Origin of the sequence: Roseovarius dicentrarchi, from assembly GCF_003316635.1 — a bacterium.
GTDB classification, from domain to species: Bacteria; Pseudomonadota; Alphaproteobacteria; order Rhodobacterales; family Rhodobacteraceae; genus Roseovarius; species Roseovarius dicentrarchi.
On record NZ_QNQP01000002.1, the window covers coordinates 115344 to 169263 of the forward strand.

At 64.4% G+C, this 53920-nt stretch carries 61 protein-coding genes and 1 tRNA gene (2 of these 62 only partly in view); 24 read left to right on the forward strand and 38 right to left on the reverse strand.

Features of this window, described 5'->3' with window-relative positions; translation table 11 throughout:
• Nucleotides 1–122: the 3' end of a mandelate racemase/muconate lactonizing enzyme family protein gene (locus DQ230_RS01945; protein WP_113910818.1), read on the forward strand. 1111 nt of this gene lie to the left of the window's left edge; the window shows 122 of its 1233 coding nt (coding positions 1112–1233); its start codon lies off the left edge, out of view; it ends in the stop codon at nt 120–122.
• On the opposite strand, the gene DQ230_RS01950 is transcribed toward DQ230_RS01945, so the two are convergent.
• The 8 genes from DQ230_RS01950 to DQ230_RS01985 all read right to left on the reverse strand — a co-directional run bounded on the left by DQ230_RS01950 (nt 113) and on the right by DQ230_RS01985 (nt 7010).
• The gene (locus DQ230_RS01950) at nt 113–547 is read right to left on the reverse strand and encodes a PACE efflux transporter (protein WP_113910819.1); all 435 of its coding nucleotides are present in this window, start codon (nt 545–547) and stop codon (nt 113–115) included. The genes DQ230_RS01945 and DQ230_RS01950 overlap by 10 nt on opposite strands.
• Nucleotides 548–625: 78 nt before the next feature.
• Complete coding sequence (locus DQ230_RS01955; RefSeq protein ID WP_113910820.1) at nt 626–1555, reverse strand: AEC family transporter; 930 nt, start codon at nt 1553–1555, stop codon at nt 626–628.
• 6 nt (nt 1556–1561) lie between these two features.
• A complete protein-coding gene (locus DQ230_RS01960) occupies nt 1562–2371 on the reverse strand; it encodes an MBL fold metallo-hydrolase (protein ID WP_113910821.1) in 810 nt (269 codons plus the stop codon).
• On the reverse strand, nt 2368–3171 hold the full coding sequence (locus DQ230_RS01965; RefSeq protein ID WP_113910822.1) for a TatD family hydrolase: 804 nt from the start codon (nt 3169–3171) through the stop codon (nt 2368–2370). Before DQ230_RS01965 ends, DQ230_RS01960 begins: the two co-directional genes overlap by 4 nt.
• A 9-nt stretch (nt 3172–3180) precedes the next feature.
• Nucleotides 3181–4284, reverse strand: a complete 1104-nt coding sequence (locus tag DQ230_RS01970; RefSeq protein ID WP_113910823.1) for a DNA polymerase III subunit delta' — start codon at nt 4282–4284, stop codon at nt 3181–3183.
• Entirely contained in the window at nt 4281–4916 is a 636-nt protein-coding gene (gene tmk, locus DQ230_RS01975) for a dTMP kinase (RefSeq protein WP_238987391.1), read from the reverse strand. The genes DQ230_RS01970 and tmk overlap by 4 nt, the downstream gene beginning before the upstream one ends.
• Nucleotides 4913–6079: a D-alanyl-D-alanine carboxypeptidase family protein gene (locus DQ230_RS01980; protein ID WP_113910824.1), complete on the reverse strand. Its 1167-nt coding sequence runs from the start codon at nt 6077–6079 to the stop codon at nt 4913–4915. The genes tmk and DQ230_RS01980 overlap by 4 nt, the downstream gene beginning before the upstream one ends.
• Before the next feature lie 64 nt (nt 6080–6143).
• The gene (locus DQ230_RS01985; RefSeq protein WP_113910825.1) at nt 6144–7010 is read right to left on the reverse strand and encodes an SPOR domain-containing protein; all 867 of its coding nucleotides are present in this window, start codon (nt 7008–7010) and stop codon (nt 6144–6146) included.
• 241 nt (nt 7011–7251) lie between these two features.
• Between DQ230_RS01985 and DQ230_RS01990 the strand changes: the two genes are divergently transcribed.
• Nucleotides 7252–7341: transfer RNA gene (locus tag DQ230_RS01990), tRNA-Ser, on the forward strand.
• A gap of 365 nt (nt 7342–7706) precedes the next feature.
• Here DQ230_RS01990 and eutH read toward each other — a convergent pair.
• The 4 genes from eutH to DQ230_RS02010 form a co-directional block, all read right to left on the reverse strand.
• A complete protein-coding gene (eutH, locus tag DQ230_RS01995; protein ID WP_113910826.1) occupies nt 7707–8924 on the reverse strand; it encodes an ethanolamine utilization protein EutH in 1218 nt (405 codons plus the stop codon).
• A 93-nt stretch (nt 8925–9017) separates the two neighbouring features.
• On the reverse strand, nt 9018–9788 hold the full coding sequence (locus tag DQ230_RS02000) for an inositol monophosphatase family protein (RefSeq protein WP_113910827.1): 771 nt from the start codon (nt 9786–9788) through the stop codon (nt 9018–9020).
• Nucleotides 9789–9815: 27 nt separating this feature from the next.
• Nucleotides 9816–12263 (reverse strand): GcvT family protein, encoded by a 2448-nt coding sequence (locus DQ230_RS02005; protein ID WP_113910828.1) that lies wholly within the window; start codon nt 12261–12263, stop codon nt 9816–9818.
• The gene (locus DQ230_RS02010; RefSeq protein WP_238987392.1) at nt 12260–13156 is read right to left on the reverse strand and encodes a phosphotransferase; all 897 of its coding nucleotides are present in this window, start codon (nt 13154–13156) and stop codon (nt 12260–12262) included. Before DQ230_RS02010 ends, DQ230_RS02005 begins: the two co-directional genes overlap by 4 nt.
• Before the next feature lie 228 nt (nt 13157–13384).
• Between DQ230_RS02010 and DQ230_RS02015 the strand changes: the two genes are divergently transcribed.
• Entirely contained in the window at nt 13385–14152 is a 768-nt protein-coding gene (locus DQ230_RS02015; RefSeq protein WP_238987393.1) for a DeoR/GlpR family DNA-binding transcription regulator, read from the forward strand.
• Between the two features lie 123 nt (nt 14153–14275).
• Here the strand turns inward: DQ230_RS02015 and DQ230_RS02020 are convergent, their stop codons facing one another.
• The gene (locus DQ230_RS02020; RefSeq protein ID WP_113910830.1) at nt 14276–14941 is read right to left on the reverse strand and encodes a c-type cytochrome; all 666 of its coding nucleotides are present in this window, start codon (nt 14939–14941) and stop codon (nt 14276–14278) included.
• Nucleotides 14928–16307 carry a sulfite dehydrogenase gene (gene soxC / locus DQ230_RS02025; protein WP_238987394.1) on the reverse strand — a complete coding sequence of 460 codons (1380 nt, stop codon included), beginning with the start codon at nt 16305–16307 and terminating at the stop codon, nt 14928–14930. The genes DQ230_RS02020 and soxC overlap by 14 nt, the downstream gene beginning before the upstream one ends.
• A 335-nt stretch (nt 16308–16642) precedes the next feature.
• Between soxC and DQ230_RS02030 the strand changes: the two genes are divergently transcribed.
• Nucleotides 16643–16912: a LodA/GoxA family CTQ-dependent oxidase gene (locus DQ230_RS02030; RefSeq protein WP_113910831.1), complete on the forward strand. Its 270-nt coding sequence runs from the start codon at nt 16643–16645 to the stop codon at nt 16910–16912.
• A 406-nt stretch (nt 16913–17318) separates the two neighbouring features.
• Here the strand turns inward: DQ230_RS02030 and DQ230_RS02035 are convergent, their stop codons facing one another.
• The 7 genes from DQ230_RS02035 to DQ230_RS02065 form a co-directional block, all read right to left on the reverse strand.
• The gene (locus DQ230_RS02035; protein WP_113910832.1) at nt 17319–18470 is read right to left on the reverse strand and encodes an amidohydrolase; all 1152 of its coding nucleotides are present in this window, start codon (nt 18468–18470) and stop codon (nt 17319–17321) included.
• 94 nt (nt 18471–18564) lie between these two features.
• Nucleotides 18565–19473 (reverse strand): energy transducer TonB family protein, encoded by a 909-nt coding sequence (locus tag DQ230_RS02040; protein ID WP_113910833.1) that lies wholly within the window; start codon nt 19471–19473, stop codon nt 18565–18567.
• Nucleotides 19470–19856, reverse strand: a complete 387-nt coding sequence (locus DQ230_RS02045) for an ExbD/TolR family protein (protein WP_113910834.1) — start codon at nt 19854–19856, stop codon at nt 19470–19472. The genes DQ230_RS02040 and DQ230_RS02045 overlap by 4 nt, the downstream gene beginning before the upstream one ends.
• Nucleotides 19853–20233 carry an ExbD/TolR family protein gene (locus DQ230_RS02050; protein WP_275263515.1) on the reverse strand — a complete coding sequence of 127 codons (381 nt, stop codon included), beginning with the start codon at nt 20231–20233 and terminating at the stop codon, nt 19853–19855. The genes DQ230_RS02045 and DQ230_RS02050 overlap by 4 nt, the downstream gene beginning before the upstream one ends.
• The gene (locus tag DQ230_RS02055; protein WP_113910835.1) at nt 20226–20894 is read right to left on the reverse strand and encodes a MotA/TolQ/ExbB proton channel family protein; all 669 of its coding nucleotides are present in this window, start codon (nt 20892–20894) and stop codon (nt 20226–20228) included. Before DQ230_RS02055 ends, DQ230_RS02050 begins: the two co-directional genes overlap by 8 nt.
• Nucleotides 20891–21322 carry a hypothetical protein gene (locus DQ230_RS02060; protein WP_113910836.1) on the reverse strand — a complete coding sequence of 144 codons (432 nt, stop codon included), beginning with the start codon at nt 21320–21322 and terminating at the stop codon, nt 20891–20893. The genes DQ230_RS02055 and DQ230_RS02060 overlap by 4 nt, the downstream gene beginning before the upstream one ends.
• 236 nt (nt 21323–21558) lie before the next feature.
• Entirely contained in the window at nt 21559–23604 is a 2046-nt protein-coding gene (locus DQ230_RS02065) for a TonB-dependent receptor domain-containing protein (protein ID WP_113910837.1), read from the reverse strand.
• Nucleotides 23605–23806: 202 nt separating this feature from the next.
• Between DQ230_RS02065 and DQ230_RS02070 the strand changes: the two genes are divergently transcribed.
• From DQ230_RS02070 to hmuQ, 7 genes are read left to right on the forward strand one after another with little or no spacing between them, the layout of a single operon-like run.
• A complete protein-coding gene (locus DQ230_RS02070) occupies nt 23807–24859 on the forward strand; it encodes a hemin-degrading factor (protein WP_113910838.1) in 1053 nt (350 codons plus the stop codon).
• Entirely contained in the window at nt 24856–25023 is a 168-nt protein-coding gene (locus DQ230_RS17005) for a hypothetical protein (RefSeq protein WP_203227980.1), read from the forward strand. The genes DQ230_RS02070 and DQ230_RS17005 overlap by 4 nt, the downstream gene beginning before the upstream one ends.
• A gap of 1 nt (nt 25024) precedes the next feature.
• Complete coding sequence (locus DQ230_RS02075; protein WP_113910839.1) at nt 25025–25927, forward strand: heme/hemin ABC transporter substrate-binding protein; 903 nt, start codon at nt 25025–25027, stop codon at nt 25925–25927.
• 13 nt (nt 25928–25940) lie between these two features.
• Nucleotides 25941–26999 carry a FecCD family ABC transporter permease gene (locus tag DQ230_RS02080; RefSeq protein ID WP_113910840.1) on the forward strand — a complete coding sequence of 353 codons (1059 nt, stop codon included), beginning with the start codon at nt 25941–25943 and terminating at the stop codon, nt 26997–26999.
• Nucleotides 26996–27778 carry a heme ABC transporter ATP-binding protein gene (locus DQ230_RS02085; RefSeq protein ID WP_113910841.1) on the forward strand — a complete coding sequence of 261 codons (783 nt, stop codon included), beginning with the start codon at nt 26996–26998 and terminating at the stop codon, nt 27776–27778. The genes DQ230_RS02080 and DQ230_RS02085 overlap by 4 nt, the downstream gene beginning before the upstream one ends.
• A gap of 12 nt (nt 27779–27790) precedes the next feature.
• Nucleotides 27791–28540: a ChaN family lipoprotein gene (locus DQ230_RS02090; protein WP_113910842.1), complete on the forward strand. Its 750-nt coding sequence runs from the start codon at nt 27791–27793 to the stop codon at nt 28538–28540.
• Nucleotides 28541–28552: 12 nt separating this feature from the next.
• The gene (hmuQ, locus tag DQ230_RS02095) at nt 28553–28879 is read left to right on the forward strand and encodes a heme-degrading protein HmuQ (RefSeq protein ID WP_113910843.1); all 327 of its coding nucleotides are present in this window, start codon (nt 28553–28555) and stop codon (nt 28877–28879) included.
• Nucleotides 28880–29028: 149 nt separating this feature from the next.
• Here hmuQ and lon read toward each other — a convergent pair whose 3' ends face one another.
• Together lon and tgt are read right to left on the reverse strand one after the other, a co-directional pair.
• The gene (gene lon, locus DQ230_RS02100) at nt 29029–31440 is read right to left on the reverse strand and encodes an endopeptidase La (RefSeq protein ID WP_113910844.1); all 2412 of its coding nucleotides are present in this window, start codon (nt 31438–31440) and stop codon (nt 29029–29031) included.
• A 275-nt stretch (nt 31441–31715) separates the two neighbouring features.
• The gene (gene tgt / locus DQ230_RS02105; RefSeq protein WP_113910845.1) at nt 31716–32846 is read right to left on the reverse strand and encodes a tRNA guanosine(34) transglycosylase Tgt; all 1131 of its coding nucleotides are present in this window, start codon (nt 32844–32846) and stop codon (nt 31716–31718) included.
• Nucleotides 32847–32949: 103 nt separating this feature from the next.
• On the opposite strand from tgt, the gene DQ230_RS02110 reads away from it, so the two are divergent.
• From DQ230_RS02110 to tpiA, 6 genes are all read left to right on the forward strand, one after another.
• Complete coding sequence (locus tag DQ230_RS02110) at nt 32950–33840, forward strand: SPFH domain-containing protein (RefSeq protein ID WP_113910846.1); 891 nt, start codon at nt 32950–32952, stop codon at nt 33838–33840.
• Nucleotides 33837–34133 carry an NfeD family protein gene (locus DQ230_RS02115; RefSeq protein WP_113910847.1) on the forward strand — a complete coding sequence of 99 codons (297 nt, stop codon included), beginning with the start codon at nt 33837–33839 and terminating at the stop codon, nt 34131–34133. The genes DQ230_RS02110 and DQ230_RS02115 overlap by 4 nt, the downstream gene beginning before the upstream one ends.
• A gap of 108 nt (nt 34134–34241) precedes the next feature.
• Entirely contained in the window at nt 34242–35642 is a 1401-nt protein-coding gene (gene rimK, locus DQ230_RS02120) for a 30S ribosomal protein S6--L-glutamate ligase (RefSeq protein WP_113910848.1), read from the forward strand.
• 94 nt (nt 35643–35736) lie between these two features.
• Nucleotides 35737–36099, forward strand: a complete 363-nt coding sequence (locus tag DQ230_RS02125) for an SUF system Fe-S cluster assembly protein (RefSeq protein ID WP_113910849.1) — start codon at nt 35737–35739, stop codon at nt 36097–36099.
• Between the two features lie 104 nt (nt 36100–36203).
• Nucleotides 36204–36554 carry a HesB/IscA family protein gene (locus tag DQ230_RS02130; RefSeq protein WP_113910850.1) on the forward strand — a complete coding sequence of 117 codons (351 nt, stop codon included), beginning with the start codon at nt 36204–36206 and terminating at the stop codon, nt 36552–36554.
• Between the two features lie 89 nt (nt 36555–36643).
• Complete coding sequence (tpiA, locus tag DQ230_RS02135) at nt 36644–37405, forward strand: triose-phosphate isomerase (RefSeq protein WP_113910851.1); 762 nt, start codon at nt 36644–36646, stop codon at nt 37403–37405.
• Here the strand turns inward: tpiA and DQ230_RS02140 are convergent.
• Nucleotides 37400–37861 (reverse strand): Lrp/AsnC family transcriptional regulator, encoded by a 462-nt coding sequence (locus tag DQ230_RS02140; protein ID WP_113910852.1) that lies wholly within the window; start codon nt 37859–37861, stop codon nt 37400–37402. The genes tpiA and DQ230_RS02140 overlap by 6 nt on opposite strands.
• 138 nt (nt 37862–37999) lie before the next feature.
• Here DQ230_RS02140 and DQ230_RS02145 point away from each other — a divergent pair, with 138 nt between their 5' ends.
• From DQ230_RS02145 to DQ230_RS02170, 6 genes are all read left to right on the forward strand, one after another.
• Nucleotides 38000–38986, forward strand: a complete 987-nt coding sequence (locus tag DQ230_RS02145) for a siroheme synthase (protein WP_113910853.1) — start codon at nt 38000–38002, stop codon at nt 38984–38986.
• A complete protein-coding gene (locus DQ230_RS02150; RefSeq protein WP_113910854.1) occupies nt 38987–39289 on the forward strand; it encodes a DUF2849 domain-containing protein in 303 nt (100 codons plus the stop codon).
• The gene (locus tag DQ230_RS02155) at nt 39289–40986 is read left to right on the forward strand and encodes a nitrite/sulfite reductase (protein ID WP_113910855.1); all 1698 of its coding nucleotides are present in this window, start codon (nt 39289–39291) and stop codon (nt 40984–40986) included. The genes DQ230_RS02150 and DQ230_RS02155 overlap by 1 nt, the downstream gene beginning before the upstream one ends.
• Nucleotides 40973–41722, forward strand: a complete 750-nt coding sequence (locus DQ230_RS02160) for a phosphoadenylyl-sulfate reductase (RefSeq protein WP_113910856.1) — start codon at nt 40973–40975, stop codon at nt 41720–41722. The genes DQ230_RS02155 and DQ230_RS02160 overlap by 14 nt, the downstream gene beginning before the upstream one ends.
• A complete protein-coding gene (locus tag DQ230_RS02165; protein WP_113910857.1) occupies nt 41719–42123 on the forward strand; it encodes a DUF934 domain-containing protein in 405 nt (134 codons plus the stop codon). Before DQ230_RS02160 ends, DQ230_RS02165 begins: the two co-directional genes overlap by 4 nt.
• Nucleotides 42124–42195: 72 nt before the next feature.
• On the forward strand, nt 42196–43062 hold the full coding sequence (locus tag DQ230_RS02170; RefSeq protein ID WP_113910927.1) for a ferredoxin--NADP reductase: 867 nt from the start codon (nt 42196–42198) through the stop codon (nt 43060–43062).
• Nucleotides 43063–43156: 94 nt separating this feature from the next.
• Here DQ230_RS02170 and DQ230_RS02175 read toward each other — a convergent pair whose 3' ends face one another.
• Genes DQ230_RS02175 through DQ230_RS02190 form a run of 4 tightly spaced genes read right to left on the reverse strand, consistent with a single transcriptional unit; the run spans nt 43157 to nt 47287 of the window.
• Nucleotides 43157–43765 carry an ABC-type transport auxiliary lipoprotein family protein gene (locus DQ230_RS02175; protein ID WP_113910928.1) on the reverse strand — a complete coding sequence of 203 codons (609 nt, stop codon included), beginning with the start codon at nt 43763–43765 and terminating at the stop codon, nt 43157–43159.
• A 5-nt stretch (nt 43766–43770) separates the two neighbouring features.
• The gene (locus tag DQ230_RS02180) at nt 43771–45348 is read right to left on the reverse strand and encodes an MlaD family protein (RefSeq protein ID WP_113910858.1); all 1578 of its coding nucleotides are present in this window, start codon (nt 45346–45348) and stop codon (nt 43771–43773) included.
• Nucleotides 45348–46163 (reverse strand): ABC transporter ATP-binding protein, encoded by an 816-nt coding sequence (locus DQ230_RS02185; protein ID WP_238987395.1) that lies wholly within the window; start codon nt 46161–46163, stop codon nt 45348–45350. Before DQ230_RS02185 ends, DQ230_RS02180 begins: the two co-directional genes overlap by 1 nt.
• Nucleotides 46160–47287 carry an MlaE family lipid ABC transporter permease subunit gene (locus DQ230_RS02190; protein WP_113910859.1) on the reverse strand — a complete coding sequence of 376 codons (1128 nt, stop codon included), beginning with the start codon at nt 47285–47287 and terminating at the stop codon, nt 46160–46162. Before DQ230_RS02190 ends, DQ230_RS02185 begins: the two co-directional genes overlap by 4 nt.
• 186 nt (nt 47288–47473) lie before the next feature.
• Between DQ230_RS02190 and DQ230_RS02195 the strand changes: the two genes are divergently transcribed.
• Nucleotides 47474–48211, forward strand: coding sequence for a Crp/Fnr family transcriptional regulator (locus tag DQ230_RS02195; protein ID WP_162497341.1), 738 nt, complete (start codon nt 47474–47476; stop codon nt 48209–48211).
• 20 nt (nt 48212–48231) lie between these two features.
• On the opposite strand, the gene DQ230_RS02200 is transcribed toward DQ230_RS02195, so the two are convergent.
• The 10 genes in view from DQ230_RS02200 to atpD are tightly spaced (at most 47 nt apart) and all read right to left on the reverse strand, a layout consistent with a single transcriptional unit that may run on beyond the window.
• The gene (locus DQ230_RS02200; protein ID WP_113910930.1) at nt 48232–48648 is read right to left on the reverse strand and encodes a CBS domain-containing protein; all 417 of its coding nucleotides are present in this window, start codon (nt 48646–48648) and stop codon (nt 48232–48234) included.
• A gap of 47 nt (nt 48649–48695) precedes the next feature.
• Entirely contained in the window at nt 48696–49610 is a 915-nt protein-coding gene (locus DQ230_RS02205; protein ID WP_113910861.1) for a F0F1 ATP synthase subunit gamma, read from the reverse strand.
• On the reverse strand, nt 49594–51090 hold the full coding sequence (locus DQ230_RS02210) for a F0F1 ATP synthase subunit alpha (RefSeq protein WP_238987396.1): 1497 nt from the start codon (nt 51088–51090) through the stop codon (nt 49594–49596). The genes DQ230_RS02205 and DQ230_RS02210 overlap by 17 nt, the downstream gene beginning before the upstream one ends.
• A 1-nt stretch (nt 51091) precedes the next feature.
• The gene (locus DQ230_RS02215) at nt 51092–51850 is read right to left on the reverse strand and encodes a F0F1 ATP synthase subunit B family protein (protein WP_113910863.1); all 759 of its coding nucleotides are present in this window, start codon (nt 51848–51850) and stop codon (nt 51092–51094) included.
• Between the two features lie 2 nt (nt 51851–51852).
• A complete protein-coding gene (locus DQ230_RS02220) occupies nt 51853–52149 on the reverse strand; it encodes a F0F1 ATP synthase subunit C (RefSeq protein WP_113910864.1) in 297 nt (98 codons plus the stop codon).
• Entirely contained in the window at nt 52146–52838 is a 693-nt protein-coding gene (locus tag DQ230_RS02225; RefSeq protein WP_113910865.1) for a F0F1 ATP synthase subunit A, read from the reverse strand. The genes DQ230_RS02220 and DQ230_RS02225 overlap by 4 nt, the downstream gene beginning before the upstream one ends.
• Nucleotides 52829–53134, reverse strand: a complete 306-nt coding sequence (locus DQ230_RS02230; protein ID WP_113910866.1) for an ATP synthase subunit I — start codon at nt 53132–53134, stop codon at nt 52829–52831. The genes DQ230_RS02225 and DQ230_RS02230 overlap by 10 nt, the downstream gene beginning before the upstream one ends.
• The gene (locus tag DQ230_RS02235; protein ID WP_113910867.1) at nt 53131–53412 is read right to left on the reverse strand and encodes an AtpZ/AtpI family protein; all 282 of its coding nucleotides are present in this window, start codon (nt 53410–53412) and stop codon (nt 53131–53133) included. Before DQ230_RS02235 ends, DQ230_RS02230 begins: the two co-directional genes overlap by 4 nt.
• Nucleotides 53409–53816 (reverse strand): ATPase, encoded by a 408-nt coding sequence (locus DQ230_RS02240; RefSeq protein WP_113910868.1) that lies wholly within the window; start codon nt 53814–53816, stop codon nt 53409–53411. The genes DQ230_RS02235 and DQ230_RS02240 overlap by 4 nt, the downstream gene beginning before the upstream one ends.
• Nucleotides 53813–53920, reverse strand: the final stretch of a protein-coding gene (gene atpD / locus DQ230_RS02245; RefSeq protein ID WP_113910869.1) for a F0F1 ATP synthase subunit beta. The gene runs 1293 nt beyond the window's last position; only the last 108 of its 1401 coding nucleotides appear in the window; its start codon lies off the right edge, out of view; its stop codon occupies nt 53813–53815. Before atpD ends, DQ230_RS02240 begins: the two co-directional genes overlap by 4 nt.

Sequence of the window (53920 nt, forward strand, 5' to 3'; positions counted from 1 at the left end):
AGGATCTGGCCCGCGCGCATCCCTATCGCGGCGAATCCCTGCATCTGGAAATGACCGAGGAGCCATGCAATTACCACGGTCCCAACGCCTTTACCGGCGGCGCGCCGCGCGGTCAGGACTGAGGCGCGCGCGCCTCTCCCGGTACGGGAAAGATGATGTCATACAGCCAGTTATAGACGAACGCATAGACCAGGTAGAACAGCGCGAACGCGATATCCATCCAGAACGCTTGAATCAGCGTGATGCCCAGATACCATGCCAGAAACGGCATCAGGACCAGCAGCAGGCCAAACTCGAACAGGGCCGAGTGAAAAATGCGCAGGCCCAGCCCCTTGCGGGTATGGCCCACGCGGGCCTGCATCACCTTGTCAAATGCCAGGTTGAAAATGTAGGTCCACAATGTCGCCAGCGTGGCGCTGACCACGGCGACGATGCCCATATCGTGGATCGGCAGGCTGAACGCCCAGCCGCCCACAGGCACCACGATGGCCAGTCCCAGCCCCTCGAACATCAGGGCGTGGCGGATACGGTCGGCTGTGCTGCGCATGGCGCCTCTCCCTGCATTGTGCTGCCCCGCCATAGCGCCGCAGCCGAGGCGCCGCAACTTGTGGTCACCGCGCCGTGATCAGGGCAGAACGCTCAGCCACATCCAGACGGTGACAATCGACAGCGCCGTTCCGATCAGCACCGCCGAGGCCGCCACCCGCCGCGCCGCGCCATACATATTGGCAAAGATATAGGCATTGATCCCCGGTGCCATCGCCCCGGTGATGACCACACTGCGCAAGGACGCTGTCGGCAGGTCCAAGCCGCGCCCCAGACCCAGCGCAATCGCCGGATGCGCCAGCAGCGACACCGCGCAAACCGCCAGAATGATGCGCAAATCCCCCTCGGGCCGGTATTGCACCAGCACCCCGCCAAGCCCGAACAGCGCGGCAGGCAGCGCGGCCCGCGCGATCAGGTCCAGCCCGTGCTGAATCGACGATGGCACCACCAGCCCGGTCAGATTGACGGCAAAGCCCAGGGCGATCCCGATGATCAGCGCGTTCGAGAACATCGCGCGCAGCACCTTGCGCACCACCGCACCCGGTTTGGTGCCGCGCGCGCGGACGATCTCCATCGCGGTGATGCCGACGCCGTAGCAAAACGGCGAGTGTATGGCGATGATGGCAAAATTCGCCTCCAGCGCATCGGCGCCATAGGCCCGCTCGGTGATCGGCAGGCCCAGCAGCAGCGAATTGGAGAACAGGCAGCAAAACCCGATGACCACCGCATCGGGCCAGTCGCGGCCAAAGATGAACCGCGCGCCCACTGTTCCCAGCACGAAACCACCCAGCGCGCCGGTGTAGAAGCTGACCAAAAGCGGCGCGTTGAAATTCTGCCCCAGATCCAGCTGCGAGATGGCGGTGAACAGCAGGCAGGGAATGGCAAAGTTCTGGGCAAAGCGCATCAGCCCGTCGACGCCCGATTGCGCGAACCAGCCCAGCCATACCACCGCATACCCGGCCCCGATCACGACAAAAACCGGCAGGATGATGTCCAGAAACGCGGTCAATTCGGTCTAGACCTGAAAGCTGAGCGTCATGCCGTCATAGGCCACATCGACGCCGTCCGGCAATTCCGCCTTGAGCGTCTGGTAATCCATGTCGGTATGCATATTGGTGATGATCCCCTGCCGCGGCGCGGCGCGGGCGATCCATTCCAGACTGCGCTCCAGATGGATATGGGTCGGATGCGGCTTGCGGCGCAGCGCATCCAGAATCCATGTGTCCAGCCCGGTCAGCATATCCCAGCAGCTTTGATCCATATCCGCCACATCGGGCAGATAGGCCACGTCGCCCACCCGGAAGCCCAGCGAATCCATTGCGCCGTGATTGACGCAGAACGGCGTCAGGGTAATCTCGCCCCCGGCGCCGGTCACGGTCACGTCCCCGTCGATCAGGTTCATGTCAAGAATGGGCGGGTAGGCCGACCCCTTGGGCCGGATGAAGGCATAACCGAACCGGTCCATCAGCGCATCGCGCGTCGGCGCATCGGCCCAGACCGGCAGGCGGCCGGGAATGTTGAACACGATGACGCGCAGATCGTCCAAGCCGTGGCAATGATCGGCGTGGCTATGGGTATACACCACCGCATCCAGACTGCCGATACCGTGCCGGATAAGTTGCTCGCGCATGTCCGGCCCGCTGTCGATCAGAACGCGGGTCAGGCCGCCCGGCCCCTCCTGCTCGATCAACAGCGAACAGCGCGTGCGCCGGTTGCGCGGCTCGGCCGGGTCGCACAGGCCCCAGTCGCCGCCCGGTTTGTCGGCCAGACGCGGCACGCCGCCAGACGATCCGCAGCCAAGGATGATGAAGCGGCGCGTTGTCATGCCGCCGTCCCCTTGTAAGCCGCCGCCTTGGTAAACAGGCGGTCAAAATTGGCCTGGGTCTGGGCCGCGAATTCGGGCCAGTCCATGCCCATCACCTCGGCGCCCCTTTGCGCGGTGTGCAGGGTATAGGCCGGCTCGTTCCGGCGGCCGCGATGCGGCGGTGGCGCGAGGTACGGCGCGTCGGTTTCGACCAGTATCCGGTCGCGCGGCGCGGCGGCAAAAATGTCGCGCAACTCCTGGCTTTTGGGAAAGGCGGCGATGCCGGACATGCTGAGGTAGAAATCCAGATCAAGCGCCGCCCGCGCCAGCGCCGCGCCCGAGCTGAAGCAATGCATGACGCACGAGAACGCGCCGTCCCGGTATTCCTCGGTCAGGATCTGCGCCATATCGTCATCGGCGGCGCGCGCATGGATGATCAGCGGCAGGCCGGTCTGCCGCGCCGCCGCAATATGTACGCGCAGCGAGGTCTGCTGCACTTCGGCGCTGTCGGAGGTATAATGGTAATCCAGCCCCGTTTCGCCAATGCCGACGAATTTCGGATGCGCGGCCAGCGCGATCAGATCGTCGGCGCTGGCCATCGGCTCGGACGCGACGCTCATCGGGTGGGTGCCGGCGGCGTAGAACACCGGCGCATGCGCCTCGGCGATGGCGCGCACGGCAGGTTCGCTGCGCAGTTTGGTGCAGATCGTGACCATGCGCGTCACGCCCGCGGCAACGGCGCGGTCGATGACCTGCGGCAATTCCCCGGCAAAATCGGGGAAATCCAGATGGCAGTGACTGTCGGTGATTTCAACGTGCATACAGACCCTTCAGGCGGGCAGGTGCGCCGCCGTCTTTTGTATTCTGAACACGGTATCTAGGACGAGCGCGGCAGGGTCAAGGTTGACCGCCCGGCCATGGCGCATCCGCGCCCCCACATCCTGCGCGCAATCGGCCCAGCGGCGCGCCGCCGCCAGATCGGGCGCGGCGCGGGCCAGCATCTGCGCCTCGCCGGGGGCGCCCTCGGGGCTGGGCGGCGCGCCGGTGGCGCCGGTGCGGGCCATGCGGCCCAGCAGCAGCTCGATCAGCCAGATCAGCAGGTTCAGGCGGTCCTCGGCACCGCGCTGCGCGGCGGCATTGGCTAGCGCCAGCGCGCGGGGCCGGTCGATATTGGGCAGATCCGCAAACAGTTGCACCAGTTCGGCGTATATCTTTAACCCGTTCAGATTGATCAGGCGCACCGCCTCGCCCACCGAACCGCCCGACAGCGCGGCAAGCGCGGCCGTGTCGCTGCCCTGCTCAATCCCGGCCTGCGCCAGCGCCGCCGCCATATCGCTGGCCTCCAGCGCAGGCAGGCGCAGCTCGCGGCAGCGCGAGCGGATAGTCGGCAACAGGCCAGACGGCTGGTGGCTGATCAGGAATAAGGTGGTGCGCGCGGGCGGCTCTTCCAGCATTTTCAGCAGGGCGTTGGCGGCCTGAATGTTCATTTCGTCGGCCGTGTCGATGATGACCGCGCGGCGCCCGCCATCGGCGCTGGAAAGCGCCAGAAAGCTGTGCAGACTGCGCACATCCTTGGCGACGATCATGTCGCGCATCCGCTTGGTATCCTCATTTATGCTGCGGGTGATGTGATACAAATGCGGCTCGGACCGGGCGAGGATGCGGCGCGCAACCGGATGATCGGGCGCAATATCGAGGCTGCTGGGCGCCGCGCCACCTTCGTCATGGGCCAGCAGGAACCGCGCGGCGCGCCATGCAAACGTGGCCTTGCCCACGCCGCGCGGGCCTGTCAGCAACCATGCGTGATGCAGCCGGCCGTCGTTATATGCGTCCAGAAACGCGGCCTCGGCGGCGCCCTGCCCGATCAGCTGCGGCGTCTCGCGCGGATGGGGCGCGCCTTCGATCTGGTCGGGCTGCGGGGCGCTGTCGCTCATGCCAGCCGCTCCATCACGGCGGCGCGCACGTCGCGGGCCACCGCCTCGATCCCCTGCGCGCCGTTTATCACGACAAAGCGCGCGGAAAATTCCTCGGCCAGTGCCAGAAACCCCTGCCGCATCGCCGCTTGCAGATCGCCGCCGAACGCCTCGAACCGGTCCTCGGTGCCGCCGCGCGCCACGGCGCGCGACAGGCCGGTGCCTGCCTCCATGTCGATCAGAAGCGTCAGATCAGGCTCCTGCCCGATCATAAGATCGTGCAGCGCCTCGACCTGCGCGCGCAGGCCGCCGCCGCGCAGCCCCTGATACATGCGCGTGGAATCAGCAAAGCGGTCGCAGATCACAATCTGTCCGGCGGCCAGCGCGGGGCGGATGGTCCGCTCCAGATGGTCGCGGCGCGCGGCTGTAAACAGCAGCAGCTCTGTTTCAGGCGACCAGCGATCGACATCGCCGCTGAGGACCAGCGCGCGGATCTGTTCGGCGCCGGGGCTGCCCCCCGGCTCGCGCGTCAGGATCGCATCCCGGCCCTGCGCCGTCAGATGCTCGTGCAGCAACCGCGCCTGCGTGGATTTGCCCGACCCGTCGATGCCCTCGAAACTGATGAACAGCCCGCGCGCCGCCCCTTGGCTCACAAGGCCCCCTCAGGCCCTTCGCGCAGCCGGTTCAGCAAAATGCCGGAGACGGTTTTCATCCGCACCGCAAAGCCGCCGCGCGCCACGTCCCGCGCGGCCAGCAACGGCACGCGCGTTTCGGGCATCCCCTCGGGCGTGATGACCAGTTCGGCCAGACGATCACCTTGGGAAATCGGCGCCTGAAGCGGGCCGTCATAAATCACCTCGGCGGCGATTTTGTCGCCGCCCAGAACCGGCAGCAACATGGTGACATCCTCGGCGGCAACCAGACCGACGCGGGCCGCGTCGCCCATCCAGACATCGGCCTGCGCCACATCGCTGCCCGCCTTGACCAGCGTATTTTCGGCAAACTGGCGGAAGGCCCAGTTAACGATCGCCTCCGACTCCTCGGCGCGGGCCTGCGTCGTCTCCAGCCCCGACAGCACGAAGACAACGCGCCGGTCGCCCTGCTTGGCCGAGCCTGTCAGGCCATAGCCGGCCGCTTGCGTGTGTCCGGTTTTCAGCCCGTCTGCCCCGATACCAAGGCCCAGAAGCGGGTTGCGGTTTTGGGTATTCTGCGGCGCGCGCCCGTCAAACGCATATTCGGTTTCGGCAAACATCGGGTAGAAATCCGGGAAATCGGTGATGATCAGCCGGGCCAGCAACGCCAGATCGCGCATGCTCATCTTGTGGCTGGGCGCGGGCCAGCCGTTGGAATTGGCAAAGGTCGAATTGGTCATGCCCAGTTGTTGCGCCCGCTGGGTCATGAACCGGGCAAACCCTGCCTCTGTCCCGTCGGGGCTGAGCGCCTCGGCAATGACGGCGCAGGCATCGTTGCCCGACAGCACGATGATGCCGCGCAAAAGGTCAGCTACCTTGACCCGGTCGGTCGTATCCAGAAACATGGTCGAGCCGCCGTAGCTCATCGCGTGCTGCGAAACAGGCAGTTTCTCATCCATCGACAGGCGGCCATCGCGGATCGCCTCGAACGCGACATAGAGCGTCATCAGCTTGGACATGGACGCGGGCGGCATCGGCTGATCTGCGTTCTTGTTCAGCAATACCGTGCCGGTGCCCACATCCACCACATAGGCCGCCTTGGCCGCCGTATCAAAAGCGGCGGCAGGCAGCGCAGAGCAGCCAAGCGCGAGGGCGGTCAGGGTGGAGGTGAAAAAACGGATCATTGAGCGTGTCCCGGTATTGTGACTGATAAATTATGCATCTGACGCGGTCGGCTATCTGGCGCCCCTAGTTCGTCACGGCGTAGGCGTCATCGAAACCAATCGCCTTGACCTTGGCCAGCAGCGCATCGCGCCCGCTGGCGGATGTGGCCGGCCCGACGATGACGCGCCAGAATGTCTTGCCCTGGCTTTCCTGTTTCAGAACCGTCGGCACCATGCCGGCCTGGCGCATGGCGGTGGCCGTGTTCTCGGCGTTCGTCTCGACGCTGAAAATGCCGATCTGAAGGTATGGCCGGTCCAGATCGGACGCCGCCTTGGCCGCCGCCGGCGCGGGCCGGGGCGTGGGCGCAGGGGATTGCGCCGCAGCGGGCGCGCGTTGCGGCTCTGGCGTGACCGTATCGGGCTGAGGAGCGCCGCCCACCGGATCAAGGCTGCTTGTCTCGACTCCGGCGGGCTCCAACGTGGTCGCGTCGCCCGGCACCGGCGCCTCTTCACGGCGCAGCGCGGTGACGTTCAGCGCCGCAGGCGCGCCCGCCAGCATCCCCAGCGCGGCAGCCGCATCCGACGATACCTGAAACGCGGGGCCGGGATTGGCCCGCTCGCGGCGGAACAGCGCGCCGATGACGAATTTCGAATTGGCCGTGTTGCGGATGATGACGCGCTCAGGCTCTTTTACATCCGGATGCGCCACCCAGACACCGCCCAGCGACGGGCGCCCGTCCCACAGCCCCTGATCGGTGATCTGGAACACCTCGGGCGCCTCGACGTCCCGCTCGACCAGCCGCACGGAGGAGGCATCGCCGCTGACCGACGAGCCCTGCTCGGGCAATTTGAACGGGTTGACACCCTCCATCCCGTCACAGCCGGCCAGCATCAAAAGCGCGGCGCCGCCACATGCTGCCCTGCGCCATCCCGCCCGATTTGTCACACCCATTCCCTGCCCCTTGCGATCTGGATTTGTCCGCCCTCACCGTGCGCCCGTGCGATCCGAACGGGCCGCATCATGCGCGCATGGCACCGCGATCTGTGCCGCGTGCGCGCAGCATAGCCAGTCCGGCGGACCAAGAAAAGCACGCTATGGGGGTTCGGCGGAATTCCCCTTGGGAATATCACGCGGATTTGACTGCAAACTGGTGCTTTTAGAATCGCAAAGACCCGATTAGACAGACCCTGTCGGAGGAGTGGCAGAGTGGTCGAATGCACCGGTCTTGAAAACCGACGAGGGTGAAAGTCCTCCGTGGGTTCGAATCCCACCTCCTCCGCCAGGTTTCATCAACAATAAGACGGTTTTGCACCATAGGGCGGCGTGTAAGCCGGGGTATCGGTGTCTGGGGACATGCTCGAGGCTGACCCATTGCGAATGGTTGTTCGGGTAAGGGCGTCGTCAAAATGTTTGGGACGCACAGGTGCATGGACGGGGATGTTCGACCTGCGTCAGGCTGTGCGGCTATTCCGAATTCCGGGCAATGCCATGGTTTATCTACCTGTTCATCCGTACCTTGTCGAACCCGGCGGGCGCCGGAGCACTGTGGTGGCCCAGAGGCAATCATTGGCCAGTGCCATCAAGAGACGCCCGTGCCGGGCGTCTCTGAGGTGCGTTGGCTGACCGGGTCGGCTGTCGCACCGGGCGTCAGGCAGCCGGGTTGACCGCGGCGTGGGCTTCGGTTTCCAGCTCAAGCGCCTTGGGCACCGACAGCTTGAGCGCGATGACAAAGCCGCAGATCCCGCCCCCCAGCTTGCCGATCAGAAGCGGCAGGATGATGGACGGCTGGAAGTTTGCCGCGAAGGCCAGATGATCGCCAAAGGAAAACGCGGCGCAGACGCAGAACGCGATGGCCAGCACCTTGTCCTTGGCGGGCATATCCTCGATCAGACGATACATCGCCAATACATTCGCCATCGCGGCCAGCAGGCCCGCCGCCCCGCGCGGGGACAGGCCGATGCGGCGGCCCGCGATCTCCATCGGGCGCGCCAGATAGCGGGTGATGAGGTAAACCATCGGAAACGCACCCGCCAGCATGATGCCGATATATCCGGCAATCTCCAGCGCGCGGAACTGATCGGCCTCATCGGCGATAATCGGATCGAACCCCCAACTGCCGAAGAGGATGCTGAACAGACCGGTGAAATACTCGACAATGGAAAACACCAGCACCAGCGTGATCGCCGCATACATGATCCGCCCGAACCACAGGAATCCCCGGATCATCGCGCCGGGCGCAAGCCGCAGCCCCACCGCAATCGCCACGCAAAACAGTGCCAGCGGAGCAAGGTTGCGCAGAATCATGCCAAAGCCCATCTGAAGCGTCTGCGTCGCCTCGCCGGTGGCGTTGATGTCGGGCCGGATCGGCACATTGCCCAGCATGATGAGCGCGGCGGCGATGAACACGCCGATCGGCACGCTCAGAATGCCCGACATGATGCCCAGCGCCATATATTGGTGATCGACCTTCTTCAGCATGGCCAGCCCGACCGGGATCGAAAAGATGATCGTCGCGCCCGCCATGAAGCCTGTCAGCGTCGCAATCACCCACGCCTCCGAGCTTTGGGCCAGCGCTTCGGCCAGCTGATAGCCGCCCATGTCGATGGCGATGATCGTCGTCGCCGCAATCGACGGATCCGCGCCGATCAGCATGAAAAGCGGCCCGATCACCGAACTGACGAATTGCGACAGATAGGGGATCGCCGCCATGATACCCGCGACCGGCACGAAGATCGGGCCAATCGAATACAGCCCTTCCTGAAATTCCTTGCCCAGCCCGCTGTCGCTGTCGATGATATAGGCAAACGCGCCCAGTACGGCGCAGGCCATGATGATGTAGATGATGACCGACCCTACTATTTCCATCTTTATGTCTCCATGTTGTGAGGGAATTGAACCGTTGAACCGGTTTCTCGGATTTTTGACGACGGCGGCGGGCGTGGGCGCCGCCGCCGGTTTTCAGTCACGCAAAAGCGCCAGGGCCGCAGCGTGCAATTCGGGCGTGGCGGCGGCCACGATGGGGCCGCTGTAGTCCAGTTGCGGCACCCTGCCCGACCAATCGGTCAGGATGCCGCCCGCCTCGGTCACGACCGGGCGCAGTGCCATGAAATCATAGGGTTGCAGGTCATAATCCACGACGACATCGACATGCCCGGCGGCCAGCAGGGCGTAGGGATAGCAGTCATGGCAAAACCGCCGCGTTTGCCCCGCCGCCAGAAGCCGTGACAGGATTTCGGGCCGGGCTGCGTGGATCTTCTCGCCCTCGTTGATATAGAGTGTGGCCGCATCCATCCGCGTCGTGGTCGATGCCCTGATGGGCGTGCCGTTCAGCGCCGCGCCCCGGCCTGCCGCGCCTGTGTAAACCTCGCCCAGCATCGGCATGCTGATGATGCCGATTTCCGGTCGGCCCTCGACCAGATGCGCCAGAAGAAACCCGAACAGCGGAAAGCCGGTGATGAAGGACCGCGTGCCGTCAATCGGGTCGATCACCCAGACCCGTTTGCGGCCCGCGGCATCGGCGCCGTGTTCTTCGCCGACGATGCCGTGATCGGGAAATTTCTGCGCGATACGGTCGCGCACCAGCCGCTCGATCGCGCGGTCGGCTTGGGTCACCGGGCTGTCGTCGGATTTGAAGGAAACGCCCAGATCGCCGCGGAAATACCCGCGTGCCATTTCGGCGGCGCGTTCGGCCAGATCCAGACATTCGTCCAGCAGGTCATCGGTAGTCATGTTCAGTTACCCCCTGGTTGCCGGCGCTCACGATTTCACGCGGCGCATATCCGGGTCATAGAGCGGGTCCATATGGACCTGGCACGGCACCCGCCGGGTTGCGACTTCGAGCTCGTATTCGCCCGCCTCGATATAGGCGCGGTCCACCCCATCGGGGCAGCGGACATAGCCGTAGCCGATGGATTTCTGAACCGTGTAGCCATAGCCGCCGCTGGTCAGCCATCCGGCGCGCGCGCCGTTGCGATAGATCGTCTCGCGGCCCAGAAGCACGATGCCGGGATCGACGGTAAAGCCCGCCATCATCTTGCGCACGCCGCTTTGCTTCAGCGCCTCGGCGGCGGCGCGGCCCTTGAAACCAACGTCCTTGCCCAGCTTGACCGCCCAGCCCAGCCCGGCCTCCAGCGGGGCGTGATCCGGCCCGATATCGGAGCCCCAGGCGCGATAGCCCTTTTCCAGTCGCAGCGATTCAATCGCGCGGTAGCCGGCGTCGATCAGCCCATGCGCCGCGCCGGCCTTCATCAGGGCGTCATAGACGGTGGTTGCAAATTCCACCGGCAGATGCAGCTCCCAGCCCAGCTCGCCAACATAGGTCACGCGCAGCGCCGTGACCGGGCAGCCGGCGATGCCGATGGTGCGCAGGGTGCCGAAGGGAAAGGCGCCGTTCGATACGTCGCTTTGTGTCACCTGTTCCAGGATAGCGCGCGCGTTCGGTCCCATCAGCGACAACACCGCCTTGGCCGAGGTCACATCGAACAGCTGGCAATTCATGCCCGCCGGGATGTTCCGGCGGATCCAGTCGAAATCATGCGTGGCAAAGCCGGTGCCGGTGACGATGTAATATTCATCCTCGCCGGTGCGCCCGATGGTCAGGTCGCACTCGATCCCGCCGTGATCGTTCAGCATCTGCGTATAGGTCAGCGCGCCCACGGGCTTGTCCACGTCATTGGCCGCGATCCAGCCCAGCGCGGCGCCCGCGTCCGGCCCTTTCAGCACGAATTTCGCGAACGAGCTTTGATCGAACAGCACCGCCGCCTCGCGCGCCGCGCGATGCTCGCGCCCGACAGCGTCAAACCAGTTCTGGCGGCCAAAGGTGTAGCGGTCCTGCGGCTTCTCGCCCGCGGACAGGTCGGCAAACCAGTTGGGCCGCTCCCAGCCCAGCTTTTCCCCGAAACAGGCGCCGCGCGCCTTCAGTTGCGCATAAAGCGGCGATTTGCGGCAGGGGCGGCCGGATGTGTTCTCCTCATGCGGCCAGCCCATCGTATAATGCTTGGAATAGGCCTCGATCGTGCGGGTGCGCACCCAGTCGGTATCGAAATGCGGCGCGCCAAAGCGGCGGATGTCGGCGGACCACAGATCAAAGGGCGGCTCGCCCTTGTGGACCCATTCGGCCAGCGCCATCCCGGCACCGCCGCCCGCCGCGATGCCGAAGGCGTTGAACCCGGCGCCGACAAAGAAATTCTTCAGCTCGGGCGCCTCGCCGATGATGAAATTGCCATCGGGGGTAAAGCTTTCGGGGCCGTTGGTCAGCGTCTTGATGCCGGCCGTCTCCAGCGCGGGCACGCGGCCCAGGGCCAGCTCCATCAACTGCTCGAAATGGTCGAAATTGCTGTCCAGCAGGGAGTAATGAAACCCCTTGGGGATGCCGTTTTTGGCCCACGGAATCGGGTTCGGCTCATAGCCGCCCATGACAAGGCCGCCGACCTCCTCCTTGTAATAGGTCAGCCGGTCGGGATCGCGCAGCGTCGGCAGATCGGCGGTGACGCCCTCGATCGGCTCGGTCACCATGTATTGATGCTCCATCGGCACCAGGGGCACGTTCACGCCGAAGCGCGCGGCAAACGCGCGGGTCCACTGGCCGGCGCAGCAGATCACCCGCTCGCATTCGATCCGGCCCTGATCGGTGATGACCGCGCGGATGCGCCCCTTCTCGATCTCGATATCGGTGACCTTGGTATCCTCGAAAATACTGGCGCCCGCCATGCGCGCGCCCTTGGCCAGTGCCTGCGTGATGTCCGCCGGGTTGGCCTGCCCATCGGTGGGCATGAAGGCGGCGCCGACCACGTCATCGACATTCATCAGCGGCCACAGCTTTTGCGCCTCGCCCGGCGTCAGCAAATCCATATGCAGCCCGAAACTGCGTGCCGTCGTCGCCTGCCGCTTGACCTCGGTCCAGCGCTCCTCGTTGCAGGCCAGCCGCAGGCCGCCGTTCATCTTCCAGCCGGTGCCAAGGCCGGTCTCCTCCTCGATCCGGTTGTAAAGGTCCACCGAATAGCCCAGCAACTGCGTGATATTGGCGTTCGAGCGCAGCTGCCCCACCAGCCCGGCGGCGTGGAACGTGGTGCCCGAGGTCAGCTTCTTGCGCTCCAGCAGGACGGTGTCGGTCCAGCCCAGCTTGGCCAGGTGATAGGCGGTCGAGCATCCGACGATGCCGCCGCCGATGATCACGGCCTTGGCGGTTTTTGGCAGCTCTGTCATTTCATGGCTCCGTAGGTTTGCAGGTAATTTTCATGGGCGCCGCGAAAGCGGGCAAGGTTTTCGGCGGTATATGCGGCATAGTCGAAATCCAGATCCGAGGTGATTTCCGACACCATGCTCCACATCGTTTCGCGCAGGAGCGAGGCACATTTCATTGCGCTGTAGCGCCTGTTCAGATCCTCTGTCAGCGGCGTCTCGAAATACTGCTCCAGCATCCGGCGCTCCATCTGTTCGGACAGCTCGCTGTTAGAGGCCAGACCGCCCAGATCGAACAGCGGGCTGTTGAACCCGGCATAATCATAGTCGATCAGCCAAAGCCGTTTGCCATCATCCAGCAGGTTGGCAGCCAGCAGATCGTTATGGCCAAACACCACATCAAACGGCCCTGACGCGACCTCAAGCGCGTTGCCGATCTGGACCAGTTCGCGCACCAGGGCACCATGGCTGCTGCCGCGCTCCTCCAGCGTTGCACCGTAATCGCGGATGACGTGGAACACCCAGAAGATCAGCGCCGGACCGCGCAGGTGCAGCGGCACCTGGGTATGGCACTGCTTTACCAGATCGACGATCCGCGCCAACGTATCGGGCTTGCGCACGTCATCGGGTGTCAACGTGTGGCTATCCACAAAGTCCAACACGGTAATCGCCGGTTCGTTATATTTTACCGCCGGCGACACCCCCGCCAGACAGGCCGCGCGCGCGGCGCTGAGCTCATTGAAACGCATGATGTGATGTTCGGGGATATCCTCGCCGACGCGCACGGCGTATCGCCCGGATGCGTCCTCGGCCAGATAGTTGAGGTTGGTGATTCCGCCCGATAGCGGTGTCAGTGTGACCGCGCCATCCCAGCATCCAAGCCCCTCGATCCGGCGTATCGCTTCTTCTGCCTTCACAACGTCTCTCCCTGTGGCAAAATGACGGTTTTGCCCTGACTGGACCGCCCTGTGCAGAAAAGACAGCATTAAGCCACGTCACCTGTCAAGAAAAACACAGTTTGCCACACATAAAAACCCACACTTCCACAAAAGCATCAAGCGCCGGGTCGTTTTCGCTTTTTGCCTGTGGCGCGATCCTTTACGTTGCAAGATCCGATGTTTCCGGCAGGTTTCCCGATGCAAAAAATGTCCAGAACGACAAATCAGCGCGAAGAGGAAATCTTGCGCGAAATACAAAAAGCAGGCGGAACCTGCCGAATCGGCTTTCTGGCCAGCCAACTGGGCGTCTCGCAGGAAACGGTTCGCCGGAACATCCGCTCGCTTGAGCAAAGCGGCGCGGTGCGCAAGGTGCATGGCGGTGTGCATCTGGTTGACAGGCTGGACGAGCCGCCGTTCCAAAACCGCATGGACCGGAACGGCGCGATCAAGCAACGCCTTGCCCGGCGCGTTGCCGAAATCATTGGCGATGAAAAATCCGTCTTTCTGGATGTGGGATCATCGACCGCCTACGCGGCGATGGCACTGAGAGACTGCAAGAAACTGATGGTTGTCAGCAATTCGATCTATGTTGCTCAAATGCTCGCCATGCGAAATGACAATCGCGTCTTTTTGGCCGGCGGCGAGCTGCGGTCCCATGACGGTGGCGCCTTTGGCGCCGAAGCGCTGGATCTGGTGCAGCGTTTCAATGTCGAGTTTGCGGTGTTTTCTGTGGGTGCGATCAACGCCGACAAGGGGTTCATGCTGCATGACTTCCAAGAAGCCAACATCGCCCGCGTCGTGGCACGCAATGCACAGACCAAGATCGTAATTGCCGATAGCGAGAAATTTGGCAAACGTGCGCCTGTGGTCGTCGATTATTCAAATCAAATCGACATTCTGGTCACCAATGCGCAGCCACCGGCGGATATATGCAACATGCTTGCGCGGCATGAGATCGAGCTTGTCATCGCGTGATCGTCACTGTCTCGCGGCACCAGATGGCCGGTGTCGACTGACGCGGCGACAGGTGGGGGTCTTGTGCCCGCAGACAGGATTTTGCCGGTCCCGCGCGCAATGCGCGTGCAGGACCGGCGGCGCTTATTGCCCGGTGTCGGGGCGCGGGTCGGACACGAAACCGTCGGCGTTCGGCATCTTGATATCGGCCATGGACGCGGCATCCAGCAGCGTGCCGGGTTCGGTGCCAATGATGCCCGCGCGTCCCAGCACGTAGGCGCTGATGGCGTACACCTCATCCGCTGTCAGCGAGCCGGGTTCGGTCATCGGCATTGCCCGGTGGGTGTAGTCGAACAACGTGCTGGCGTAGGGCCAGTAGCTTTCGACCGTCTTCACCGGAGCGTCCGTGGCAAGCGTGCCGCGGCCACCGATCAGCTGCGGCGCGCCCAGCTGGGAGATGCCCATCAGGTCCGCGCCGTGGCAGGCGGCGCAGATCGCCTCGTACAGCTCTTCGCCCTCGCCATAGGTGCCAGAGCCGTCAGGCAGGCCGCGCCCGTCCGGCATCACGTCGATGTCGATGGCGGCGATTGCTTCCTCGCTTGCCGGGGAGCCCACGCCATAGGCGTTGTTCGCCGGGGCAATGTCGCCCACGTCCTCGGCGCTGGATTTCGGCACTTCTGCGGGCGCGCGCTCGCCCGTCTCCTCCAGCGTTTCGGGCAGCGCGGCAGCGGTGCGCGGGCTGTCCTGGGCCAGTGCCGGACCGGCCAATGCGCCGATTGCGCAGATGAATGTCAGGTTACGCGTGAACATTTGTCACCTCCCCGCCCGGCGCGATGTGCCAGCTTTGGATTGCATTCAGGTGGTAGACCGATTTCAGCCCGCGCACCTCGACCAGTTGTTCCAGCGTGGGCTGGACATAGCCCGTCTCGTCCACCGCGCGGCTTTGCAGCACGGCCTCCTCGCCGGTCCAGGTCCATGGCAGGCGGAACCGGGTATGACATTTGGACAGAACCGGCCCGTCCAGCGTCGCCTCTTGCCATGTGGCGCCGCCGTCTGCGGACACTTCGACCTTGGCGATCTTGCCACGGCCGGACCATGCGATGCCCGTCACCTCGTAAAAGCCGGCGCGCGGCAGCTTCATCGCACCCGAGGGGAAGGTAATCACCGATTTTGCATCCATCTCCAGCGAAAATTGCCGCGCTGAGCCGTCGGGCATCAGATCCGTATATTTCGACGTTTCCTCGCGCGTCATGAAGGGTTTGTCGCTGACATCCAGACGGCGCAGCCATTTGATGTGGGTGTTACCCTCATAGCCCGGCAGCAGCAGGCGCAGCGGATAGCCCTGTTCGGGGCGCAGCGCCTCGCCGTTCTGCGCATAGGCGACAATCGCATCGTCCATCGCCTTGTCGATCGGCACCGAGCGGGTCATTACCGCCGCATCCGCCCCTTCGGCCAGAATCCATGCGGCGCCGTCCTGCACGCCCGCTATTTCCAGCAGCGTGGACAGGCGCACGCCGGTCCATTCGGATGTCGAGGTCAGGCCATGCGTGCCCTGAACCGTTTTCAGTGTCGGCTTTGCCCATTCCGTCAGACCGTTGCCGGAACATTCAATGAAATGGATCTTGCTGACTGCGGGCAACCGTTTCAGATCGTCCATGGTAAAGCGAAGCGGCTGGTCGACCATACCGTGCAGGATCAACTCGTGGCTGCGTGGGTCAATCGTGGGAATGCCGGCGTGGTGGCGCTCAAAATGCAGGCCGGACGGTGTCATGATCCCCTGCCCCGAGGCCAGTGGCGTCATGGACCAGCTGGAATCCAGACTGGCCGTCGGATAGCGCCAGCGCACCTCGCTCTCGAATTGCGAGCGCGAGCCATAGCCGCCGTCATCGAGGATAAGCCGCCCTTGTTCCTTGGTCGGATCCGGCTGAACATCGTATTCAATGGCGCCCGGTGGCGCATCCGCCTGCGCGCGGCCGCCGGCAATCGCGCTGCCGCCAAGCGCAACACCGCCCATGAGCAGGCCGCGGCGCGTCAGCCCGTTGAACATGCCGTCCCGGCACTCGCATTCCTCCTCGTCCTGGACCAGCGCCTGCCGCTCAATCTCGACCAGGCTTTCGGCCATGTGCCGTTCTGCCGGGCCATAGCGTGTCGCGGGGAACCGTTCATTATCAGACATCGTGACCTCCCTTGGTGTCATCTTGTATAGACAACATACATCAAAAGGGGCGTTTGGTTCCGGCAAATCTGTGAATGCGTATTCTGCCGAAGCGGGCAGGACGGCCCGGATGCCCGCCGCACGCGGCGCTGACGCCGAGTCGCGCGCGAGCAGGGCTGCGCCCGTTTCCTCTGCATTGCGTCCCGATCATTGCCCGGCGACAGGCTTGCCCACTGGTTTCTGACGGGCAAAAACGCGGCAGCGTCGCCGGCGGCGCCGCGCTGATGACTTCAGGTAGTCACCGGGGCGTCACACTTGATAGCAGCAAATAGATCGTGCAGGCGTGACCCTTTATCATGTTCCGTTTGGCACTGTCTCGCTTCAGACCCCATTTCGCGCGCCAAAACGGTGTCGCTGAACATGCGCGAGGCCGCGACGGCGCCAGCGACCAACGGTTCTATGCCCCCGAAGTGTTCGGTCCTGCCCCGGAGGGCGGATTCAAGGACGGCGGCGAAAGCATCAGGAAGCAAGTCCGGCGCGTTCGCGTCTATGCCTCTGACGATCAGGACCGCGTCATTGGCGCGGTGGCGGGCGACGGCGGCACATGGTCTGCGCATCACCAATGACGGCTTGCATGATGACGGGTGCGACGACACCGTGTGTGCCACTATCCGCCTTCCGGGTGGCCGCGTGATGCAGGTCGTTCCGGCATGGGTTGCCTGCGCCGGCCCCAATTTCGCGCCCGAAATCCCGCCCATCATCGCCCTGTTCGATGTGATCGACGAAACGCGCACTAAGGCTGGTCCACGGCGCCCACAGGTCCGCTGTCCTTTCAAAACTTCATCTATCCCACATTGCGCCGGGTTGCGCTGATGGAATGGCTGACAGCGGCGGCGAACCTGCGCCGCGCCCGCCATGCGGGGGCCAGCACGACATGGATCGTAACTGTGATCGGACCGGGATAGGCCGCCATTGGTGATGGGCCGGACCGCCACGATGGTGGGGACGGCGACAGCGGGCACATGGCAGGCCCTAGGTTGATCCCAGAATGTCGCGCGCGATGTGGTCGAAGATGGCCGCACCGATGGGAATCAGATCATCGGGGAAATCATAATCGGGGTTGTGCAGGGCTGCATGTTCCGTCCCGGACCCCAGCAGCAGCATCGCCGCCTTGGCCGTCCAGCCGAAGACGCCGAAATCCTCGGACGCGCGCATCGGCAGGCCGTCGCCGGTTCTGGCACCGCCAACTGCGTCAATCGCGGCCTCTGCAATGCGCGCCGCATCCGCATCATTGATCGACGCGGCGAATGCGTCGCGCACGGCAAAACCCACCGCCAGTCCCGCCCGTGCCGCCGCCGTGCCCACCATGTCACGCGCCCGCGCCGCCAGATCGTCCATGGCCGCATCATCTGCGGTGCGCAGCGTGACATGGAGGACCGCCTCGCCCGGCGCGATGCCGAATGTCGGCTCTCCCACCCGGACATGCGTGACGGTGACCAGCCGGAAGGCATCGTCCAGCGCCCCGCCCTGCCCAAGCGCGCCCAGCCCGGAAATCAGCGCCGCGACCGTTTCGGCGGGCGATATGCCATCCTCGGGGTTTGCCGCATGCGCCGTCTTGCCGGTCAGCCGAATCTCCAGCCCCTGAGAGGCGCAGTTGATCAGCCCGGCGCGCACACCGACCTGCCCAAAGGGGCGCCCCGGCTGGTTATGGATCGCAAAGGCCCAATCCGGTGCAATATCCGCGAACGCCGGATCGGCGACAACGGCGCGGGCGCCGCTGCCATCCTCCTCGGCGGGCTGAAACATCAGCACAACGCGGCCCGACGCAACAGGCCTGCGTGCAATCAGCCGGCCCAGTGCCATCAGCGTTGCCATATGCCCGTCATGGCCGCACAAATGCCCCTTGCCCGGATGCTGCGAGATCCACGGAAAATCCGCCAGTTCCTGAATTGGCAGCGCGTCCAGCTCGGCGCGGAACAGAACGGTCGGGCCATCGCGGCGGCCCTCGAACACCGCTGCAATGCCGTGGCCGCCCAGATGGCCCACAATGCGATTAGGTGATAGCGCTTGTAACGCAGCGGCAATCATGCGCGCCGTTTCGACCTCCTCGCCGGAGATTTCGGGACGGCTGTGAAGGCTTCGACGAAAGGCAGTCAGCTCGACCAGATCGGAATTTGTCAGCATTGGACAGACGTTCCTTCAGTGGCTGCGGACCGGGCGTTTAAACACCACCGCATGACTGCCTGCAAGCATGGCGCCTGCCTGCCTTGCAGCAGATCTACCGCCCTTCGATATTCAGCGTAAAGCTACGCTGCGCCCCGGCCGGCGGCGGCGGGAAGGGCGCGGCGGCGCGGATCATGCGCAGCGCCGCCTTGTCCAGCGCCGCCGAGCCGGAGCTGCGCGCGATCGATACGCCCGCCAGCCCGCCGCCACCGGAAATGCTGAACGCCACCACGGCCGTCCCGCGCGAGCCTGCGCGGGGACGTGGCACGCGCGAGATGCGTTTCATGACCAGCCCCGGATAATTGCTGGCCGCTGCGTTGCCGGCAGCAGACGACGCGCCCCGCGACGTGCCTTGCGCCCTTGCGGGGGCCTGCTCGCTGCCGCTTGCCGCGCCTGCGCGCTGGTTCTGCTCGGCATTGCCGCGCGGCTGGCTGGCCGGTTTGCGCCTTTGTGCCGGCTTGGCGGGTTCGGGCGTTTTCGCGGCCTGCCTGTTCTTTGTCTCGAAGGCGTCCGTGCGGCGCTTGGGGCGCAGTGACCGGGTGACGGCAGGCTCGGCCGTGTCGGTCGCCTCCACCACGTCTTGCGCGGGTTCAGGTGGCTGGGCCGCCTCGGGCGGCGCCGATGGCGTGGCTGCGACCGTCGGTACAGCGTCATCGGCCAGCTGCGGCTGTGCGCGCGGTGTCTCGGCAAGGGTGTCATGCTGAACCGGCGCCTCTGCCGCCTCGACAGGGGTGGCCGGGGCCGGTTCGGCCACGTCCGGCTGCACCGTTTCCGCCGGCTCCGAGGCCTCCAGCGTTCCGGCCACCATATCGGCAAAGCTGCTGCCGATCCGCACGTCCTGCGCCCCGGCGCCGCCCTCGGTCTCGACGCTTTGATCGGCCATCAGCGCCCATCCCAGCGCGGCGTGGATCACAACCGCAACGGCCAGCGCCGCAATCCAAAGGCTTCGCGATGCAGCGATCATTCCAGCCCCCTTTCCGTGATGATCAGAACGCGCCCGGCACCGCCGCCGCGCAATGCGCGGGTGATGCGCACCAGATCCTGCGCCGGCAGATCGCGGTCCGGAATCAGCCGGATATCGGGCTGCGCAAGATGTTCCTGCCGCCGCAAAAACGCGTCCGCCGACAGGATTTGCGTGCCCCGATAGCTCAGCGTGCCATCCTGGGCGATCACCAGCGCATCAGGTGGCGCGCGCCCTTCCAGATCGGCGGTGCGGATCAGTTTCAGATCGCGGTCCAGCGGCTGCGCCAGCGTGCCGGCAACCATGAAAAACACCAGCATCAGAAAAACGATGTTGATCAGCGCGATGGTCGGCTCGCGCTTTGATTTCTCGCGCGGGCGTCTCATGTGTCGCCCAGCACGGTCGGGGCCACGCCGCGCAAGGGGCGCAGGGCCACCAGCAGGTCCGTCAGGCGCTGCGCCGTCACGTCCGCACGCAGTGAAATCAGCAGCGGCACCGGTTCGGCATCGGCGCCGGGCAGCGCGGCGGCCAGCCCGTCCAGATCCATGGCGGCGCCGTTCAGGGTCAGCTGGGCCGCGCCCAGTTGCAGAAACAGCGGCTTCATGCCCGGCTCCAGCGCCGCGCCGCCGCTGGCGGCCGACAGCTCGACCTCGGAGAATTTGGAGAAGGTGGAGGTCAGCATGAAAAACAGCAGCAGCAAGAAGATGACGTCGATCAGCGACGTCATCGACAGGCGCGACCGCCGGCGGCGCGCCTTAAACACGCAGCGGCGCGGCGGCTGGCACCGTGCCCCCTGCCGCCACGTCCCCTGCCGCCACGCCGCGCGGGCGCAGAATGGTGGCGATGGCACGCTCGGCGGTGACGCGTTCGGCGTCCATGCGCCCCTCGAACCAGCTGAGCACCAGCGCGGTGGGCATCGCGACAACCAGCCCGACGGCGGTGGTCAGCAGCGCCACCCAGATCCCGCCCGCCAGCAGCGACGGATCCACCTGCGCGCCCGCCTCCTGCAAGGATTGAAACGCCTCGATCATGCCCAGAACCGTGCCGAAGAGGCCCAGCAGCGGCGCCAGCTGCGCCACGGAATCCAGCAGGCGAAATCCGCGCTCCAGCTTGGCAAAGCGCGTCTCGGCCTCGGCGGTCAGGCGCGGGGTGTCGGCGGTATTCGATGTGAACGCCATGTCAATCACGGGCGCCAGATAGCTTTTGGACTGGTCCAGCGCGGCGCGCGCCCCGGCGCGGTCGCCTGCGTCCCATGCGGCCACGGCCCGGCTGAGCGCGGTGTGACGCCCGACGCCTGCGGCGGCGAATTGCCATGCCTTGTAAATCATCGTCGCCAGCGTCACCACCGACACCGCAAGCAGCAGCAGCACAACCGGCCCGCCCAGATCGGCGATCTGGCGCAATGGCTCCATCAGGGGGGTCATCCCTGCACCTCGATTTCGGTGCGCGTGCCGGTGATCAGGCCATCCTCGCAGGCGGATGCGCCCAGGTCGGGCGCGTCGCAAGTGCTGGCACCGTTGATCAGGATCATGCCCAGATCGGCGCAGGCAAGGCCGGGAATGGTAAACTGCCGCACCCGCGGCCGCGCGGCGGGCAGCGCGCCGAAATCGAACAGCGTCAGGCGATCGACCTGCCCCGCGCTGTCGAACAGCACCGTCTCGTAAACCACTTTCTCTATCGGGAGGGGATGGCCGTTGATGACCAGAAACGACAGGGTGCAGCCGCTGTCCGCCTCCGTCGCCGCATTCAGCTCGACCGACACAGCCGCGCCGATTGTGGTTTCGTCCGCCGCAACAGCAGGCTGGACCGTGCCGCATAAAAGTGCGCAGATCAGGGCCGGTTTCAGGTTCATTGCAGATCTCCAGTAACGCGGGCGCGCCGATGCAGGGCGCGCGGAATGTAGGCAATGGTTCACCACAGATCAAATGGCAAATCAATACCTGATTGATTTAATCGGAATAGCGCGTGCTGTTCCGCTCGCCCGTCCGGCATGGCTGTGGTCAGCGTTTCTCGGGCATATTCGGATGCCCTGCGCTATCCAGCCTGAAAAAACGTCATGGCCGGCGCCTGTCGCGCCGGCCACCATGTTCAGAATGTTTTCGTCACGGACACCTTGAATGTCCGCCCCGGCGCCTGCCGGGTGGGCGACGACAGGTGGCCGACATAGGCGTCATCCAGCACATTCTCGACCCCGAAGCGGACCGCCGCACCGTCCAGCTGCGCCGGGCGCCATGTGGCGCGCAGATTGTGCTGCGTGCTGTCGGGCAGGTCCGCGTTCAGCGCGTCGCGCCGGTCCGTGGCGTGTACCATTTCCCAACTCAGATCCAGCATATCGCCCCACTTCTTGCCCAGTGTCAGCTGGACGCGGTCCGAGGGGCTGTTGCGCCATGTCGCGCTGCTGCGGTCCGGGTTATATTCATGCGCCTCGCCGATATGGCCGGCCAGATCCGCGTAGAACCCCGACTGCATGCCATATGACGCCTCCAGCTCGAACCCTTCGGATTTCACCCGGTCCAGATCGACGGAGGTAGAGCCGGGAACCGTATAGCTGGTGATGTCCCACAGCTTGGTCTGGTAGAAATTGCCGCGCAGCGTCAGGCTGTCACCCGCCGCAAACACGTCCTCGCCGGTGTATTCGGCGCCCAGCTCCAGCGTCTGGGATTTCTCGGTCATGCCCAGACGCCGCTGCGCCGTGGCGCCCGCGCCCAGATCGTCGATGATCGGCAGACCTTCGGTATAGGCCGCGCTGCCAAAGACCGACAGGCCATTGCCCAGGTCATAGGCCACCGCCAGACCGCCCATCAACGCATCGGTCTTGTAGCTGTCCGGCACACCGGCCAGCGGCACCGCGCTTTCGATCTTGGAATGCTCGTAGCGCAGCGCCGGCGTGACGGTGAACTGGCCAAGCGTCATTTCGTCGACCACGAACACCGCAAAGCGGCGATCATCCCCGCCGGGCGAGCTGGCCGCGTCCAGCCGGTCCTTGCGGATCACCTCGCCGCCGGCCAGCATGTCGTGCTGCACCGTTCCCGTGCTGAACAACGCGCGGTTGGAGACGGTCAGCTTGGTCGTCTCATAGCGGTTGTCGGCGCAGATCACGCCGGTGAACGGGCTTGCACAGAAATCTGCCACGCTCTGGCCGCCCTGAAAGGGCGAGCTGCCGTCGATATAATCCACATCAATCGTCTGGTCCGCATAGCTGAGGTTCGCGCGCAGATCTATCAGGTCGTTTGCCGGGTTATAGCGATACTCGACCACCGCCTGGCTGGTATCGGTGCGCCGGTCGACCCGGCCAAAGCTGCCTGCGGTCGTCTGAAACTGGTCGTATGGCACATCCTTGTCGTCGGCCACCGTCTCCGAATAGCTGATGCTCAGGGACTGGGCGCCGTCCTCGCCGAAGGTGAATTTCCCCTTGGCCAGCCATGATGGCGTGCGGAACGACGAATTGCCGATGGTGGTGCCGTCCCCGGCCTTCAGATCCCCCTGATCGCGCAGGGTGTAGTTCAGCAGGAATTCCACGCCCTCGGCGGGCATCCATGCCAGATTGGTCGATGTGGCCCAGCCATCGCCGTTGCTGCTGTATTCCAGCGTTTGCGAGCCGCCAAAGCCGGGCACGCCGCCGGTAAAATCGGACGCGTCCTTGGTCTCCAGCTTGACGACACCGCCGACGATGCCGGATCCGTAGGCAAAACTGCCGATGGTGCCGCGCAGCACCTCGACCTGCCGGTACAGCAGCGGATCGGTGAACAGCTGCGTGCCGATTCGGTACAGCTCTTCGGACCCGACGCTGGCGCCGTCGATCTGCACCGCGATCTTCTGGTCGGTGCCGAAGGTGGTGTTTGCGCCAAAGCCGCGAATGTTGATGCCGGACCCCTGCGGCGTCGTGCCATTGACCAGCGTGACGCCCGGCACCGAATCGATCAGCTGCGCCACGGTGCTGGCCTGCCGGTCCTTGATCTCCTCCTCGCCGACGACGGTACGGGGCAGCGCGGTGCCATAGCTCAGATCGCGCTTGCCTGCGGTCAGGATCAGGGTGCCCAGATATCCGGGTGTGTTGGTGTCCTGCGCGGTGGCCGGGGCCGCCAGCGACAGGCAGGCAAACGCGGCAGTGCCGCGCAACAGGGGTTTTGACATATGCGCCATCCTTCGTGCGTCTTGGGGCCGAAGCTTGCGAAGGGCTGGCGCGGCTATTTTGGGTGAAATTGCGATCAGGCTACCGCAATGGGTTGCACCCTTAACGCTGCCCGACTAAAACAGTCAAGTAATTTGCGACAGCCACGCACCGGACAGTTCCGGACGCAGCCATCGGACCCATCATCACTCCGAAGGATGCCCCATGACTGGCTCGAACACCCCGACCCCTGCCGAAATCCGCGCGTTTGAAGCGGAAAACCCCAAGCTGCGCGCGCGTGACGCGGCAGACAAGATGGGCATTGCCGAGGCACAGCTGGTCGCCGCCCGCACCGGGCAAGGCGCCACGCGAATCGCCGCCCACCCCGACCGGATCATCCCCGCCGCCGAACGGCTGGGCGAGGTCATGGCGCTGACCCGCGTCGATGCCTGCGTGCATGAAAAGGTGGGCGAGTATGGCAATTACCACCCCGGCGAGCATGCCGCGATGACCCTGACCGAGGAAATCGACCTGCGCATCTTCCCCTCGCAATGGGTCCACGCCTACGCGGTCGAGGCGGAGTCCGACACTGGCCCGCGCCGGTCGCTCCAGATCTTCGACGCGGCGGGCGACGCGGTGCACAAGATCCACCTGCGCGAGACGTCGAACCATGACGCATGGCCCGCCATCGTCGCCGAACTGGCGCTGGACGACCAGTCCGAGGGTCAGGACGTGGCGCCGCGCAAACCCACTGAGGCCGCGAAATCGCGCCCCGACAAGGTGGACATCCTGCGCGATGAATGGACAAGGCTGACCGACACGCACCAGTTTCTGCGCCTTTGCTCCAAACTGAAGATGAACCGCCTCGGCGCCTACCGCATCGCCGGCGCGCCGTTTGTGCGCCAACTGGCGCCGGCGGCCGCCGATGACATGCTGCAAGCGGTGCAGGCCGCTGGGATCGAGGTGATGATCTTTGTCGGCAATCGCGGCTGCATCCAGATCCACAACGGTCCCATCGGGCAATTGCGCGCCATGGGTCCGTGGCAGAACGTGATGGACCCGCGCTTCAACCTGCATCTGCGGCTGGACAAGGTGGCCGAGATCTGGGCCGTGGACAAACCCACGCAGCGCGGCCCCGCCGTGTCGGTCGAGGCGTTCGACGCCGAGGGCGGGCTGATCTTCCAGGTCTTCGGCCTTGGCAAGGAGGGCCGCGATTCCCGCGCCGCGTGGGGCGCCATCGTCGACAAGCTGCCTGCGCTGGACTGCGTCCCGGCGTGAAGCACCGACGCGCATTCGTGATGATGATAGCTGTCGTCATTCCGACAACCATCATCATCACACTGGTCAGCGAACGCTACGGGTGCACCTATTTCTGGCCCGATAGCTATCGCTGCGATGATGCATCACCGAATGCGCCTGTCGCCTCCGAAGAAAGGAGCTGAAATGACCCTTAGATATGAAAACAAAGCGCGCGGCTGGAAATCGGGCCTGCTGAGCGCGATTGTAATGACGCTTGCCACCTTCTCGGCCAGCGCCGAGCAGGCTGCGCAAGCGTCCGGCCCCTCCGCCGATGTTCTGTCCATCGGCGGGTCCATCACCGAAATCGTCGTGGCGTTGGGCCAGCAGCACAGGCTCAAGGCGCGCGATGCCACGTCCAGCTATCCGGCCGATGTCACCGATCTGCCCAGCGTCGGCTACATGCGCGCCCTCTCGCCCGAGGGGGTGCTGTCGGTCGCGCCGTCGCTGATCCTGTCCGAGGAGGGCGCAGGCCCGCCCGAGGCGATCGACGTGATCCGCAGCGCGGATGTCGCATTCGTCGAGGTGCCGGGCGCGCTGTCCACCGATGGCATCCTGCAAAAGATTGCTGTCGTCGGGGATGCGCTCGGCGTGCAGGACCGCGCCGGCGCGCTGTCCGCGCAGGTCAAGGCGGACATGCAAAAGGCGCTGGACGATGCCAGCCGCCCCGAGGAGGCCAAGAAACGCGTGCTGTTCGTGATGTCTGCCGAAAGCGGCAGGATCATGGCCAGCGGCGCAGGCACCGTGGCCGATGCGATGATCCGCATGGCCGGCGGCGTCAATGCGATCACCGATTTCGAGGGCTTCCGCCAGATCACCGACGAGGCGATCGGCCTTGCCGCGCCCGATGTCATCCTGATGATGGCCCGCAGCGCCGCGCCCTATACCTCGGATGACGATGTGTTCGCCCTGCCCGCGATACGGCTGACCCCGGCGGGGCAAAGCCGGTCAATCGTGCGCATGGACGGGCTGCTGATGCTCGGCTTCGGCCCGCGCACCGCCGAGGCCGTGCGCCGTCTGAACGGCGCGCTTTATACCGGGGAGGGCTAACGCCGTGGCTAGCATGACCGATATCGCCGCGCCGCCATGCAGCAGGCTGGCCCGCGCCCGCGCGCTGCACTGGCTACTGGGCGCCGCGCTTTTGCTGGCCTCCGCCGCCAGCCTTCAGGTGGGCGCGGCCAACGTCACGCTGACCGCGCTGCTGGCCAAACTGGCCGGCGGCGAGGCGCTGAGCCAGATGGAGCGTGTGGTGCTGTGGGACATTCGCCTGCCGCGCCTTGCCATGGGCGCGCTGGTCGGCGCCGCGCTGGCCGTCTCGGGCGCGGCAATGCAGGGGCTGTTCCGCAACCCGCTGGCCGATCCCGGCATCGTCGGTGTCGGCGCGGGCGCCGGGCTGGGCGCGATCCTCGCCATCGTTCTGGGCGGCCTCTTGCCTGCATGGGCCGCCGCGCTCACCGGCAATCAGCTGATCCCCTTCGCCGCGTTCCTCGGCGGCTGGGGCTCAACGATCCTGCTCTATCGCGTCTCCACCAGCCACGGGCGCACCTCGGTCGCCACCATGCTGCTGGCCGGAATCGCGCTGGGCGCGCTGGCGGGCGCGCTGTCGGGCATCCTCGTCTATATCGCTGACGATCAGCAGCTGCGCGATCTGACCTTCTGGGGCCTCGGCTCGCTCGCCGGTGCCAGCTGGGCCAAGGTGCTGGCCGCCGGCCCGATGATCCTGCTCGCCATCGGTGCCGCGCTGATGCTGGGGCGCGGTCTGAACGGGCTGGCCCTGGGCGAGGCGACGGCGGCGCATATCGGCATCGACGTGCAGCGCCTGAAATCCATCGCCATCCTTGCCGTCGCCGCCGCCACCGGCGCCGCCGTTGCGGTATCGGGCGGCATCGGCTTTGTCGGGATCGTGGTGCCGCACCTTCTGCGCCTTGCCTCTGGCCCCGATCACCGCACGCTCCTGCTCAATTCCGCCCTGCTGGGCGCCACCCTGCTGATCCTTGCCGACGTCATCGCCCGCACGATCATCGCCCCGGCGGAGCTGCCCATCGGCATCGTCACGGCGGTCCTTGGCGCGCCGGTGTTTCTGTGGATCCTGCTCAAACGCCGGGGGCTGGTCGAGCTATGACCCTCATCGCCGAAAATATCCGCGTCCATTATGGCAAGCGCGAGGCGCTCACCGGCGTCAGCCTGACCGCGACGGCGGGCGAGCTGACCGCCATCGTCGGCCCCAACGGCTCCGGCAAATCCACGCTGCTGGGGGCGATCACCGCCTCCCTGCCCTATCGCGGGCGCGTCACGCTGAACGGCCGCGATATCGCCGCGCTCAAGCCGTGGCAACTGGCCGCCGAGCGCGCCGTCCTGCCGCAGGCGTCACGGCTCGCCTTCCCCTTCACCGTGGCCGAGGTGGTGCAGCTGGGCCTTCAGGCCGGCACCGCGGGCGACCAGCCGGACGTGCCGATGCGCGCGCTGGCCCGCGTCGGGCTGAGCCATTACGCGGACCGCAGCTTTCAGGAGCTTTCGGGCGGCGAGGCGCAGCGCGTCATGCTGGCCCGCGTGCTGGCGCAGGTCTGGGCCCCTGTCGAGGACGGCACGCCCCGCTGGCTGCTGCTGGACGAGCCGGTCTCCAGCCTCGACATTGCGCACCAGTTGCAGGTGATGCAGATTGCGCGTGATTTCGCCCGCGCGGGGGGCGGCGTGATTGCGGTGATGCATGATCTGAACCTGACCGCGCTATATGCTGATAAGGTGGCGGTGCTGGCAGGCGGTCAACGCCTTGCCTTCGGCACGCCCGCCGAGGTGCTGACCAACGCCGTCCTGTCGCGCGCCTATGGCTGCGACCTGCGCGTCTCGGCCGCGCCGCCGCCGGGGGTGCCGTTCATCTTGCCCCATGCCGCCACCGCGTGAAAGGATCCCCCAATGCGCCTCGCTGCCCTGCTGACCCTCCTCGCCCTGCCCGCGCTGGCCCAACCGCCTGCCGATATCGTCATTCTCGGCGAGGTCCACGATAACCCCGATGCCCATCTGGGACAGGCCGAGGCGCTGGAAGCCTTGCAACCCACCGCCGTGGTGTTCGAGATGCTCACCTCTGCCGAGGGCGCGCGCGCCGACGCCGACCGCACCCTGATCGAGGACGCGTGGGAGGCGAGCGGCTGGCGCGATTTTCCCCTCTACGCGCCGATCTTCGACGCGCTGGGGGACGCGCGCATCATCGGCGCCGCCGCCCCGCGCGATGCGGTCCGCGCGGTCTATGGCGATGGCCCCGCCGCGCTCTTCGGCGAGGACGCGCCGCGCTACGGGCTGGACAAACCGCTGGACGCCGATCAGCAAACGCAGCGCGAGGCGCAGCAATTCGACGCCCATTGCCAGGCCATGCCGCTTGAGACGATGGGCGGCATGGTCGCCGTGCAGCGCTACCGCGACGCCGTCTTTGCCCGCGCGGCGCTGGAGGCGCTGGAGGCTTACGGCCCCCCCGTCGCCGTGATCGCCGGCAACGGCCACGCGCGTACCGACTGGGGCATCCCGGCAATGATCGCCCGCGCCGCCCCCGAGGTCACAACCCACGCCATCGGCTTTGTCGAGGCGCGGGCGGACACCCCCTTTGACGACATCCGCATCGTTCCCCCCGCCGAGCGGGACGATCCCTGCGCATCCCTGACCAACAACTAAGGAGACCAAAAGATGTATCTTGCCATGAACCGCTTTACCGTCCCGCTGGAGAACGCCGCCGAATTCGAGGAATTGTGGCTGAACCGTCAAAGCCGCCTGCAAGACATGGACGGATTCCAATCCTTCCACATGCTGAAAGGCGCCGAGGAGGAGGGCCGCATCCTTTATGCCTCGCACACCGTTTGGCAGAGCGAGGCGCATTTCCGCGCCTGGACCACCAGCGACGAATTCCGCGCCTCGCACGCCCGCGCGGGCCAGACCCGCAAGCTGCACGAGGGCGCACCGCGTTTTGAAGGGTTCAAAGCCATCCAGAACATAGACGCGCTGCAATCCGCCTAAGGTCGCGGCGCCTACTAAAACACATCAGATCAGCAAAAAACTCCCCATCGCCCGACTAAGGACGATGGGGAGCTTGCAACACATTTCAGTTGCCGATCAGAAACGTGATCGCAAGGGTCGCAGCCCATGACAGGCTGCGACCCTTATTTTTAATGCGCAGTCGCGCCCGATCCGTCGCGCCCGACCTTCAGCGCCGCTTCGGCAGCAGCAGCTTCTTCGGCCGCTTCGTCCCATTCGACAGGCTCCGGCGCCCGCGTCAGGGCAATACGCAACACGTCGCGGACGTGGCTGACAGGAATGATCTCCAGCCCCTGTTTCACATTGTCAGGGATTTCAACCAGATCCTTTTCGTTTTCCTGCGGAATAAGGACCGTCTTGATCCCGCCCCGCAGCGCCGCCAGCAGCTTTTCTTTCAGACCGCCAATCGGCAGCGCGTTGCCGCGCAGCGTCACCTCACCCGTCATGGCGATATCCTTGCGCACCGGAATACCGGTCAGGACCGACACGATGGACGTCACCATCGCAAGGCCGGCGCTGGGTCCATCCTTGGGCGTTGCCCCTTCGGGGACGTGAACGTGGATATCCCACTTCTCCAGACGCGGTGGTTTGATGCCGATCGCAGGCGCGACAGACCGGACATAGCTGTTGGCCGCATCAATCGACTCCTTCATCACATCGCCCAGCGTGCCGGTCGTCTTCATCCGGCCCTTGCCGGGCAGGCGCAGCGCCTCGATGTTCAGCAGCTCGCCGCCCACGGATGTATAGGCAAGCCCGGTGACGACACCGACCTGATCCACGTCCTCTGCCAGACCGAACTTGTGCTTACGAACGCCCAGGAAATCACTCAAGTTGTCCGGCGTCACCTTGATGGATGTCGCCTCCTTCTTGATGATCTGCGTCACGGCCTTGCGCGCCACCTTGGCGATCTCGCGCTCAAGGTTCCGCACACCCGCCTCGCGGGTGTAATAGCGGATGATGTCGGTCAGCGCCTCATCGGTCAGCTCGAACTCGCCCTTTTTCAGACCATGGTTTTCGACCTGCTTCTGCAACAGATGCTGCTTGGCAATCTCGCGCTTTTCGTCCTCGGTGTAACCGGCCAGCGGGATGATCTCCATCCGATCCAGCAGCGGGCCAGGCATGTTGTAGCTGTTGGACGTGGTGAGGAACATCACGTTCGACAGGTCATACTCGACCTCCAGATAGTGATCGACAAAGGTACCGTTCTGCTCGGGGTCCAGGACCTCCAGCATGGCGGACGCCGGATCGCCCCGGAAATCCTGACCCATCTTGTCGATTTCATCCAGCAGGATCAGCGGGTTCGTCGTCTTGGCCTTTTTCAACGCCTGAATGATCTTGCCGGGCATCGAGCCGATATAGGTCCGGCGGTGGCCGCGGATCTCGGATTCGTCCCGCACACCGCCCAGCGAAATGCGGATGAACTCGCGGCCCGTCGCCCGCGCGACGGATTTACCCAAGCTGGTCTTGCCCACGCCCGGAGGGCCGACGAGGCACATGATCGGCCCCTTAAGCTTTTTCGAGCGTTGCTGGACCGCCAGATATTCGACGATCCGCTCCTTGACCTTCTCCAGCCCGTAATGGTCGTCGTCCAGAATCTGCTCGGCGCGCGACAGATCCTTCTTCACGCGGCTTTTCACGCCCCATGGGATCGACAGCATCCAGTCCAGATAGTTGCGCACGACAGTCGCCTCGGCGCTCATCGGGCTCATGTTTTTCAGCTTCTTCAGCTCGGCTTCGGCCTTTTCCTTGGCCTCAGCGCTCAGCTTGGTGGCGGCAATACGCGCCTCCAGCTCGGCAACCTCGCCCTCGCCGTCCTCGCCATCGCCCAGCTCCTTCTGGATGGCTTTCATCTGCTCATTCAGATAATATTCGCGCTGGGTGCGCTCCATCTGTGACTTGACGCGCGTCTTGATTTTTTTCTCGACCTGCAAAACGCTCATCTCGCCCTGCATCAGGCCATAGACCTTTTCCAGCCGCTCGCTGATCGAAAGCGTCTCCAGCAATTCCTGCTTTTGCTCCACCTCGATCCCCAGATGACCTGCGACCAGATCGGCAAGGCGCGCGGGCTCTTCGGAATCGGATACGGCGGCCAAGGCTTCCTCGGGGACGTTCTTTTTGACCTTCGCATAGCGTTCGAACTCGGACGCGACAGTGCGCAGCAATGCCTCGATCGTCGTGGCGTCGCCCGGCATCTCGGTCAGGTATTCCGCGCGCGCCTCAAAGAAATCCTCGTTATCGAGGTATTCAGTGATGCGCACCCGTGCCACACCTTCGACCAGCACCTTCACGGTGCCGTCAGGCAGCTTCAGCAGTTGCAGGACATTGGCCAGAACGCCTGCTTTGTAGATGCCCTTGGCATCTGGATCATCAACGCTCGGGTCAATCTGGCTGGACAGCAGGATCTGCTTGTCATCTGCCATGACCTCTTCCAGCGCCCGCACTGATTTCTCGCGCCCGACAAAAAGCGGCACGATCATATGCGGGAAAACGACGATGTCGCGCAGCGGCAGCACCGGATAGGACGAATTCAGGGGCTCTTGCATGCTCTTTCCTTATACTTCGGTCCGGGAGTGTCCCCGGTCCTTATTAGCAAGAGGGTCCGGCCCCGCCCGGCGGCGACCACGCCCTCTCCATTATCTCAGGTTAACTTGGGGCAGGCAGGTGCCGCTTTCAACCTCGCGCCCAGCAGAATGACCTTACTGCGCCACGGGGGCAAGGATGATCCGGATCCGATTTGCCTAAAAATACCGCCTCCGGCCCCTTTTGACCCAGACCCGTGGTTTTTTCTTGGTACAAATACCCAAATCCGACGCCGGGGTCAGAGCGGCTCTATATCCCCGTCCTGGCGCTGCGCATGAAACACAGCCTGCCAAGCGTCAAAGCCGCCCCCGGCAATGGCCCGTCGCATATCCGCCATAAGCTCTTGGTAGTAATGCAGATTGTGCCATGTAAGCAGCATGCCGCTAATCATCTCCTGCGCACGAAACACATGATGCAGATAGGCGCGCGAATAGTTGCGGCAGGCAGGACAGGTGCAATCGGCATCCAGGGGGCGCGGATCATCGGCGTGGCGGGCGTTTTTGATGTTGACCTGCCCGCGCCGCGTCCAGGCCTGACCTGTCCGGCCTGAACGGCTGGGCAAAACGCAATCCATCATATCGACGCCGCGCGCAACAGCGCCGACGATGTCATCGGGCTTGCCCACCCCCATCAGGTAGCGTGGCTTGTCCACCGGCAACATATCGGGCGCGTAATCCAGAACCCCAAACATCGCCTCCTGCCCCTCGCCCACCGCAAGGCCGCCGATGGCGTAGCCGTGAAAGCCGATTTCCTTTAGCTTATCGGCACTTGCCGCGCGAAGCTCGCGCGTCACGCCACCTTGCTGAATGCCAAAAAGCGCATGGCCCGGCCTGTCACCGAACGCGTCTTTGGACCGGCGCGCCCACCGCATGGACAGCTCCATGCTTTGCTCCACCGCCTTGTCCGTTGCGGGCAGCGCCGGGCATTCGTCGAAGCACATCACGATATCGCTCCCCAAAAGCGCCTGGATCTCCATCGACCGCTCGGGCGTCAGCATGTGTTTGGACCCATCGATATGGCTGCGAAAGGCGACGCCCTCCTCGGTCAGCTTGCGCAGCTCGGCAAGGCTCATCACCTGAAATCCGCCGCTATCGGTCAGGATTGGCTTCTGCCAGTTCATGAATTCGTGCAAGCCCCCCAGCGCCGCGATCCGCTCTGCCGTCGGGCGCAGCATCAGGTGATAGGTATTGCCCAGAAGCACGTCCGCGCCGGTTGCCGCCACGCTTTCGGGCATCATCGCCTTCACCGTCGCGGCGGTGCCGACGGGCATGAACGCCGGTGTGCGGATCTCGCCGCGCGGCGTTGTGATGGCCCCGGTGCGGGCGCGCCCGTCCGTTGCTGCCACCTGAAAGCTGAAGTTCACCGTCATGTCTGAATGCCTTTTTACGTCTTTAGGATTGCCTTAAACACTCCTAGAGTAAGTTGCAAAAGCGGCCTTATGGCCCGACCGCGCCATTTTCAGGAACCACCCCATGACCGAAGACGTGATTTTCGAGCTGTTATCGTCAAACCTGCTGTATATCCTGCTGGCTGTTCTGCTGGTGTTGGTGGTGGTCAAAGCGGTCAAGATCGTGCCGCAGTCCGAACAGCATGTCGTCGAACGCTTTGGCAAACTGCATTCGGTCCTGGCGCCCGGTATCAACATGATTGTGCCGTTTCTGGACAAGATCGCGCATAAGATCTCAATCCTTGAACGGCAGTTGCCGACTGCCAGCCAGGACGCGATCACCAAGGATAACGTGCTGGTACAGGTCGACAGCTCGGTTTTTTACCGGATCGTGCAACCGGAGAAGACTGTGTACCGCATCCGCGACATCGACGGCGCCATTGCGACCACCGTCGCCGGGATCGTACGCGCCGAAATGGGCAAGATGGATCTGGACGAGGTACAGTCGAACCGCGCGCAACTGATCGGCACGATCAAGGAATCGGTCGAAGACGCGGTTGATAACTGGGGAATCGAAGTGACCCGCGCCGAGATTCTCGATGTCAATCTGGATCAGGCCACCCGCGATGCCATGCTGCAACAGCTGAACGCCGAGCGTGCGCGCCGCGCCCACGTGACCGAGGCGGAAGGGCGCAAGCGCGCGGTCGAGCTGAACGCCGACGCCGAGCTGTATGCCGCCGAACAAACCGCCAAGGCGCGCCGCATTTCGGCCGATGCCGAAGCCTACGCCACCTCTGTCGTGGCGCAGGCCATCGCCGATAACGGGCTGGAGGCGGCGCAATACCAGGTTGCGCTGAAGCAGGTCGAGGCGCTGAATGCACTTGGCGCCAGCCCCTCCTCCTCTACGATCCTCGTGCCTGCCAGCGCGCTGGAGGCGTTCGGCAACGCCTTTACCATGCTCAAGGGGCGTACATGATCGAGGTGGTCGAAACCGTCCCGCTCTGGGCCCTGTGGTGGGTGTGGATAGCGGCGGCCCTGCTGCTGGCCATGATTGAAATCGTGCTGCCCGGCTTTTTGTTCCTTGGGTTCGCCATTGGCGCGGCGCTTGTCGGTCTGGTTCTGATCTTCGCGCCGCTGCTCTTGGGCCTGCCGTTGCTTCTGGTCATTTTTGCTGCGCTATCGCTGATCGCGTGGCTGGCCCTGCGGCGCATCTTCAGTTTCCGGCATGGGCAGGTCCGCCGCGTGCACAATGATGTGAACGACGGCTGACGCGGCGCGCTGACAGTCGCGTCCGTCGCAGTATCCCTTTGATCCGGGCGCGAAGCCGGCTACATGTCGCAGTTCCGCAATCGTTCCGCGCACCGAAAGGATATCTTCATGCCCCCATCCGAGCCTCTTGAGTCCCTGCAATTCGGGTGGGAGGAGTGGATCGGATTGCCCAAACTGGGCGTGCCCGCGATCAAGGCGAAGGTTGACACCGGCGCCCGCACCTCTGCGCTGCACGCATTTGATATCGAAACCTTCGGCCCGGCGTCCAAGCCCAAGGTCCGCTTCACCGTGCATCCCATCCCCGGACGCGATGATCTGGTCATCCCCTGCTCGGCGCCCATTCTGGACCGGCGCGATGTCACGTCCTCCAATGGCGAAAGCGAGTCGCGCTTTGTGATCGAAACGCAGCTTATGGTAAATGGCGACTCGTGGCCGATCGAAATCACGCTGACCAATCGCGGCGGCATGGCCAGCAGGATGCTGCTGGGCCGACAGGCGCTGAAGGATCACATCTCGATTGTGGCCACAGACCGGTTTTTGCAACCCGAACTCAGCTATGACGTCTATTCGACCGCCCGGATGCGCAGCGACGCGCCGCTGCGATCCCTGCGCATTGCCGTGCTGAGCCGCGAGGATAACTACAGCACCCGCCGCCTGGTCGAAGAAGGCGAAAATCGCGGCCATACTGCTGAGGTCATCAACACGACGCGCTGCTACATGGCGATCAACGCGATGGCGCCCGAGGTGCATTACGACGGCAAACGCCTGCCGCGCTTTGATGCGGTCATCCCCCGCATCGGCGCGTCCATCACGCCCTACGGCGCCGCCATCCTGCGCCAGTTCGAGGGGATCGGGACGTATTGCGTCAACGGCAGCGCGGGCATCGTCGCCAGCCGGGACAAGCTGCACGCCCATCAGATCATGGCGCTGGCCAAGATCGGCATGCCCACCACCGCCTTTGCCGCCAGCCCGCGCGACACCGGCAACATCATCGCCCTCGTCGGCACCGCGCCGCTGATCGTCAAGCTGCTCGAATCGACCCAAGGCAAGGGCGTCGTTCTGGCCGAAACCAAAAAGGCGGCCGAGTCGGTGATCGACGCATTCCGCGGGCTCAAGGCGAACTTTCTGGTGCAGGATTTCGTCAAGGAAGCCGCTGGCGAGGATATTCGCTGCCTCGTCATCGGCGGCAAGGTGGTCGCCGCGATGAAACGCACCGGCGCCGAGGGGGACTTCCGCTCGAACCTGCATCGCGGCGGCAGCGCGAAAACCGTGCGCATCACCAAGGAGGAACGCGAAACCGCCCTGCGTGCCGCCCGCGCCTTCAACCTGAACATGGCGGGGGTTGACCTTTTGCGCGCCGAAAGCGGCCCCAAGGTGCTGGAGGTCAACTCCAGCCCCGGCTTTGAAGGCATCGAAGGCGCAAGCGGCAAGAATATCGTCGGCAAACTTTACGACACAATCGAAAGCCGCGTCCGCCCCGCCCCGATCCGCCGCCGCAAGGGCGATTAGGCCGCGATGCGGCCAAATTGCCGCGCTGCCCCCCACTGGACGATGGGCGGATTATTCCCTATATAAACGCTCAGGCAAAGTCGTAGGATAGTATATGACCGAAAATCCCCAACCTTTCGAGGGCATCCCGCTGATCGCACCGTCATCGACGGACCACCCCCGCTATACCGATATAGTCGAGGCGTGCCGCAGCGTGTTCGATCCGGAAATCCCGGTGAATATCTATGATCTTGGGCTGATCTATACCATTGATATAGATGATGAAAACGCGGTCAAAGTGACCATGACCCTCACCGCGCCCGGCTGCCCCGTCGCGGGCGAGATGCCCGGCTGGGTCGCTGACGCGATCGAGCCGCTGGACGGGATCAAACAGGTCGACGTCTCGCTGGTTTGGGAGCCGCCATGGGGAATGGACATGATGTCCGACGAGGCACGGCTGGAACTTGGGTTCATGTAAGCGGCGGACCGGGCGGTGCGGGCACGGTTTCGTCGACCGATCACACCCCTTGAGTTTGTCCGCGCCGCACCCCATCTTGACGCCAAAGTGAAAGGATAACATTCATGTTCGGTATCCCAGGCAAACAGGCTGTCACCATTACAGATCGCGCTGCGGCTCAAATCGCGCGTCTGATGGCCAAGGATGGGCATCAGGGTCTGCGCATCGGCGTCAAGAAAGGCGGCTGCGCAGGCATGGAATACACCATGAACTACGTTACCGAGGTTGACCCGAACGACGAGGTCGTCGAGGAGGATGGCGCGCGGGTTATGATCGCCCCGATGGCGCAAATGTTCCTGTTCGGAACCGAAATCGATTATGAGGTCAGCTTGCTGGAATCGGGGTTCCGCTTCAACAACCCCAATGTCAGCGAAGCCTGCGGTTGCGGCGAGTCCATCAAGTTTGCAGGCATGTGAGCTTTGCCTCGTAAGACATTATTTTATAAGTAAAATTCTCAGAATGCGCGATATTTTCGGTGCATCAAATTTATATATTGCGAGGCGGAATGCGGCGAAAACTGGCGGCGGGTAACTGGAAGATGAACGGCTGCAAAGCCGATCTGGCACAGATCAAGGCGCTTTGCGCCGCGCATGAAACCGCGACAGTGGATCTGTTGATCTGCCCCCCCACCACCCTGATCGGTGCCGCCGCCGAAATATGCGCGGATCACGCCTTGCAAATTGGCGGGCAGGATTGCCATGCCCAAGCGTCGGGCGCCCATACTGGCGACATTTCGGCGCAGATGCTGGCGGATGTCGGTGCGCGTGCCGTAATAGTGGGCCACTCTGAACGCCGGTCGGATCACGCGGAAACCAGCGATGACGTGCGCGCCAAGGCCAGCGCGGCGCATGACGCGGGCCTGCAAGCGATCGTCTGCATCGGCGAACACCTTGCGGAGCGGGAGGCAGATCGCACACTGAACGTGATCGGCGCGCAGCTGGCCGACTCCGTTCCGGGCGATGCCAGTGCTGAAAACACCGTCATCGCTTACGAGCCTTGCTGGGCGATCGGCACAGGCCTGACCGCGACCCCGGATCAGATCAGCGAAGTTCATGATTTCATTCGGGATCGGTTGGTCGGCAGGTTCGGCCCGGAAATCGGGCAGGCCATACGCCTGCTCTATGGCGGTTCGGTCAAACCGGGCAACGCGTCCCAAATTTTCGCCGTGCAGAACGTCGATGGCGCGCTGGTTGGCGGCGCCAGCCTGACATCCAGGGATTTCTCCCCTATCATCAGTGCCTTGGAGGGCGCAGTTGAAGTGTCATAGCGGCAGGACCGTGGTCGATTTTATCTCTTCCATCGACAGCAGCGCCGTGACGTTGTGCACCTTAACTTCGGAAATCAGCGCCTGATAGAACGTGTCATATGCGCGCGCATTCTCGACCCGTACTTTCAGGATATAGTCAATATCGCCTGCCAGTCGATGCGCCTCCTGCACTTCGGGGCGCCCCTGAAGTGCGCGCAAGAATGCCTGCTGCCACGCCGCGTCATGCTCCGAGGTGCGGATCAAAACGAAAAAACACGCCTCAAATCCCAGTTTTTCAGCATCCAGCAAATACGTCTGATGCCGGATCACACCCGCATCGCGCATCTTGCGAATGCGATTCCAGACCGGCGTTTTAGAACTGCCGACAGATTTCGCAATGTCATCCAGCGACTGCCCCCCATCTGCCTGCAATTCACCCAAGATTTTCCGATCCAGATCATCCAGCCGAACAGCCATTCCTGATTCCTCCCATTCTTGGAATTATGCCGTGAAGGGACGGGCGATCTGGAACGAATTTCCTTATTGCCCGCCCCCTATGGCGCAGGAACGGGAATATTTTCTATAAGGGGGCAAGTCAAACGGAATGGACCAGTTGTGAAACATTTCCCCATCTTCATTGCACTGGAAGGGCGGCGCGTTGTGCTGTCGGGCGGCGGCGACGCGGCGCTGGCCAAGCTGCGCCTGCTGATGAAGACCGAGGCCCATCTGACCGTTTTCGCGCCCGCGCCTGCGCCCGAGATCGTCGCATGGGCAGCCGAAGGGCGCCTGACATTGGTGCGCCGCGCGATGGCGCCGGGTGATGCGCTCTGCGCCGTGCTTTTTTATGCCGCGGACGAAGACGCGGCAGAGGATGCGCGCACCGTCGCCCTGGCGCGCCGCGATGGGGCGCTGACGAATACTGTTGATAATCTGGGCGATAGCCAGTTTATCACCCCCGCCATCGTGGATCGCGATCCGGTCACCGTGGCCATCGGCACCGAGGGCGCGGCGCCTGTCCTTGCCCGCGCGATCAAGGCCGATATCGAGGCGATGCTGCCGGCCACGCTGGGCACGCTGGCGCGCGCCGCACGCGGATTTCGCGCCATCGCTGACGTGCTGCCGATGGGCCGGGTGCGCCGCGCGTTCTGGAGCGGTTTTTTCTTTCGCACCGGCCCTGCCGCGCTGGCGCAGGATGCCAAAGCTGACCTGCACGGCGTCCTTGCCGCCGATCTGGCCCAGTACCGACAAACCGGCGCTGCCGCTGGCCGTATCACTTTCGCCGTTGTCAGCAGCGCGGACCCCGAGCTTTTGCCGCAAAAAACGCGCCGCATCCTGCATGAGGCCGATCTGGTGCTGCATGACGCGCAGATCGCGGGCGAGGTGCTGGAACTTGCTCGCCGAGAGGCGGTATTCGGCGCCCTGCCCGACACTGCGCAGCCCGCGATTGCCGCCGCCATGCGCGGCGATCACGTGATCTGTCTGCTGGCCGGCGCGCCCGATGCCGGGCTGTTGTCGGCCTGCCATCACGCCGGGTTCAGCCCGGTCGTCATTCCGGGCATTGCGCCCGTGCCGAATTTCTATCCTCTTGAGGAGATTGCATAAATGCCCCGCGAATTCACCCCCAAAGTCATAACTGCCAACGCCCTGATGCAAGGCGACGTTGTTTATCTGGCCGATAATGACCAGTGGACCCGCCATCTGGAAGACGCAGCAATCCTGACGGATGAGGCCGATGCCGCACTGCGCCTGCTGCTGGCCCAAGCCCGCAGCGCCGAGGTGGTCGGCGTCTATCTGGCCGATGTCACCGCCGAGGGCGGCACGCCCGCGCCCACGCATTTCCGCGAGGATTTTCGCCGCACAGGCCCGTCCAACTACTTTCACGGCAAACAGGCAGAGGCGCGCTGATGTACACCTATACCGAATTTGACGCTGCCTTTGTGGCCGAGCGGAACCGACAGTTTCGCGCCCAGGTCGCGCGCCGCGTTGACGGCAGCCTGACAGAGGACGAGTTCAAGCCGCTGCGCCTGATGAACGGCCTTTACCTGCAACTGCACGCCTACATGCTGCGCGTGGCGATCCCCTACGGTACGCTGGGCAGTCACCAGATGCGCCAGCTGGCCATGATCGCCGAGCGGTGGGACAAGGGCTATGGCCATTTCACCACGCGGCAGAACATCCAGTATAACTGGCCCAAACTGGCGGATGTGCCCGATATCCTCGACGCGTTGGGCGAGGTACAGATGCACGCGATTCAGACCAGCGGCAACACCATCCGCAACGTCACGGCGGACCATTTTGCCGGCGCTGCTGCCGACGAGGTGGCCGATCCGCGCCCGATTGCCGAGCTGATCCGCCAATGGTCGACCGATCATCCCGAGTTTCAGGCGCTCCCGCGCAAATTCAAGGTTGCTGTCACGGGCAGCCCGATGGACCGCGCCGTAACGCTGGCGCATGACATTGGCCTGCGCATTGTGCGGCGGGGCGATGACATCGGCTATCAGGTGCTGGTGGGGGGCGGCCTGGGCCGCACCCCGATGATTGGCAAGGTCTTGCACGACTTCCTGCCCGAAGAGGATCTGCTGCCCTATCTGGAGGCGGTCGTCAGCGTTTGGAACACGATCGGACGGCGTGACAACAAGTTCAAGTCACGCATTAAAATCACCGTGCATGAGCATGGAATCGAAGACATAAAGGCGCGCGTTGATGCGCGTTATGCGCTGATCCGTCCGCTTTTCACCGGGATTGATCAGCAGATGCTGGGCGCCATCCGCGCCGATTTTGCGCCGCCCGCGTTCCGCATTGCCGCAATCGACGCCTATGAGGCCGCCCGCGCCGCCGATCCGGTATTTCGCGCCTGGGCCGACACCAATCTGGCGCAGCACCGTGCGCCGGGCTACGCCATCGTGTCGATCAGCCTCAAGGCGCATGGCGAAACGCCCGGCGATGCAACAGCAGACCAGATGCGCGTGATGGCCGATCTGGCCGAACGTTACGGCCATGACGAGCTGCGCATCAGCCACGAGCAGAACGTGATCCTGCCGCATGTTCACAAATCGGATCTGCCCGCGGTTCACGCGGCCCTGCGCAAGGCGCGGCTGGCCACTGCCAATATCGGCCTGATAAGCGATATCATCGCCTGCCCCGGCATGGATTACTGCGCGCTCGCGACCGCCCGCTCGATCCCGATCGCGCAGGAGATTGCGACCCGTTTCGACGCCCTGAAGCTGGAGCATGAAATCGGCGAGATGAAGATCAAGATTTCGGGCTGCATCAACGCGTGCGGGCATCACCATGTGGGCCATATCGGCATTCTGGGCCTCGACCGGGCCGGCGTGGAAAGCTACCAGATCACCATTGGCGGCGATGGCGGGCCGGACGCGCAGTTGGGCGACCGTACCGGCCCCGGCTTTGGCGCCGATGATATCGTGCCAGCCATCGAGACGATCATGCTGGCCTATCTGGACCTGCGCAACGGCCCGTCCGAGACGTTTCTGGCCGCCTATCGCCGCGTCGGGATGGACCCTTTCAAGCTGGCGCTCTATGGCGATGCCGAAGCGGCCAAAGCCGCCAAAAGAAAAACGGGTTCCCATGTCCCTGCCTGAACAGACATCCCCGGATCTGCATGCCAAGGCGGCGGCGTTGAATGCGGCCTACCGGCATCATTCGGCGATTGCCGTGCTGGCGCGCGCGCTGCACGATCCGGATGTGGGGCAACTGGCGCTGGTCTCCAGCTTCGGGGCCGAGTCGGTGGTGCTGCTTCATATGGTCGCGCTGGCGCGCCGCGACACGCCGGTGATCTTTCTTGAAACGGGGATGCTGTTCACCGAAACGCTGGTGTACCAGCAGGAACTGGCCGAGCGTCTGGGCCTGCGCGACATGCGCCTGATCCGCCCGGACCGCGCCGCGGCACGCGCGCAGGATCCGGCCGCGATGCTGCATCAGAGCGACCCCGACGCGTGCTGCGCGCTGCGCAAAACCGTGCCGTTGCAGGGCGCGCTGGAGGGGTTTGACGGCTGGATCACCGGGCGCAAACGCTATCAGGGCGGCACCCGTGCATCGCTCGAATTTTTCGAGGTTGAGGATGGCACGAACCGGCTGAAGGTCAATCCGCTGGCCCATTGGCAGCAGGGCGACGCGCGCACCTATATCGAGGAAAACCGCCTGCCGCGGCACCCGCTGGTCGCCCAAGGATATCCGTCGATCGGCTGCATGCCGTGCACATCGCCCGTGAAACCGGGTGAAGACGAGCGCGCAGGCCGTTGGAAAGGCCAGGAAAAAACAGAGTGTGGCATCCATTTTGTGGATGGCAAACCCGTCAGGCAAGGAGCAAATGCATGAATGTCATCGTCACCGATACGGGGTTTGGCCCCGATGACTGGGCGCTGCCCATCACCGCGCTGGAGGATGCGCGCGACGCGGTCGGCATCGACCTGCCCAGCAGCACGGACCCGGCGGAATTGTCCGGCAGGCTGCCGGAAATTTCGATGATCCGGGTGGATTTTCCCACCTCTGCCGACGGGCGCGGATTTTCGATTGCGCGGCAGCTGCGCCTTATGGGCTACACCGGGCGCCTGCGCGCGCGCGGGCATGTTCTGGCCGATCAATACGCGATGGCGCGGCGCTGCGGCTTTGACGAGGTCGAAATCTCGCAGGAGCTGGCCGAGCGCCAGACGCAGGATCAGTGGATTTTCCGCGCCGATTGGCGGGCGCATGATTATCAGGCCCGCTTGCGCGGCTGATCGCCGCCTTCACCTGACACAGCGCAAAGACTATGATGGAGGCGCCGGACTATGCTTCGGCCGATGACCCAAATGAATGAGATGAGCCCAGTGACCGACGCCACCACAAGCACCGCTGCGCCCGAGCGCGCCAAACCCACCCTGCCCGACGCGCAGACCGTGACTCAGGTGACGCATTGGACGGACCGGCTGTTTTCCTTTCGGGTGACGCGCCCCGCCTCCTTGCGCTTTCGTTCGGGCGAGTTTGTGATGATCGGCCTGATGGGCGATCCCGATCCGAAAACCGGCAAGCAAAAGCCGCTTTTGCGGGCCTATTCCATCGCGTCGCCGTCCTGGGACGATGAGCTGGAGTTTTATTCAATCAAGGTCGAAGACGGACCGCTGACCTCGAAATTGCAGCATATCCAGCCGGGCGACGAGATTATCTTGCGGCCCAAACCTGTCGGCACCTTGGTGCATGACGCGCTGATACCGGGCAAACGGCTGTGGCTGTTTGCAACCGGCACCGGATTTGCCCCCTTCGCGTCGCTGCTGCGCGATCCGCAAACCTATGAGGATTACGAAGAGGTTATCGTCACGCATACCTGCCGAACAGTCGGCGAGTTGAAATATGGTGCGGAATTGATCGACAGCATCCGCGGCGATGAAATGCTGGAGGAACTGATTGGCGAAGGGTTCGCGGACAGGTTGCGCTATTACCCCACCACCACCCGCGAGCAAAGCCCGAAGATGGGCCGCATCACCGATCTGATGCGCTCGGGCGAGGTCTATGAGGATCTGGGCGTGCCGCCGCTGTGCCCTGAGACGGACCGCGCGATGATCTGCGGCAATCTGGCGTTCAACCTGGACCTCAAGGCGCTGTTCGAGGAATACGGCCTGCGCGAGGGTGCCAACTCCGCCCCGCGCGAATATGTGGTTGAAAAAGCGTTTCTGGATTAAGCTGGTAACGCGGAAACTGCTAACGATTACAAGAGACTGGACGCCACTCTTCATTTTGTTGATGAAGAGTGGCTTAGCCTGTCGACATATCGTTTCAGGTCGCGGCGACCCAATCGGCCATGGCGGGCAGCAGACTGTCCAGAATGGCCTGAAACGCGGCGACGATGGCGGCGGGTTCGTCATTGGCCGCCGCCACCTGATTGCGGAACACTTGGGTCTTTATCACCGTCTGGTCGCGGTCGCGCAGCAATGTCAGGCTGATGTCGACACGGGCTGTTACCGCCTCTCCGGCGATATCGACCTGAAAGCTGTCGATGCGCGTCAGCAGCGCGTAATCGGGGACCGGCCCGCCCTCGCTGGTGCCGACATATCCCATGCGGCCCGTGCCGGCGATGGACCGGATCAACAGCGATTGAACCACGCTGGGCAGCTCGTCGGCCCAGCGGGCCTCGGGCAGGTAGGTGATGGCGGCGCCGCTGGGTTTCACCATGATGCGATCCGTGTTGATGCCCGCCGGCGCATCGGCGCGCGCCACCAAAAGCGTCCGGCCCGACCGGCGCCCGGTCGTGGCGCCGGGTGCAGGCGTCAGATCGTAGGTATCCAGCGGCGTTGCCGCCGCGTTCAGCGACGACAGCGCGCTGCATCCGCTGAGCGTGGCAGCAGCGCCCAGCATGGCAAGGCGGCGGGTCATGTGTAGGGTCATGGAAATCATCTCCGATATTCGGGCACGCGTTCATCCAGCAGGAAACGTGCAGGGTCATTGCCGATGCGGCGCACCAGTCGTTCCAGCGACTGGACCAGCGTGCGTGCCTCGCCGCTGAGGCGGCCCAGCTCGTTCAGGCCGTTGCCGGTGAAATTGCGGATGCCGGGGGCGGCGTCCGCGGTGATCCTTTGCACCTGCGCGACGACATTGTCGGCGCGGGAAATCAGGCCGCGCAGATCCGCGGTGATCTGCGGCAGGTCGTCCGACACCTGCTGCGCTGCGGTGCCGATCCGGCCTGTTGCCGCGCGGATGTCGGCCGTCGCCGCGTTGACGGCGGTGCGGGTGTCATTTGCCAGCGGGTCGAGCCGGTCGGTAAATCCGGCCAGATCGCGCGCTACCTGGTCGATGGCGGCGGAGGCGGTCGACACCGCGCCGCGAATATCGCTGACCACGGCCGGAACGTCGGTGTCGATCACCGTTTCAATGCCGGCGATTGTGGACTTGGCCCCTGCCAGCACCTCTCGCGCGTCTGCCACCATCAGCGTGCCGTCCCCGGCCACCAGCGTATTGACGCTGTTCGAGGCGGTCGTGATCGCCTCGAAACCTGTGCTGGCATCGGCCAGCGTCGTCTCAAGCTCGGTCAGGCGGGCGTTCAGCAAGGTTGCTGTCTGATCGAATCCGTCCAGCGTTCCGGCGGTGCGCTGCGATATGTCGGTTACCGCCGTGTTCAGCGCGGTGATGGTTTCGGAAATCTGCGCCGCAATGCCCGGCACCTGATCGCGCATCAGCGTTTCAGCCTCGGCAAAGGCGGCGCCGGCGCTGTCGATGGCGGCGCTGGAATTGCCGATCACCTCGTTTGCGGTATCAAAGGCGCCGGTGGCGGAGCTGAGGGTCCGGTCCACATTGGCCAGCGTTTCCTCGGCCGCGGCGCCCAGCGTTTCCAACCGTTCGCTAAAGCCGGAGATTTGCTGCGTCGCTTCGGATACGGTTTTGGTAATGCTGGAGAAATCGGTCAGCGCGCTTTCCAGACCGCCCGACGCGGTGCTGAGATTGGTCAGGATATTTTGCACCAGCGCCTGATTTTCCGGCCCTGCGATGACCTGAAACCGCTTGAGCAGATCGGTTGCCTCGGCAATCAGGTCCGGCGCATCCTCGACCAGCTGCTGCACGGTCGAGCGGCGCGACGGGATGATCGGCGGGGTGCCGTCATCGGAGGTCAGCGGTGCCGCCTCGCCGCCCTTGCTGCTGAGCGAGATGTAGGCCACCCCCGTCACACCTGATGAGCTGAGCTGCGCGACGGTGTTTTCATTCACAGGCGTTTCGGCGTCCACTTCGATGCCGACATACACTTTGGAGGGGTCGGGCTCGTAAATATACAGCTCGATCACGCGGCCCACGTTGATGCCGTTGAACACCACGTCGCCCGAGGTGGGCAGGCCCGATACATCCTCGAACAAAATGCCGTATTGCGAATATTGGCGGTCCAGCTGAACCGATGACAACCATATGGCAAACACCAGACTGCCGATGATGCCCAGCAGGGTAAATGCGCCGATCAGGATAAAATTCGCACGGGTTTCCATCACTGCACCTTTTCATCGTTGTTCTGATTGCCGCCGCTCAGCGCAGCGCGCGCGCGGGGACCGTGGAAATATTCATGCACCCACGGGTGATCTACCTTCAGCATTTCCTGCATGGTGCCGACAGCCAGCACCTTTTTTTCCGCCAGCACGGCGACACGGTCGCAGATTGCGTGCAGCGAATCCAGATCATGCGTGACCAGAAAAACCGTCAGGCCCAATGCGGCCTGCAACTGCCGGATCAGCGTGTCGAACGCTGCGGCGCCGATGGGGTCCAGCCCTGCGGTCGGCTCGTCCAGGAACACGATTTCGGGGTCCAGCGCAATGGCGCGGGCGAATCCGGCGCGTTTGCGCATGCCGCCCGACAGCTCGGACGGGAATTTGGTCTGCGCGTTTTGTTGCAGGCCGACCATGCGCACCTTGATGCCGGCCAGCGTTTCGCGCAGGTCATCGGGCAGATCCAGCTGCTCGCGCATCGGCGCCTCGACGTTCTGGCGCACGGTCAGCGATGAAAACAGCGCCCCGTCCTGAAACATCACGCCCCAGCGGCGGCGCAGCGCGCGGTATTCCTCGGGCGAGGTGCCGGTGACGTTTTCGCCGAACACCTCGATCGTGCCTGCATCGGGCGTCAGAAGGCCGACAATCTGTTGCAGCAGCACCGATTTTCCGGTGCCGGAGCCGCCGACAATGCCGATAATCTCGCCCCGGCGCACGTCCAGATCCAGACCCTCATGCACCACATGGCTGCCAAAGGCCTTGCCCAGTCCCCGCACCTTGATGATCGGCGGCTCTGAGGTTTGATCGGTCTTGTCCATCATATTCCCACCAGCGCGAAGACCACCGAAAACAGCGCGTCCGCCACGATCACCATAAAGATCGACAGAACAACCGATGTCGATGTCAGCCGCCCAAGCGATTCCGCGTTGCCGCCCACCTTCAGCCCCTCATAGCAGCCGATGATCCCGATGATCAGCGCAAAGAACGGCGCCTTGATCATGCCGACCAGAAAGTGCCAGACATCCGTGTTGCTGACCAGCCGCGCCTGAAACACCGATGGCGAAACGCCCAGTTCGATCCACGACATCAGCGCGCCGCCGACCAGACCGGAAATGTCGGAAATCAGGCCCAGCACGGGCAGCATCAGCATCAGCGCCAGAACCCGCGGCACAACCAGAATGTCAATCGGATCAAGGCCAAGGGTGCGCATCGCGTCCACCTCTTCGCGCATTTTCATGGACCCGATCGCGGCGGTATAGGCGGACCCGGACCGCCCCGCGACGACGATGGAGGTCAGCAGGATCCCCAGCTCGCGCAGGACGGAAATGGCGATCAGGTCGACCACGAACACCTCTGCGCCGAACTGGCGCAGCTGGACCGAGCCCTGAAACGCCAGCACCACCCCGATCAGGAACGACATCAGCGCCACGATGGGAATCGCGTTCCAGCCAACCTCCTGCATGTGATGCACCAGCGATGTCATGCGCAGGCGGCGCGGGCGGATCACCATCAGTCCCAGCGCCGCCATCACCTGCCCCAGAAAACTGGTCAGCTCTACCGCAACGTGGCCCGCCGACACCGCGCGGCGCCCCAGCGCCTCCAGCCGGTCGGTCAGGCTGCGGCGTTTGCTGTCGCCTTCGTCGTCGGGGGGCATATTGCGGCGCACGGTTTCCAGCAGCTGGTGCTGCGCGTCGTTTGCGCCGGTGATTTCCACATCCCCCGCGCCATTGGCCAGCCGGGCCTGCATATCCACAACATACCACGCGCCGGCAGTGTCCAGATGCCGGACCTGGCTGATATCAATGACCTGCGCGCCCTCGTGCGTCCGCGACAGCGTGTCGATATTTTCGATCACCAGACTGCCCGACAGCATCAGCGTGCCACCTGAAACCTGCGCTTCGGGCGGATGTCTGGTGCTGTTATCTGCGCCCGGATCGCTGATCATGTGGACACTCCCATTTGCCGTGCCACCCTTCTACACAATTGACAAATCAATACCACAGGACAAAATCGGCTGAAATCCGCCTGTCGCTGCTGTGCCGGCGCACTTTGGCGTGCGGATCGCATAGGTTGTGCGCGGGGCATTTTCCAAATGCCGTTCTGGCGGCATTTTCACATAAGGGGCTTTGATATGACAACCCGCATTACCCCGGCGATTGTGTCCCGGCATCTGCCCGGCACATTGCAATCCATGCTGGCCGGTGATGGCGCGTTCAAGCCGCGCCGCGCCCCGCGCGGCACCATCATGGTACGTGAAAACGACAGGGCCGATCATTCCATCCTGCTGCTGAACGGCTGGATATCCCTGTCGAAAACGCTGCCGTCGGGGGATGTGCAGATCATCGACCTGATGCTGCCCGGCGATTTCGCGCTGGTCGGCACGCAGATGGTGCCCGTCGCCGCCGCCACGATGGAGGCGCTGAGCGATGTTGAATATATCCTGATCGGGCCGGAGCAGGCGAATGGGCCCAGCGCCGCGTCGGCCACGCTGCGCCACGTTCTGGCGGCCTGCATCCTGACCACGCAATCGCGCACCTCCGAGCTGCTTTTGCGGCTGGGGCGCGGCACGGCAGCGAACCGGATCGCCTATGCGCTGCTTGAGGTGTTCATCCGGCTTCAGGCCGTCGGTCTGGTCAAGGGCACCCGGTTTGAATTTCCCATCACGCAGCAGAAGTTCGGCGAATTCACCGGCATGACGAATGTGCATGTCTGCCGCACCCTGCGCCGGTTCGAAACCGAGGGCCTGATCGGCCACCCCGACCACCAGAGTATCGAGCTGCTGAATCTGCCCGCGCTGTGCGCCCTGGCCGATATCGACCTGACATTGCTGCGGCAGGAAATTCTGATGCGCTGGCCTGTCCCTGCCTGAGCCGTGCCGGCCTGAACCGGTCATCGACATTCGACGATCTCGCCCAGCCCCTGACCGGCCAGTTCCTCGCTGGCGTCGCGGGCGATATCGCCCAGTGACAGCATCCCGACCAGACACCCGGCGGCATCGCAGACAATCAGCCGCCTGATCTGGCGCGCGCCCATCAGGCGGGCCGCGTCGAGCACGGACTGATCGGCGCGGCAGGTGATGACCGGGCAGGTCATCACTGTGCGCACCGCGCGGTCCGACACCCGGCCCAGATCCGACAACAGCCGGATGACCAGATCACGGTCCGTCAGGATGCCGACCGGCACGCGGTCCTTGCAAACCGGCAAAACGCCGATGTCGCGGTCTGCCATCAATGCCGCTGCCGCCCGGATGGACGTGCGCGGGCCGATGGCGGTAACACGGGTTTGCATGATGTGACTGACCAGCATGGCCCCTCCCTGCATGACACCCGTGCGCCTGAATGATGTCGCGCGCGTCATGCTAATGGTCCTCGTTCCTGTGTGCGTCTTTGCCGTTTGGCGCGACCTTTCAGCGCCTCGAACCCGGTGATCACGTCCAGCAGTTCGATGGTGATCTCGCTCTGGCGGACGGACCGGGTTTCCGCCTTCAGCTCCTCCAGATTTTCGTCGACGGATTGTTCCGCCTGCTGCATCCGGGCAAGGCGCGCGGCATTTTCCGTCACCAGCGCCTCGGCGGCGGCGCGGGTCAGCGTGGCAAAGACCAGATTGCGCACAAGCGCCGCCAGCAGATCGGGCGCGGGCATTGAAAATTGCGGCAGGCTGCGCGATGCCCATGGCCGCTGCGCCAGTGCCGCCAGCATATCCGGGTCCAGCGGCAGCAGCCCCTGCGCCACGGGCGCGTGGGTGCCATGCGCGCCGCGCTGGGCATAGATCAGCGCCGCCGCCAGATCGCCCGACGGGGCCTGCGCGCGCAGCCGGTCCAGCCGCGTGACCAGCTGGCCCGCCAGCCGGATCAACCCATCGGTGTTGGCCGGCGGCAACAGCGTGGCGGCGGGCGTGATGCCCTCGCCGCTCAGCGCGTCCTGCATCTGCGCACCGACGCAGATGATCTGCGCGTTGTCGGCAAACGGATGGCGCACCACCTCGCGCGCCAGCAGCTCGTTATAGTTGCCGCACAGCCCGTGGTCCGAGCCCATAACGATCAGCACGCGCTGCGGGTTCTGCGCCTGCTCCTGTCCCAGCGGTCCGTGACAGCGCAGAAAGGCATGCAACCCGTCCAGCACCGTATCGCGCCAGACGTCGATCGCCTCGGCGGCGCGCTCGTACGGGGCGGCGTTGATCGCTGACATCGTTTTCATCGTGCGCACGATGCTGCGGATGCTTTGCATCGTGCCGGTGCGCCGGGTCAGCCGTTCAAGCGTCTGGGCCATGGCCAGCCTCCTTCAGTGCCGCGCCCGCAGCCGCGATGATGCGGGCGCGATCGGCGTCGCTCAGGCTGGCGCCGGAGGCGATGAGATCCGCCGTCTGGTTATCATTGGCGCGGATATCGGCACGGATCGCCGCCATCGCGGCAGCGGTCTGCGCCTCGCTCAGGCCGTCCAGCAGGCCGTCCATCGCGGCCAGAAGAACCGCCAGCTGCGCATCGGCCGCCATCGGGTCGCGCTCGGGCTGGCGCAGGGCGCCGCGCACGGCGGCACCGCGCGCCAGACGGGCGCGGGTGCCTTCATCCAGCCGCGTGCCGAAACGGGCGAACTCCTCCAGCTCCTCGAATTGCGACAGGGTCACGCGCAGATTGCCCGCCACCTCGCGGAAGGCGCGCGCCTGCGCCTTGCCGCCGACGCGGCTGACCGACACGCCCAGATCGACCGCCGGAAACTGGTTGCGGCGCACCAGCCGCGGCGACAGGTAGATCTGCCCGTCGGTGATCGAAATCAGGTTGGTCGGGATATAGGCCGACAGGTTTTCCGCCTGCGTCTCCACCACCGGCAGCGCGGTGATCGACCCGCCCCCGGCGTGATCGGCAAACTGCCCGGCCCGCTCCAGCAGGCGCGCATGGACGTAGAAGATATCGCCGGGAAATGCCTCGCGCCCCGGCGGGCGGCGCAGAAGCAGCGACAGCTCGCGATAGGAATGGGCATGATGCGTCAGATCGTCGAAGATGAGGACGACATCGCTGCCATCCTCGGCCAGTTCCTCGGCCATCGACATCGCGGCATAGGGCGCGACATAGCTCAGGCCCGGCGCCTCCTCGTCGCCGGCGGTGAGGATGATTGTACGCTCCATCATGCCGCCATCGCGGATGGCGCCGATGACCTTGGCCACCGCATCACCGCGCTGGCCAATGGCGCAGTAGATGCACAGAACGCCGGTATCCTTCTGGTTCAGGATGGTGTCGACGGCAATCGAGGTCTTGCCGGTCTGCCGGTCCCCGATGATCAGCTCGCGCTGGCCAAGCCCCACCGGCACGGCGGCGTCAATCGCCTTCAGCCCCGTCGCCAGCGGACGCGCCACCGGCGCGCGGCTGAGGATGTCGGGTGCCTCCATCTCGATCGGGCGCGTCTTGCCTGTGTCGGGCATCGCGCCGCCGTCGCGCGGGCGGCCCAGCGCATCAAGCGTGCGGCCCAAAAGCGCGCGGCCCACCGGCACCGCCACCACCCGGCCCGTGCGCCGCACATCGCTGCCCGGCACCACATGGGCGGCCTGCCCCAGCAGCACGACGCCCAGATGCCCCTCTTCCAGATCGAACACCACGCCCATCAGCCCGGCGCCGAAATCCAGCATCTCATCCACCAGCGCGCGGGCAAGGCCGGTGACGATGGCGATGCCGTCGCCGACCTCGGTCACCTGCCCGATCTCGCTGAGTTCGGGCGCGGGCGCGGGCGCGTCCAGCAGGGTCTGCAGCAGGGTCATGTTATGCGGCATCCGGCACCCCCCGCGCCTTGTGTGCGTCCTCCAGCATGGATTGCAGCCCGTCTGTATAGCTGGCCACGGTCCAGCCCAGCTGCGCGCCGCCGACGCGCAGGATCAGGCCCGGCGATTGATCGGCATCGGTTTGAAACCGCACGGTTATGTCCGGCAGTGCCTCCCGGATCTGCTGCGCCAACTGCGTTTGCAGGTCTTCGGGCAAGGCGTCCTGCGTGGTCACGATGGCCTCGGGGCTGTCCCCTGCCGCCTCGGCCAGATCGACGGCCATGGCGGGCAGGCGTCCGGCGGCGCGGGCGACGATGCGCTGCTCCAGCGCCTCGCCCGACAGATCATTCAGCGCCTTGCGCAGCAGGGCGACCAGCGCCGACGCGCCCCGCAGTTCCAGATCGGCGGCAAAACGGCACGCCTCGTCCGCGCGGGCGGCCTCGCGGGCGGCCTGCTCGGCCTCCAGCCGCTCGCGTGCGCCGGACAGCAGCGCATCGCGCTCGGCCTCGGCCTCGTCCCTTACTTCGGCCAGCACGCCTTCGCGGCCCGCTTTGAGGCGGGCAATCTCGGCCTCATGGCGCGCCTCGGCCTCTTCGGCCTGCGCGCGGATGCGGCCTGCCTCCTCCATGCGCTGTTTGATCTGCTGCTCGCGTGCGTCGATCCCGTCCAGAATGGGCCGGTAAAGAAACCGTTTGAGCAGCCACACCAGCACCAGAAAATTGGCGATCTGCGCGGCAACCGTGATCCAGTCGATCGACATTTTCAGCCACCTGCCCCGGTCTGAACCGCCTCTAGCGCCGCATTCCAGAACGGGTTCGCAAACAGCAGGATCATCGCGACGACAAAGCAGTAGATGGCGGTGGATTCGATCATCGCAAGGCTGACAAACAGCGTGCGCGACAGGGTGGCGCCCGCATCGGGCTGCTGCGCGATGGCGCTGAGGGCGGCGGCCGCCGCGCGCCCCTCGCCCAAGGCAGGGCCAAGCGCGCCGAAGGCAACGGTCAGCCCGGCGGTAAAGATCGAAACCGAGGCGATGATGGCAAGGTAAAGTTCGGTCATGTCTGCTCCTGTTCGTTGGGCGCGTCCGGCGCTGCGGTGGCCGATGAGATGTAGACGGTGGCAAGAATGGCAAAGATGTAGGCCTGAATGACCCCGGTCAGCAGGCCCAGCATGTCCATCACCACCGGGAAGAAAAACGGCGCGACACCCAGAAGGATCGCGGCAATCACCGCGCCGCTCATCACGTTGCCGTAAAGGCGGATCGCCAGCGAAATGCCGCGCGACACCTCGCCGATGATGTTGAAGGGTAGCATGATGATGCTGGGCTCCATGTAGCTGTGCAGATAGCCGCCCAACCCCCGACTGCCGATACCGAACAGCGGCACCGCGACCAGCACCGACAGCGCAAGGCCGGCCGTGATGGATAGCGACGCAGTCGGCGGCTGCCAGCCCGGCACGATGGCCAGCATGTTGGAGGTGATGATGAACAAAAACAGCGTACCCGAAAAATACAGCAGGCGGCGGTCGGGCTGCGCGCTGATCTCGTCAATCTGGCCCTGAATGGTCAGCACGATCGCCTCCAGCACGGTGCGCCAGCGGTTGGGCGGCACGTCCGGGCGCAGGTTCCATGTGACGATCACCGAGGCGCCCGTCAGAATCGCCATCACCGCCCAGGTAAAGACGATGGTGGCATTTACGCCATAGCCTGCAATGGTAAACACGATCATCTCGTCAGGGGTCAGTTGCATTCCGGCCCTCCCTCCAGGTCGTCCGGGCGCATGGCCGCCACAAGGAAGAAGCGCAGGATCAGAAATGCGGCAGCAAACCCTACCAGTGCGGCGACGCCCAGTTGCGCGATGCCCCAGCCCGCCGCCAGCAGCAGCGCGATACGGATGGCCGACGATGCCAGCAGGATGGACCCGGCTCGGTGGCGCCGCAGTGCCAGCCGGACCCCCCAGGCAAGCCCCGCGAAATACAGCGCGCCCGCGCCGGTCCCGGCCAAAAGGCCCAGCGCGAACGCGGTCCAGTTCACATCCCAGATCATTCGCCCTTCTCCTTTTCAATCCACGCCCATGCCAGCGCGGCGCCAATGACAACCCCGCCAAGGATCAGCGCGATGGTCCACGAAAACTCCTGCGGATAGGCCCGGTCGAGCCAGAGGCCCAGAAACGTGCCGCCCACTGTCGGCACCGCGACGGACCACCCTATGACGCCAAAGACGCCGATACCGCGCAGCGGGCTGGGGCCGGGATTGTCGCGCGCCGCCTGTTTGCGCGCGGCGCTGCGGCCAATCGGGCCGGTATCCTTGCGTTTTTCGCTCATGGCTGCGTCCTCAGGCCGGCAAAGCGGCGCACCATGTCTGCCTCCAGCCGCGACAGCGCGGCGCGCGCGGCGCGCTCTTCATCCTCCATCTGGTCCCAGAAATCGGTGACAGCGGCGTCAAGCGATGCCAGATCGCGCGCCTCGACGCCGCGCTGCACGGCGATATCGACGTCGCGTCCTTTCTTGACCAGAATGCCCTCATCAATGCCAAATATCCGCTCGGCCCCGCCCGGTTCGGTCACCACCAGAACCGACGGGACCAGCGCGGTGACAAAATCAATGTGGTTGGGCAGGATGCCAAAGCCGCCATTGGGCGCAACGGCGCTGATGCTGCCGGCCGCGCCCTGATAAAGCGTGTCACCGGGCAGCCCGATCCGCACCTGCATGTCGCGCGCAATGCTCATGTTGTGTCCTCCGGCCGCTCGGGCAGATCATCGAGGCTGCCGATCATGTAATAATCGCTTTCGGGCCGCTCGAAACTGGTCTGGTTCAAGACCCTTTCGCAGCC

What these genes read in the sequence shown, in the direction of transcription:
- DQ230_RS01980 (WP_113910824.1), bottom strand. Translation starts at nt 6,079, where the DNA reads ATGATCCGTTTTTTCACCTCCACCCTGACCGCCCTCGCGCTTGGCTGC.
- DQ230_RS02200 (WP_113910930.1), bottom strand. Translation starts at nt 48,648, where the DNA reads ATGCTGGTCAGTCACATCATGCAAACCCGTGTTACCGCCATCGGCCCG.
- DQ230_RS02140 (WP_113910852.1), bottom strand. Translation starts at nt 37,861, where the DNA reads ATGGCTGTTCGGCTGGATGATCTGGATCGGAAAATCTTGGGTGAATTG.
- hmuQ (WP_113910843.1), top strand. Translation starts at nt 28,553, where the DNA reads ATGTATCTTGCCATGAACCGCTTTACCGTCCCGCTGGAGAACGCCGCC.
- DQ230_RS02035 (WP_113910832.1), bottom strand. Translation starts at nt 18,470, where the DNA reads ATGCTGACAAATTCCGATCTGGTCGAGCTGACTGCCTTTCGTCGAAGC.
- DQ230_RS02225 (WP_113910865.1), bottom strand. Translation starts at nt 52,838, where the DNA reads ATGCAACTGACCCCTGACGAGATGATCGTGTTTACCATTGCAGGCTAT.
- DQ230_RS02020 (WP_113910830.1), bottom strand. Translation starts at nt 14,941, where the DNA reads ATGTTCACGCGTAACCTGACATTCATCTGCGCAATCGGCGCATTGGCC.
- DQ230_RS02180 (WP_113910858.1), bottom strand. Translation starts at nt 45,348, where the DNA reads ATGGAAACCCGTGCGAATTTTATCCTGATCGGCGCATTTACCCTGCTG.
- rimK (WP_113910848.1), top strand. Translation starts at nt 34,242, where the DNA reads ATGCCCCCATCCGAGCCTCTTGAGTCCCTGCAATTCGGGTGGGAGGAG.
- DQ230_RS02045 (WP_113910834.1), bottom strand. Translation starts at nt 19,856, where the DNA reads ATGAGACGCCCGCGCGAGAAATCAAAGCGCGAGCCGACCATCGCGCTG.
- DQ230_RS02195 (WP_162497341.1), top strand. Translation starts at nt 47,474, where the DNA reads ATGACAACCCGCATTACCCCGGCGATTGTGTCCCGGCATCTGCCCGGC.
- DQ230_RS02150 (WP_113910854.1), top strand. Translation starts at nt 38,987, where the DNA reads ATGCCCCGCGAATTCACCCCCAAAGTCATAACTGCCAACGCCCTGATG.
- DQ230_RS02215 (WP_113910863.1), bottom strand. Translation starts at nt 51,850, where the DNA reads ATGTCGATCGACTGGATCACGGTTGCCGCGCAGATCGCCAATTTTCTG.
- DQ230_RS02190 (WP_113910859.1), bottom strand. Translation starts at nt 47,287, where the DNA reads ATGATCAGCGATCCGGGCGCAGATAACAGCACCAGACATCCGCCCGAA.
- DQ230_RS02070 (WP_113910838.1), top strand. Translation starts at nt 23,807, where the DNA reads ATGACTGGCTCGAACACCCCGACCCCTGCCGAAATCCGCGCGTTTGAA.
- DQ230_RS02175 (WP_113910928.1), bottom strand. Translation starts at nt 43,765, where the DNA reads ATGACCCTACACATGACCCGCCGCCTTGCCATGCTGGGCGCTGCTGCC.
- DQ230_RS01960 (WP_113910821.1), bottom strand. Translation starts at nt 2,371, where the DNA reads ATGACAACGCGCCGCTTCATCATCCTTGGCTGCGGATCGTCTGGCGGC.
- DQ230_RS02055 (WP_113910835.1), bottom strand. Translation starts at nt 20,894, where the DNA reads ATGACCCCCCTGATGGAGCCATTGCGCCAGATCGCCGATCTGGGCGGG.
- DQ230_RS01970 (WP_113910823.1), bottom strand. Translation starts at nt 4,284, where the DNA reads ATGAGCGACAGCGCCCCGCAGCCCGACCAGATCGAAGGCGCGCCCCAT.
- DQ230_RS02060 (WP_113910836.1), bottom strand. Translation starts at nt 21,322, where the DNA reads ATGAACCTGAAACCGGCCCTGATCTGCGCACTTTTATGCGGCACGGTC.
- DQ230_RS02170 (WP_113910927.1), top strand. Translation starts at nt 42,196, where the DNA reads ATGAATGAGATGAGCCCAGTGACCGACGCCACCACAAGCACCGCTGCG.
- DQ230_RS02210 (WP_238987396.1), bottom strand. Translation starts at nt 51,090, where the DNA reads ATGACCCTGCTGCAGACCCTGCTGGACGCGCCCGCGCCCGCGCCCGAA.
- DQ230_RS02115 (WP_113910847.1), top strand. Translation starts at nt 33,837, where the DNA reads ATGATCGAGGTGGTCGAAACCGTCCCGCTCTGGGCCCTGTGGTGGGTG.
- DQ230_RS02065 (WP_113910837.1), bottom strand. Translation starts at nt 23,604, where the DNA reads ATGTCAAAACCCCTGTTGCGCGGCACTGCCGCGTTTGCCTGCCTGTCG.
- DQ230_RS02005 (WP_113910828.1), bottom strand. Translation starts at nt 12,263, where the DNA reads ATGACAGAGCTGCCAAAAACCGCCAAGGCCGTGATCATCGGCGGCGGC.
- DQ230_RS02080 (WP_113910840.1), top strand. Translation starts at nt 25,941, where the DNA reads ATGACCGATATCGCCGCGCCGCCATGCAGCAGGCTGGCCCGCGCCCGC.
- tpiA (WP_113910851.1), top strand. Translation starts at nt 36,644, where the DNA reads ATGCGGCGAAAACTGGCGGCGGGTAACTGGAAGATGAACGGCTGCAAA.
- DQ230_RS02240 (WP_113910868.1), bottom strand. Translation starts at nt 53,816, where the DNA reads ATGAGCATTGCGCGCGACATGCAGGTGCGGATCGGGCTGCCCGGTGAC.
- DQ230_RS02085 (WP_113910841.1), top strand. Translation starts at nt 26,996, where the DNA reads ATGACCCTCATCGCCGAAAATATCCGCGTCCATTATGGCAAGCGCGAG.
- DQ230_RS02230 (WP_113910866.1), bottom strand. Translation starts at nt 53,134, where the DNA reads ATGATCTGGGATGTGAACTGGACCGCGTTCGCGCTGGGCCTTTTGGCC.
- DQ230_RS01985 (WP_113910825.1), bottom strand. Translation starts at nt 7,010, where the DNA reads ATGGGTGTGACAAATCGGGCGGGATGGCGCAGGGCAGCATGTGGCGGC.
- DQ230_RS01965 (WP_113910822.1), bottom strand. Translation starts at nt 3,171, where the DNA reads ATGCACGTTGAAATCACCGACAGTCACTGCCATCTGGATTTCCCCGAT.
- tgt (WP_113910845.1), bottom strand. Translation starts at nt 32,846, where the DNA reads ATGACGGTGAACTTCAGCTTTCAGGTGGCAGCAACGGACGGGCGCGCC.
- soxC (WP_238987394.1), bottom strand. Translation starts at nt 16,307, where the DNA reads ATGTCTGATAATGAACGGTTCCCCGCGACACGCTATGGCCCGGCAGAA.
- DQ230_RS02220 (WP_113910864.1), bottom strand. Translation starts at nt 52,149, where the DNA reads ATGACCGAACTTTACCTTGCCATCATCGCCTCGGTTTCGATCTTTACC.
- DQ230_RS01950 (WP_113910819.1), bottom strand. Translation starts at nt 547, where the DNA reads ATGCGCAGCACAGCCGACCGTATCCGCCACGCCCTGATGTTCGAGGGG.
- lon (WP_113910844.1), bottom strand. Translation starts at nt 31,440, where the DNA reads ATGCAAGAGCCCCTGAATTCGTCCTATCCGGTGCTGCCGCTGCGCGAC.
- DQ230_RS02015 (WP_238987393.1), top strand. Translation starts at nt 13,385, where the DNA reads ATGTCCAGAACGACAAATCAGCGCGAAGAGGAAATCTTGCGCGAAATA.
- DQ230_RS02075 (WP_113910839.1), top strand. Translation starts at nt 25,025, where the DNA reads ATGACCCTTAGATATGAAAACAAAGCGCGCGGCTGGAAATCGGGCCTG.
- DQ230_RS02090 (WP_113910842.1), top strand. Translation starts at nt 27,791, where the DNA reads ATGCGCCTCGCTGCCCTGCTGACCCTCCTCGCCCTGCCCGCGCTGGCC.
- DQ230_RS02030 (WP_113910831.1), top strand. Translation starts at nt 16,643, where the DNA reads ATGTTCCGTTTGGCACTGTCTCGCTTCAGACCCCATTTCGCGCGCCAA.
- DQ230_RS02160 (WP_113910856.1), top strand. Translation starts at nt 40,973, where the DNA reads ATGTCCCTGCCTGAACAGACATCCCCGGATCTGCATGCCAAGGCGGCG.
- DQ230_RS02000 (WP_113910827.1), bottom strand. Translation starts at nt 9,788, where the DNA reads ATGACTACCGATGACCTGCTGGACGAATGTCTGGATCTGGCCGAACGC.
- DQ230_RS02205 (WP_113910861.1), bottom strand. Translation starts at nt 49,610, where the DNA reads ATGGCCCAGACGCTTGAACGGCTGACCCGGCGCACCGGCACGATGCAA.
- eutH (WP_113910826.1), bottom strand. Translation starts at nt 8,924, where the DNA reads ATGGAAATAGTAGGGTCGGTCATCATCTACATCATCATGGCCTGCGCC.
- DQ230_RS02165 (WP_113910857.1), top strand. Translation starts at nt 41,719, where the DNA reads ATGAATGTCATCGTCACCGATACGGGGTTTGGCCCCGATGACTGGGCG.
- DQ230_RS02125 (WP_113910849.1), top strand. Translation starts at nt 35,737, where the DNA reads ATGACCGAAAATCCCCAACCTTTCGAGGGCATCCCGCTGATCGCACCG.
- DQ230_RS02235 (WP_113910867.1), bottom strand. Translation starts at nt 53,412, where the DNA reads ATGAGCGAAAAACGCAAGGATACCGGCCCGATTGGCCGCAGCGCCGCG.
- DQ230_RS02110 (WP_113910846.1), top strand. Translation starts at nt 32,950, where the DNA reads ATGACCGAAGACGTGATTTTCGAGCTGTTATCGTCAAACCTGCTGTAT.
- DQ230_RS02040 (WP_113910833.1), bottom strand. Translation starts at nt 19,473, where the DNA reads ATGATCGCTGCATCGCGAAGCCTTTGGATTGCGGCGCTGGCCGTTGCG.
- DQ230_RS02155 (WP_113910855.1), top strand. Translation starts at nt 39,289, where the DNA reads ATGTACACCTATACCGAATTTGACGCTGCCTTTGTGGCCGAGCGGAAC.
- DQ230_RS02130 (WP_113910850.1), top strand. Translation starts at nt 36,204, where the DNA reads ATGTTCGGTATCCCAGGCAAACAGGCTGTCACCATTACAGATCGCGCT.
- DQ230_RS02185 (WP_238987395.1), bottom strand. Translation starts at nt 46,163, where the DNA reads ATGATGGACAAGACCGATCAAACCTCAGAGCCGCCGATCATCAAGGTG.